Source organism: Acuticoccus yangtzensis (assembly GCF_001927245.1).
GTDB classification, from domain to species: domain Bacteria; phylum Pseudomonadota; class Alphaproteobacteria; order Rhizobiales; family Amorphaceae; genus Acuticoccus; species Acuticoccus yangtzensis.
The window spans coordinates 57,223-113,923 of record NZ_MJUX01000004.1 but is presented as its reverse complement, the minus strand read 5'-3'; the positions used below and the strand labels follow the sequence as shown (position 1 = coordinate 113,923).

The window sequence follows — 56,701 nt, the reverse complement described above, 5'->3', positions numbered from 1 at the left end:
GCTGTCCGGCGCGGCGGCGGACACCGCGCGGCCGCGGACCATGCGCCTGTCCGACGCCGATTGTCCGCTGCCGGTGGCCATCGGCGCGGCAGGAGGGCTGCACGGTGTGCCGCTGCGCCCGCTCCTCACCGCAGCGCTGCACGCCTTCGCCGCCAACCTTGTCTCCGCCGCAGTGCGCCTCGTCCCGCTCGGCCAGACGGACGGTCAGCGCATCACCGCCGCGCTGCTGCCCGTCGCCGCCGAGGTCGCCCGCCGGGCCGAGGCCGCCGCGTTGGCCGATATCCGCTCCACCGCCATCGGCCTCGACATCTGCGCCATGGCCCACGAAACGCAGCACGTGCGGCTGTTCCGCTCCTGACGGGGCGCCATAGTCGGCGCCATCCTGCGCCCGCCGGGGGCAGTTCGCGGCAGGCCCTTGCCCGCCCGCCGCGCCGGTGCCACAGCTTAAGCAGCGAATGGAAGGATGAACTATGTCGGCGACGGCGCACGGGCCTCTGCGGGTCGGAATCGGTGGGCCTGTCGGCTCCGGCAAGACGATGCTGATGGAACGCCTTTGCAAGGCGCTGCGCGACAAGATCGACATCGTCGCCATCACCAACGACATCTACACCAAGGAAGACGCGCTCATCCTCTCCCGTGCCGAGGCGCTGGACGAGGAGCGCATCATGGGCGTGGAGACCGGCGGTTGCCCGCACACCGCGATCCGTGAGGATGCGTCCATCAACCTCGCCGCCATCAAGGAGATGCGCCAGCGCTTCCCGAAGGTGGACCTGGTGCTGGTGGAGTCGGGCGGCGACAATCTCGCCGCCACCTTCTCGCCCGAGCTGGCCGACCTGACGATCTACGTGATCGACGTCGCCGGCGGCGAGAAGATCCCGCGCAAGGGCGGCCCCGGCATCACCCGCTCCGATCTCCTCATCATCAACAAGACCGACCTCGCCCCCTTCGTCGGCGCATCGCTTGACGTGATGCGGTCCGACACGCTGAAGGTGCGCGGCGACCGGCCCTTTCTGATGACCAACCTGCGCGGCGGCGACGGTGTCGACGACGTCATCGCCTTCCTCAAAACCAAAGGCGGGCTCGCCCTCTGATCGTCGCGGCCTCGCCTTTCAGCCTCGCGCGCACCGCCCACCGGCCTTCGCGCGCTTCGCTCAACACCTTCGCGCGCGTGCTCATCCGCCTTCGCGCGCCGCGTCAATGCCCGCACCGGGCCGTGCCGCTGGAAGGCGGCGCGGCCCGGCGGGTCTATTCCGCCGCCTCGAGGGTGACCGGCTCGGGGGCGCTGTGGACCGTCACACCCGGCACCTGGCCGGTCCAGCGGGCGACCTCCACGCAGGACAATTGGCCCGTGCAGCCCTGGCCGAGCTTCGACGTGCCGCGGTCCAACGTCACCGCGTTCGGGTTGCCGTGGACGCACACCCGAGCGCCGCCGATCTCCACCGGATCGTACCATGCCCCGGTCGACAGGTTCACGCAGCCTTCCAGCACGTCCGTCGTCAACGCCGCCGTGGCGAGGCACTGGCCGCGCGGGCTCGTCACCACCACCACGTCGCCCTCGCCGATGCCGCGCGCCGCAGCGTCGGCCGGGTTCAGCCGGGCGACCTCGCGCCCGTCCCGCTTGGCGGCGCGGGAGGTGGCGCCATAGTCGAGCTGGCTATGCAGGCGCGTCGCGGGCTGGTTGGCGATCAGCCATAGCGGCGCATCCGCCCGCGGCACCTCGGAGCGGTCCAGCCAAACCGGGTGGCCGGGGCAGTCGTCATATCCCATCGCGTCGATCGTGGCGGAAAAGATCTCGATCTTGCCGGACGGTGTGGCGAGAGGCGCGCCCTCCGGGTCCGCGCGGAAGCGGGCGAGGGCGGCCCCATCGTCCGGCATCAGCGGCAGCTCGAGCTCGCCCGCATCGCGCAGCTCGGCCAGCGTCGGCGCCGGGAGGCCCTTGGCCGTCAGCGCGGCGCGGGTCCTCTCGTAGAGGTGGGCGATCCATTCCTCGGCGTCGCGCCCCTCGGTGAAGGCCTCGCCGCGGCCCATGCGCTCGGCCAGGCCGGCGAAGATCGCGTAGTCGTCCCGCGCCTCGCCATGAGGTTCGGCAACCTTGCGCATCACGTGAAGGAGCCGGTCGGTGTTGCCTGCGCCGAGGTCCTCGCGCTCCAGCGTCATCGTCGCGGGAAGGACGATGTCGGCGTGGCGGGCGGCGGAGGTGAAGGCGTAGTCGTGCACCACGAAGGTGTCGAGCTTGCCGAGCGCCTTGGCCAGCCGGTCGAGGTCCTGGTGATGGTGGAACGGGTTGCCGCCCGCCCAGTACATCAGCTTGATGTCCGGATAGGTGAGGCGCTTGCCGTTATAGTCGTAGGCGGTGCCCGGCTTCTCAAGCATGTCCGTCACGCGGGCGACGGGGATGTAGGTGGACACCCCGTTCTCGCCCTGCGGCAGGGTCGGCAGCGGCACGGCGACGGGCGGGCGCCCGGTGTGGCCCATGGCGCCCAGCGAATAGTGGAAGCCGCCGCCGGGAAGGCCGATGTCGCCCAGCATCGCCGCCAGGGTGAGCCCTGCCCACAGCGGTTGCTCGCCGTGCTCGGACCGCTGCAGCGCGTGGGCGGTGGCGACCAGGGTGCGCGCCTTCGCGGCGGCGCGGGCGAGATCCGCGATGGTGGCGGCGGGGATCCCGGTGATCGGCGCGGCCCATTCGGGCGTCTTCGCAACGCCGTCCGCCTCGCCGGTCAGGTAGCGGGCGAAACGGTCGAAGCCGACGGTGTGGGTGGCGAGGAACCCGGTATCGGCGAGGCCCTCGGTGTAGAGGACGTGCATCATCGCCAGCATCAGCGCCGTGTCGGTGCCGGGCTGGATCGCCAGCCAATCCGCGCCCGCTTCCTCCGGCATGTCCGACTTCAGCGGCGCGATGTTGACGAACCGGGCACCGCGGGCGCGCGCCTTGGCCATCGACCCGCGCTCGACGTGCGCGCTGATGCCGCCCTGGGCGATGGTGGAATTCTTCAGCGCCATGCCGCCGAAGGCCAGCACCAGCTCGGTGTCGTTCGCCACCTGCTCCCAGGTGACGTTGTGGCGCGATACGTCGGTCAGCCGGCCGACGATGTGCGGGAAGATCGCGTAGGCCGCCGCCGACGAGTAGGTGCCGACCGAGCGCACATAGCCGCCGAGCGCTGTGTTGAGGAAGCGGTGCACCTGGCTCTGGGCGTGGTGGAACCGTCCGGCGCTCGACCAGCCGTAGGACCCGCCGAACACCGCCTCGGGGCCGAAATCGTCGCGCACGCGGGTCAGCTCGGCGGCGAGACGGTCCAGCACCTCGTCCCACGGCACGGCGACGAATTCATCCCGCCCGCGCGAGGTCGTGGGGCCGGGGCCGTCGGTCAGCCAGCCGCGCCTCACCATGGGGCGGGCGACACGGGCCGAATGGGCCAGCGTGTCGGTAAAGTTCTGCAGGATGGGCGAGGGGTCGGGGTCGGCCGCGTGCGGGGTGATCGCAAGGCGGCCCGCCTCGTCCGGCGTGGCGGAGAAGGCGCCCCAGTGGGAGCTGTGCGTGAAAGTCCGGGTCATGCCGCCACTCTAATACGCCGGGGCGCGACCGCCAGCGGTTTTCGTCCCAAACGCACGGCGATCGCGCTCGGGCACGGCCGGGTGCGAGGGGCCTCCCGTCAGCCGGTGCGGCGCGCCGCCGTCGCCGGGGCGAGGCGCTTTGCCGGGCGCTGCGGCGGCACCCGTCGCGCTCGCGGCTCGCGCACGGCGGCGACCGGTTCGATCTCGCCGAGCGTCGCGTCTTCAAAGGCAGCATCGGCGTATTCGATGCCAGTCTCGGCGAAGGCGGCCTCGGCCGGCGCGGTGTCACAGGGCGCCGGCGCCGTCCGCACGTCGCCCGCGGAACCGAGGCACGCGCGGATCGGCGCGAAGCTGCGCCGGTGATGCACGCACGGGCCGTGCAACGCCAGGGCGGCGCGATGCTCGGGCGTGCCGTAGCCCTTGTGACGCTCGAACCCGTAATGCGGAAAGGCACGGGCAAGCTGCGTCATCAGCCGGTCGCGCGTCACCTTGGCGACGATCGACGCGGCGGCGATCGCGGTCGACCGTCCGTCGCCGCCCACCAGCGCACGGCCCTTGACGCACAGCCCGTCCGGAACGTCCCGCCCGTCGATCAAGGCCACGCTGGGGCGCACCGGCAGCGTCGCCACCGCGCGGCGCATGCCCCACAGCGTCGCCGCACGGATGTTCATCTCGTCCACCCGCCGCGCCGCGACGACGACGGTGGACACCGCCGCCTCGGCGACGATGTGCTCGAACAGCTCGCACCGCACCTTGTGGGAGAGCACTTTGGAGTCCGCCAGACCCTCGATCCGCAAGGTCCGCGGGAGCACCACCGCGGCCACCACGACAGGACCCGCCCAGGGGCCGCGGCCCGCCTCGTCGACACCGCAAACGATTTGATCAAACTGCGATAGCGATCTCATTCGGGCCGGGGACAGCGCCATTTTTGCTCCGGGATGGCATCACAAGAACCAAGAGCTTGCCCCAAAGGCGAACGACAAGCCACAGACCAGCCTGTTGTGGCCTTGATAAGGGGCCACACCGGCGAGGAAGACGGATCAAAAGCTACAGGGCGAGCGGGGTCGTTCAAAGGTGGTCCCCGCCGGAAAAGCCCCGGCAAAGCGGCCGTTTTCCACCGTTTGATCGCGACACGTCCGGGGTTCTGTGCAAACCGCCCGAAAGGCTTTGCACATCCCCCTGCGGCAAGGTCCAATCCTTCGGCGGCAATTTGGTGGGGCCGATTCGGCATGAGGCCGAAGGTCGAGGAGGGTGTTATGCTGAAGACAAAGATGCAGCCCAATCCGCTGATTGCCGGCGCGCTGGGTGAGGCCGACGCGTGGGACGAGCCACGCTGGGCCGACCATGAGACCCATTCGTCGGACTATGAGCGGGCCGTCGCCTCGCTGCACGAGCCCGAGGTGGATCTGCCGGCGGAGCGCAACGGCCGCACGGTCCGCCCGTCGTTGGAGCAGTCCGCCGCTACCTACCGGGCCCGCCAGGGCGAGCGCCGCACGCACCCCGATACGGCGCCCGACAGCACCGGCCGGCACGGCTCCAACCACCGCAGCGCCGCCAACCCGAACGGGGCGAGCCACACCGCCGGCTCCAAGATGCAGCTCCCCAAAGGACACCGCAAGCCCTTCCCGGACCTGCAATCCGTGCCGGACACGCGCGCGTCCTACCCCTCCGGACGCGGCGGGCACGAGGCGGACCATCACTCACCGTCCCCCCATGCGGAGACAACATTGGCCGACTTCCGGACCCTTGCGCGCACCATCGAGCAGATGCGGGGCGGCCGCGGCGCCGCACCGGCACACGGCGCCCCTGCACACGGCGCCTCTGCACACGGCGCTTCGGGACACGGCGCTCTGGGACAAGGCGCGCCCGCCAGGACGGACGATCGCTCCCCGGTCACCGCGCCCGCACGCGCCACATGGCTGGACGATGTGCGCGCTCACACCCACCATGCCGGTACGATCGTCACGCCTCACACCGCATCGGCCCCTGTCGCATCCGCTCCGAACGGGATCCCGGCCCACCTCGCGCCGAGGGGCGGTGCGCCATCTCCCTCCCTGTCGCCGGTCGATACCGTCGCGGACGAAAGCCTCGCCCGTTCGCTCTCCAGCCTCGCCACCGAGGTCGCCTCGCTCGCCAACAAGGCCGACGTCGCGCGGCTGGAGCAGGCGTTGCTCGAAGTTGTGCGCCGCGTCAGCACCCTGGAAACCCGCTTCCACACCCCGCCCGCCGACGACGCCCCGCGCTACGGGATGATCGAGGAGGCTCTGGCCGCACCGCTTGCCCCTGTGCGCTCCGCAGGCGGGCAGCAGCCGCCGCGCGACGGGCGGCCGTCCCGCCCCCGGCGACCCGTGTCAGACCGCCGTCCGGTCGAGCCGCCGCGCCGCCTGACGGTGGAAATGATCGAAGCGCGCATCGCCGAACGCCGCGAGGCCGCCGAACGCGCCACCCGAGCGATGGCCGGAGCGGCGCGCTCCGCGGGAGCCGAGCCCGCCTACGCCGCGCCGCGCCAGATCTTCGGCGCCGCGCCCAACGGCTACACCGGCCAGACCGCCTACGTTCCCTCGCAGCGGACCTACCAATCGGCGCCGCCGGCCTATGCGGCGCAGACCGTGTATGCGCCGCAGCCCGTCCCCGCGAAGAACCCGTTGTCCGAACCGCGCCGGACGCTCGAAACCGTATCGGCCTACGAGCCGCGCGCCCGCTGCGGCCCGCGCCGCCTGTTCAGCTGAGGCGGCTCCGGCCGGTCGGCGCGCGCGGAGGAGGCGCCGCCGAGCCGGCTCAGGGAAAGGCACCCGCCTTGCCGAGCTGGCCCGGAACGGCATGGCCCACCTTGCCAGCCAGCCACGCATCGAGCCCGGCCACCTGGGCAAGGTCCACACCGCTCGCGATGCCCATCCCGTCCAGCATGTAGACGAGATCTTCGGTGGCGATGTTGCCCGTCGCGCGCGGGGCGAAGGGGCAGCCCCCCAGCCCGCCAGCGCTGGAATCGAACACCGAAACCCCCGCCTGCAACGCCGCGTAGACGTTGGCGAACCCGGTGTTGCGCGTGTTGTGGAAATGCGCCCGCCGGGGCAGCGCCGTCAATTCGCCGACACGGCCGAACAGGTCCGTCACCTGCGAGGGAACGCCGACGCCGATGGTGTCCGCGAGCCCGATCTCGTCCGGCTCGTGGTCGAGGATGCGCTTGACGATGTCCGTCACCGTCTCAGCGCTCACCCGCCCGTCGAACGGACAGCCGAACGCGGTCGCGACGCAGACCGACAGGAACCGCCCCGCCGACCGCGTCGCCGCGGCCACGCCCGCAAGGTCGGCCAGCACCGCATCGACCCCGCGCCCCTGGTTGCGCTGCGAGAAGGTCTCGCTGGCGACAGCAACGTAGGTGATCTCGTCACACCCCGCCGTGATCGCCCGCTCGGCCCCCTTCGGGTTCAGCGCCAGACCCGAGTAGGAGACGCCCGACCCCCGGTCGACGCGCGCCATCACCTCGTCGGCATCGGCCATCTGCGGTACGCGCTTCGGGTTCACGAAGCTCGTCGCCTCGATCCGCGTCAGCCCCGCCGCCGCCAGCGCGTCGATGAGCTCCACCTTGTCGTCGGCCGACACGTGCTGCTTCTCGTTCTGCAATCCGTCGCGCGGCGCCACCTCCACGATCGTGACGCGCCGCGGCATCGCCGTGCCGTTCACCGCCGCGCTCATGCGGCGACCTCCGTCACACGGCCGATCGCCCCGGCGTCGGCCAGTCGCTGCAGCGTCTCGGCGTCGAGGCCCAGCCGCCCGGCGAAGATCTCGCCGTTGCAATCGCCGAGTTCCGGCCCCGCCGTGCGCACCTTGCCCGGCGTTTCGGACAGGCGCGGGGCGACGTTCTGCATCTTCAGTTCCCCCAGCTTGGGGTGCATGATCGACACGATCGCATCGCGCGCCTTGAAGTGCGCGTCGGCCAGCATCTCCGGCGCGCGGTAGATGTCGCCGCGCGGCACGCCATGCTCGTCGAGCAGCGCGCCCAGCGCCTCGGCGTCATAGGTGGAGGTCCAATCGGCCACCAGCGCGTCCAGCTCCTCCTGGCGGTCGCCGCGGGCGACGTGGCCGGAGTAGCGTGGATCGGTGGCGAGCTCCGGCCGGCCCATCGCCGCGCACAGGCGCTTGAACACGCCGTCCTGGTTGGCTGCGATCAATGTCATCTTGCCGTCCTTGGTCGGGTAGACGTTGGACGGGGCGATCTTCGGCAGAATGGCACCGGTCCGCTCGCGGATATAGCCGAGCTGCTGGTACTCGGGGATCAGGCATTCCATCACCGCCAGCACCGCCTCGTAGATGGCGCTGTCCACGACCTGGCCACGCCCGGTCCTCTCGCGCACGTGCAGCGCCATCATCGCGCCGAGGCAGGCGAAGGTCGCCGCCAGCGTGTCGCCGATGGAGATGCCCATGCGCGACGGCGGCGTCGCCGGGTCGCCCACCACGTAGCGCATGCCGCCGAACGCCTCGCCGATGGAGCCGTACCCGGCCTTGCCCGAATTCGGCCCCGTCTGCCCGTAGCCCGACACGCGCACCATGATCAGGCGCGGATTGATCTTGGCGAGTTCCTCGTAGCCGAGGCCCCATTTCTCCATGGTACCGGGGCGGAAATTCTCGATCAGGATGTCGGTCGTCTCGACCAGCTTCTTGATGATGTCGCGGCCTTCGGGCTTCCTCGCGTCGATCTCCACCGACCGCTTGCCGCGCGCGACGACCGACCACCAGAGCGAGACGCCTTGCGGGCGCTCCTGGCCCCATTCGCGCATCGGATCGCCGACGCCGGGAGCCTCGATCTTCAGAACCTCGGCGCCGAAGTCGGCCAGGAGCTGGCCGCAGAAGGGGCCGGCCAGAAGCTGCCCCATCTCCAGAACGCGCAGGTCGCCCAGCGGCATGTTCAGTTCGCTCATCTCATCCTCCCCAGGTCCGGCGGCGCTTGGCGCCGTTCTCAGTGCTTGGACAGAAAGTCACACAGGACCTGCCCGAATTCGATCTTCTGTTCCTTGCCCGCGATGACGTGGGCGGCGTTCTTCATGTGGTAGCCGGTGGCGTTCGGGATCGCCTGTTCGATGGGAAGCGTCGTGCGCGGCCCCGTCACCTGGTCCATGTGGGCGTGCAGCACGAAGGTCGGCGCGGTGATCGACCCGGCCCGGTCCGTCATGTCGTGGGTCAGGCAGGCGTTGACGAAGCGCAGGTGCGTGTCGATCCGCCCGTTGATGTGGTGCCACACCCCGTCCGGCCCGGTCAGCCTGTCGATGTTCTTGGCGTAGTAGGCCGGCTCGAAGGACATCACCGTCACCAGCCGCTGGAAGGCGAGGAAGCCGAGGTCGCGGTGAACCTCGGTCATCACGTTGAGTTGGTCGGCGAGGAAGCGGTCCGCCTTCAGCCACGCGCCGGTGTTGACCAGCGAGCGGACCCGCTCCGGCCACGTCGCGGCGATCTCCTGGCCGATGCACGCGCCCATGCCGATCAGCCCCACCATGTGGAAGCGGTCGATGCCGAGATGGTCCATCAGCGCCACCGCGTCCTCGGCATAAAGGCGGGTGGAGGAGGGGACGCTATGGTCGTCCTCCGACTCGCCGATGCCGCGATAGTCGAGCAGGACGACCTTGTGGCGCTCCAGGAGGCCGATGGGCAGGTGCTTCTCCTCGCCGTGGCAGAAGGAGCCCCAGCCGCCCATCAGGATGAGCGGATCGCCCCCCCCATGAGTCTCGTAATACATTTTGTGGTTGTTGATGTCGGCGATCGGCATCGTCTGGGCGTTTCCCGTGTTGTCGTGGGACCGCGCTGGTCGGGCGCGGCCCTGTCGTTGAGGTGTCAGTCCTGGTCCGCCGGCGCGGGGGCGCGGGCGAGGTCCTGGTGGGCGCCGAGTTCGGGCAGGGCGAGGTTCGGGCGCGCGGGCTCGTCGGCGAACTTGGCAGCGTTGCCGATGTGGGTCTGGCCCGCCTCGTCGATCAGCACCATGCCGCGGTGCGCCGTCTGCGGCTCGGCCAGCGCCTCCAGGATGCCGTTGACCGGGGCGAAGCACACGTCCCGCCCCTTGAACCACTCCACCCATGCGGCGAGCGGCTTCTGGGCGAACGTGTCGCTGAGGAAGTCCATCAGCGGCTGCTGGTGGCGGCCGGGGCCGTCCTCGGTCAGCGCGATCAGGTCCGGCCGGCCGAGCGCGGTGAGGAGGTTGGTGATGAACTTCTCCTCCTGCCCGCCGAGCGCCAGATGCCGCCCGTCCGCCGTCTCGTAGATGCGGTAGAAGGCGGCCCCCCCGAGGCTTCGCTCCTCGAGGTTCACCGGCTCGCGCTTCAGCCCCAGCGCGGCGCCGAGCTGGTTCGGGTAGGCCGACAGCACCGCGTCGAACATCGCAAGGTCCACCCGGTCGCCGCGGCCCGTCGTCTCGCGCCGGTAGAGCGCCATGAGGACCGCCGAGAAAGCGTGAAGGCTCGCCAGCATGTCGGCCGCGGCGATGCCGGGGATCGCCGGCGCACCGTCCTGCCCCCGGTTGAGGGTGATCGCACCGGCCAGCGCCTCGACGGCGAGGTCGTGGGCCGGAACGTCGCGCATCGGTCCGTCCTGGCCGAAGGCGCTGATGGAGCAGTAGACGAGCCGCGGGTTCATCGCCCTCAGCCGCTCGGGCCCGAAGCCGAGCCGGTCCATCACGCCAGGACGGAAGCTCTCGACGAAGACGTCCGCGTCCGCCACCAGCGCGTCGAGCTTCGCCTTGTCGGCGGCGTCCTTCAGATTGAGGACGACCGACTTCTTGCCCCGGTTCATGGTGCGGAAGAAGATCGTCGTCCCGTTCTCGCGCGGGCCGATCTCGCGCGCCGGGTCGCCCCCCGGCGGCTCCACCTTGATGACGTCGGCGCCGTGGTCCGCCATCATCAGCGTCATGTAAGGGCCGGGCAGGAAGACCGAGAGGTCGACGACTTTGATGCCTTGAAGCTTCATCGGCCTACTCCGCCGCCGTCTTGATGGCGGCGGTGTCGACGCCCGCCGCCGACAGCACCGCCTCGGTGTCCGCCCCCAGCGCGTTGCCGGGGGTGGCGACGGCGCGCTTGCCGTCGATCTTCAGCGGGCTCGACAGCACCTTGAGGTCGGCCTTCTCGGGATGCGCCGCAGTCTGCGTCATCCCCACCGTGTCCAGCCACGGATTGGCGAAGGCGCGCGGCACGTCGTAGACCGGGGCGGCGGGGAGGATACCGGCGAGGCGGCTCATCCAGTCCTCGGTCGTGCGGGTCTGGAACACCTCGTCCAGAATGTCCGACAGCGCCGCGCGGTTGGTGCGGCGCGCGTCCATGGTGGCGAAGCGCGGGTCGGCGGCGAGGTCCGGCCGCTCCATCGCCGCGGTCAGGTTCAACCAGAACTTCTGCGTCATGCACATGAGGTAGAGCCAGCCGTCGGCGGTCGGCACGGTCTGCACCGGCACGTTGGACGGGTGCGAGCCGCGCGGCAGCCGCACCGGCGCCGTGCCCTCGTTCATGTACCATGTGGCGGGATAGGACATCTGGTGCAGCGCCACGTCGAACAGGCACGTGTCGACGTCGCAGCCCTTGCCGGTGCGCTTCGCCGCCAGGATCGACGAGACCAGGCCGAGCGCCCCGGTGATCCCGGTCATGAAGTCGATCATGGAGAGGCCGAGACGGGTGGGCGGCGCGTCCGGCTCGCCGGTCATCGCCATCAGCCCCGCCTCGGCCTGCATCAGATAGTCGTAGCCCGGCCACGCCTTGCGCGGATTGTCCCGCCCGTAGGCGGAGATGTGCAGGCAGACGATGTCCGGCTTGATCTTGGAGAGCGTCGCATAGTCGACGCCGAGCTTCTCCGGCTGGTCGCCGCGCATATTGTTGGCCACCGCGTCGGCGGTCTTCACCAGCTCCTCGAACGCCGCGCGGCCCTCGGGCGATTTCAGGTCCAGCGCAACGCTCTTCTTGCCGAGGTTGAAGGTTTGATAATACTGGCTGTCCCCGTCGCCCAGCATGTGCGGGCCGACGCCGCGGGAGGCGTCGCCCCCCGTCGCCCGGTTCTCGATCTTGATCACCTCGGCGCCGAGGTCGGCCAGCGCCATGGTGCCGTAGGGCCCGGCGCCGAAGGACTCCAGCGTCAGGACACGGATCCCCTCGAGCGGCCTCATTGCGCCGGGTTCCTCTTGGCCCACTGCTTGGCGATGATGATGCGCTGCATCTCGTTCGTCCCTTCGCCGATGCACATCAGCGGGGCGTCGCGGTAGAGCCGCTCGACGTCGTACTCCTTGGAATAGGAGTAGCCGCCGTGGACGCGCATCGCCTCCATCGCGTTCTCCACACCGGCTTCGGAGGCGAAATATTTCGCCATGCCGGCCTCCATGTCGCAGCGCTCGCCGCGGTCGTAGGTGGCGGCGGCGTCCAGCACGAGGAGTCGCGCGGCGCGGGCCCGGGTCGCCATCTCGCCGATCTTCAGCTGGATCGCCTGGTGCTGGATGATCTCCTTGCCGAAGGTCTTGCGCACCTGGGCATAATCGGACGCCCGTTGCAGTGCGCCCTCGGCGATGCCGGCGCCGCGCGCTGCGACGTTGATGCGGCCGAGCTCCAGCCCACCCGCCACCTGCAGGAAGCCCTTGCCCTCCTCGCCGCCGACGAGGTTGGCGGCCGGAACGCGGTAGTCCTCGAACACCAGTTCGGCCGAGTCGATGGAATTATAGCCCATCTTCTTCAGCTTCTTGCCGATGCGGAAGCCCTCGCCCTTGGGGGTGATGAAGAGGCTCATCCCCTTGTGGCGCGGCTCCGCGGCGGGATCCGTCTTCACCAGCAGCGCGAAGCACGAGCCCTCGATACCGTTGGTGATCCACGTCTTGGTGCCGTTGATGACGTAATCGTCGCCGTCACGCTTGGCGACGGTGCGGATCGCCTGCAGGTCGGTGCCACAGTCCGGCTCGGTGAGACCGAGGCCGCCGCGGATCTCGCCCGACGCGAACTTGGGCAGCCACTCGGCCTTCTGCGCCTCCGTGCCGAACCGCTGCACGGCGGCGGCCATCATCAGGTGCGAGTTGAAGATCCCGGTCGGCGCCATCCACGTCTGGCTGATGCGCATGACGATCTTGGCGTAGGTGGTCGCCGGCAGGCCGAGGCCGCCATAGTCGGCGGAGATGGTGGCGCCGAACAGCCCCAGCTCCTTCATCTGCTCGACGATCTCGTGCGGGTACTCGTCGCCATGGTCGAACTTCATGGCGACCGGCTTCAGCTCGCCTTCGGTCCACCGGTCGATGACGTCGAGCAGTTGCGCCTCGTCGTCCTCGGAGATGGTCGCGGCCACGGGTTTGGTCTGAATATTCATGGCTTCACCTCAATAATTCGCGGCGGCTTCGAAGTCGGCGCCGGCTTTGGGGACCAGCATCACGCGCTCGAACTCGCACACGGTGGTGCCGTCCTGGTTGGTGCCGATGGATTTGATGGTGACGATCCCGTCGCCGGGGCGGGACTTCGACTCGCGCTTGTCCAGCACCTCGGACGAGGCGTAGAGCGTGTCGCCCACGAACACCGGGGCGGGCATGCGGATCTCTTTCCAGCCGAGGTTGGCTTTCGCCTTCTGCGACACGTCGGTGACGCTCATGCCGACGATGACGGCCACGGTGAACGGGCTCGCCACGATGATCTTCCCGAACTCCGAATGCTTGGCGTACTCCTTGTCGAAGTGCATCGGGTGGGTGTTCATCGTCAGCAGCGTGAACCAGGTGTTGTCGCTCTCGGTGATCGTGCGGCCGGGCCGGTGCTCGTAGACGTCGCCGATGGCGAAATCGTCGAAATAGCGGCCGAAGGTCTCGCGATAACGCTGTGAGCCGATCTCTTTGACGGCGGCTTTCATGGGCGTTTCCTTTGCGTTTCTGGCGGGCGCGCGCTCATGTGTGGTCCGCGAGGGCCAGGATGCGCTCGTAGCGGCGCACGATGGGGCCTTCGACGAACTCGCCGTCGAGCTGTGCGACACCCTTGGTGCGGAAGGTTTCGATGACGGCGCGGGCCCGCTCCACCTCCGCCGCGCTGGGGCTGAAGGCGGCGTTGATCGGGTCCACCTGGGTGGGGTGGATGGCTGCCTTGCCGGTGAAGCCGAGGGTCGCCACCCGTGCGGCCTCAGTGGCCAGATGGTCGAGCTCCTTGATGCGCACGTGCGGCACGTCGATCAGCGGGCGCTGGGCACCGGCGGCGGCGAGCACCAGCGCCTGGCGGATCGCCAGCAGCGGCTCGAAATCCATCGTCGCGCCGATCTCGGCGGCGAAGTCGGCGCCGCCGAACATCAGCGCCGTGGTGCCCGGCGCGGCGGCGATCTCGTCGGCCGCGCGCAGGCCCCGCACGGTCTCGACCAGCGGCAGAACGCCCACGTCGCCGAGGGCGGCGGTGACGATCTCGATATCACGCGGCGTTTCGGTCTTGGGGAGAAGCACCGTCGCCGGGGCGCGTCCGGCGAGTGCGGCGAGGTCCTTCAGCCCCTCCAGCGTCGTAACGCCGTTGATGCGCACAGCCATGCGGCGCGCCGTCGCCGCGTCGAGCCCGGCCAGGTAGGACGAGACGGCCTCGCGCGCGGCCGCTTTCTGGTCCGGCAGCACGGCGTCTTCCAGGTCGATGCAGACGATGTCCGCCGCGGTGGCGAGCGCCTTGGCGAAACGGTCGGGCCGGGCGCCGGGCACGAACAGCAGGCTGCGGCAGGCGAAGGGGGGGCGTGTCACGGGTGCCATTTCCATCTTGGGGCCGGGTGCGAGGCCCGGTGCCGGGCCGAATAAGTGGGGCGAACGGCCGGGCCGTCCGGCGGGCCATCGGGATGAGGTCGCAACGGCCGGCAGCGTCGGGCGGTCAGGGCCGGCGGGCGGCGGTCACGGTGGCGCCAGCCCGGAGGCCGGCCGATCACGGGGGGCGGGAAGCCGAGGCGGGGAGGGCGCCGGAGGACCCGCCCCCCGCCGAGCGGGTGCCGCGCCACGGTGGGCGCGGCTTCGGCTCAGTCCTGATACTTCGCCAGGAAGTCCTGGAACGTCTTGTAGGCGTCCGGATGGGCGTCCACGAAGGAGGCCTGCGCCGCCTTCGCCTGCTCGTGGAACCTGGCGAGCACCGCCTCGTCCTCGACCACCATCAGCTCGCCGCCCTGGCTCACCATCAGGTCACGCTTCTCGTTGTCGCCCTCAATGCCGCGCTGCCACTGCGTCGCCAACAGCTCCGCCGTCGTGTCCTCGACGATGGTGCGCAGGTCGTCCGGCAGGCCCTTCAGCCACGCATCGTCCGCCACCACGGTGTAGGTGACGAGCGACAGGCCGGGGACCAAAGTCGCCTTCTGCGCGCCGGACACGCCGACCATCTCCCATCCGCCGTAAGAGGTGAAGATGCCGTCGATCGCGCCCTGCATCAGCCCGGCCGCCATCTCGGTCGCCGGCATGGTGACGGGGCTCGCGCCGTAATTCTTCATCAGGTCCTGCAGCACCTTGCCGCCGGTGACGCGGATCTTGGCGCCGTTCAGCGCCTCTTCACTCTCGACGAAGCTGTCGGGGAAGAGGAACACGAGGTCGCCCGCGCGCATCAGCCCCATGACCCTGAGGCCGCGTCCGGCCACCATCTCGGACAGCGTGTCCGAGAGTTCCTGCGCGGCGCCCTCTTTGGTCATCAGCGCGTCGGTGATGGCGAAGGGGAGGTTGACGACGCCGTAGTCCGGCGCGATCGCCTCGAGCTGCACGCTGACCGGCCAGACCATGTGCACGGTGCCGGTGCCGATGGAGGCGAGCGCCTCGCTGTCCTTGAAGAGCGAGCTGGAGTGGTAGACCTCCACGTTGATTCGCCCGCCCGACTTCTCTTCCAGCGTGGCGGCATATTCATCCATCAGCTTCGCGGCCCAATGGTTCGGCGCGATCTGGTTGGTCATCACCATTTCGACGTCGGCGGCGGCGGCGGGCTGGCTCGCCAGCGCCACGGACGACAGCAGCATGAGTGCGAGGCTGGAGCCTTTGAGCACGATGTTTCCTCCCGTTCTTATTTATACGGATAAGATCGACCCCCTCCGCCGGATTTGTCAATCTATTTGTCCGTATGAATTTTGGCTCTGTCTGGCGGGATCTCGGCTCCGCGCCTCGATGCGCGTTCTGGCACGCACGAAATCCGCGGTTGCCGGCGCTGATTTCGCCGCAAAACCGGGGCGATGAGAAAACAGATCCAATTCCTTAAACTGACGCCTTGTTGACGGCAGGCGTTTCGTCTGCAAATTTGTCCATACAAAATATCGCCGTATGCCGACGACCCGCGGCGCACCCTTGCAGGAGGGACTGAGAGGCCACTATGGATTGCTACGCCGCCGCGCCCGAGGGTTCCGTGAAGCCGCGCTACCAGGCCATCTTCGCCACACTGCGAGAAGAGATCGTCACCGGTCAGTGCCCGCTCGGCACCAACCTGCCGACCGAGCACGCCTTGTCCGAACGCTTCGCCGCCAGCCGCCACACCGTGCGCGAGGCGCTGCGCCAGCTCCAGAGCGAAGGCCTCATCGAGCGTCGCCAGGGGGCAGGCTCGCGCGTCATCGCCACACAATCCGCCCCGCGCTTCTCCAACACCATCGGCTCGCTCGGCGAATTGATGCAATACGCCTCCAGCACCTTCCTCGAAGTGCTGGCGACCGAGCGCATTCTCGTCGGCGCGCCGGAGGCCGCACGGCTCGGCTGCGAGCCGGACACCGTGTGGACCCGCGTGGCGCTCCTGCGGCGCGAAACGCGGGACACGCCGCCGGTCTGCTTCACCCACCTCTTCCTGCCCGCCCCGTTCGACGGGGTCGCCGACACGATCGGCGCCGTCCCGCGTGCCGTCTACCGCCTCATCGAGGACCGCTACGACGTTACGCTCCACCAGGTGCACCAGATCGTCGAGGCGACCCTTGCCGATCCGGACGTCGCCTCGCGCCTCGGCGTCGAACCGGGCTCACCCATCCTCACCGTCACCCGGCGCTACGAGGCGGAAGAGCACGGCCTGATGGAAGTCACCATCAACCACCACCCCGCCGCCACCTTCCGGCACGAGATGACCCTCACCAATGTCGGCGGGCGCGACGGCACCCGTCCGGCGGCGACCCCGTCCGATCCGGCCAAGGCGCCCAAGGCGCGGGCCTGACGCGGCGGCACAGGACAGCGCACGGGCGCCACGCGTGCCCGGCCCGCCGCGATCCGCCAAAGGCGCGGCCCTCCGCAAGGAGATCACCCACAACAGAGCCCCGGCAAAACGGGGCGAGGAAACGCCCATGGCGGCCGAACGGCCGCTGTCAGAAGGCAGACAATGAAAAACAACAATCTATTCGTCCGGGCCGGACGGCTCGGGGAGGGCGCCATTCTCTCCGTCGCGACGCTCTTCATGGCGGTCGCGATGGTGGTCATGGTCTACGAGGCGGTGGGACGCTACGTCTTCGCCGTCAGCCACTGGTGGGCCGAGGAACTCGTGCGCTTCTGCGTGGTGTGGAGCGTCCTGATCGCCATCGGCGTCGCCAACCGGCACGGCCACTTCATCCGCATGGACCTCGTCGTCAACCTGCTCGGCCCCACCGGGCGCAAGCTCTGCGGCTGGGTCGCGGTCATCACCGGCCTCGTCTTCTGCGCGGTGCTGTTCTACGCCTCCATCATCTCCGTGCAGCACCTCCACCGCATCGGCATGCGCACCGACTCCAACCTCGACCTGCCGCTGTGGGTCGTGCGCCTGTCGCTCCCCATCGGCGCCGCGCTCTACGGCCTTTATTACATCTGGGCCGCCGTCGAAGTCGCCCGCGGGCGCGATCCCTTCGCCGCCAGCGCCGAGGACGAGGCCGTCACCGCCGCCGAGGTGACGGCATGATCGTCGCCATCGCCATCGCCGCGCTCCTCGTCCTCCTGGCGCTCGGCGTCCACGTCTCCATCGCGCTGGGGGCCGTCGCGGTCGCCCTATCGCTGTTCTCCTTCAACATCCCGCCCGTGCTCCTCGCTCAGACCGCGTGGAGCTCCATCGACAGCTACGCCCTCGTCGCCATCCCGTTCTTCATCTTCGCCGGCAACGTCATGTCGCGCGGCAACATCGCGCTGCAGCTTCTGGAGCTGATCGGCACCGTCGTGCGCTGGTTCCGCGGCGGCGTGGCGCTCGCGCTCGCCACCGCCTCGGTGTTCTTCGCCGCGGTCAACGGGTCCAGCGTGGCCTGCGCCGTCGCCCTCGGCCCGGCGGCGGTGAAGCTGATGCCCAACGAGGGCTACGAGCCGCGCTTCGCCTCCGCCCTCGTCGCCGTCTGCGGCACCTTGGGGCTGATGATCCCGCCCTCGCTCACCTTCATCCTCATCGGCGCCACCACGGGCCTGCCGATCACCGACCTCTTCATCGCGGGCCTTCTTCCCGGCCTGATGGAAGCGGCGATGCTCGCCATCACCACGGTGTGGATCAGCCGGTCGCGCGGCTACGGCATCCTCGCCGAGAAGGCCGACTGGAAGGGCTTCGGCCAGCGCCTTCCGGGGGCCACCGGCGCGCTCCTGATGCCGATCCTCATCATCGGCTCCATCTATGCCGGCGCCTTCACGCCGACCGAGGTGTCAGCGCTCGCCGCAGGCTACGCCATCGTCCTCGTCCTCTTCGTCTACCGCACGACGACGCTCGGCACCGTGTGGGGCGTCGCCAAGGAATCGGTGATGCAGACGGTGATGATCTACGCCGTCATCATCGGGGCGGGGCTTCTGACGGCGCTGCTCACCCGGCTCGGCCTCGCCAACGAGCTGTCGGCGATGATCCGCCAGGCGAACGTGTCGCCGTGGATGTTCCTGCTCGCGGTCAACCTCATGCTGCTCGTCGTCGGCATGTTCCTCGACGGTGTGTCGATGATCGTGCTCCTGGCGCCGATCCTCTTCCCCGTCGCCAGCGCCGTGGGCGTCGACCTCATCCACTTCGCGGTGATCATGACCGCGCTGATCGAGATCGCGACGCTCACCCCGCCGATCGGCCTCAACCTCTTCGTGATGAGCCGCATCACCAAGCTGCCTGTGCAGGACGTGATTCGCGGGGTGCTGCCCTTCTACTTCACGCGCATCGTCGGGCTGATCATCATCAACCTCGTCCCCGCTCTGTCGCTCGTCCTGGTGCGATAGGCGGGGGAGGCGCCCCGGCTGCGGCCGGGGCGTCATTCCTCGGGGCCGGCCTCAACCCTTGCGGACGGGACCCTTATATTCGGTGCCGAAGAGCTTGTCCCACAGCGGCAGGACGGTGGCGAAGTTGGCGTTGTCGTCGCGGTAATGGTGCAGCATGTGGTGCCGCTTCCAGTAGCCGAGGACCGGCCCGTTCATCGGCAGGTGATGCACCGCGAAGTGGATGAGATCGTTGGCCACATAACACCCGGCGCTGCCCGCCAGGAAGGCGAACGACACGTCGTAGGAGACGGGCAGGAACAGCGCGATCACCGCCGACACCATCGTCACCACGAAGGCCGGCCGCTGCTGGTTCACCGCACCCTTGGGGTGGGCGGGGATCTTGTGATGGTCGAGGTGCATGCGGCTGAGGTCGAACGTCATCCGCCTGACCCACATGTCGTAGGGGCCGTTGTGGAAGTGGAAGCGGTGCAGCGCATATTCGAGGAACGAATAATAGAGCGCGCCGATGGCGAACCACATCAACGGCGTCGTCACCGACGTGGCGCTGATCGCCGCCAGCAGAACGAAGCTCGACAATGTGGGGGTCCACACCTTGATGATCTTGCGGATGAGCCGGTTCTCCAGCGCATCGCGCAGGGTCATCGTCCGCGGGCTTTCGGCGAGCGCCATACCATTCAACCTTACAGGACAGATCTGGTGAACGCGGAAGAGAATAAAGTCCGCCGCAGGAGCTGTCCACCTGAGCCGGCCGCATGGCGCATCATCGGTGCGGGTGTCCTCTCCGTCTGAAAGTCGAACACTTCCAGTCCGAGTGTCCCTTGCCAGACGCCACCGAGACGCCTAGCGGAGAGGCGACGTTTGATCCTCGCCGGCGGCGCCGGCCACCAACAACAGCGGAGAACGCTACGATGACCACGCGCACCCTCATCAAGGACCGCCTGCCGTCCCGGTACGTGACTGAGGGTCCGGCCCGTGCCCCGCACCGCTCCTACCTTTATGCGATGGGTCTCACCAAAGAGCAGATCCACCAGCCGCTCGTGGGCGTTGCGACCTGCTGGAACGAGGCCGCCCCCTGCAACATCTCGCTGATGCGCCAGGCGCAGGCGGTGAAGAAGGGCGTCGCCGCCGCCAACGGCACCCCGCGCGAGTTCTGCACCATCACCGTGACCGACGGCATCGCCATGGGTCACGAGGGCATGAAGTCCTCGCTGGCGTCGCGCGAGGTCATCGCCGATTCGGTCGAGCTGACCATGCGCGGCCACTGCTACGACGCGCTGGTCGGTATGGCCGGGTGCGACAAGTCGCTGCCGGGCATGATGATGTCCATGGTGCGCCTCAACGTTCCGTCCATCTTCATCTATGGCGGCTCCATCCTGCCGGGCTCCTTCCGCGGTCAGCCGGTCACCGTGCAGGATCTGTTCGAGGCGGTCGGCAAGCACTCCGTCGGCGCGATGAACGACGAGGACCTCGACGAGCTGGAGCAGGTGGCGTGCCCCTCGGCCGGCGCGTGCGGCGCCCAGTTCACCGCCAACACCATGGCGATGGCGTCCGAGGCGATGGGGCTGGCGCTGCCTTACTCCGCCGGTGCCCCCGCGCCTTATGAGATCCGCGACCGCTTCAACACCGCAGCCGGCGAGCAGGTGATGGAGCTGATCGCCAAGAACATCCGCCCGCGCGACATCGTCACCCGCAAGGCGCTGGAGAACGCGGCCGCCTGCGTCGCGGCCACCGGCGGCTCCACCAACGCCGCGCTGCACCTTCCCGCGATCGCCCACGAATGCGGCATCGAGTTCGACCTTCACGACGTCGCCGAGGTGTTCAAGCGCACCCCTTATATCGGCGACCTGAAGCCGGGCGGGCGCTACGTGGCGAAGGACCTGTTCGAGGCCGGCGGCATCCCGCTGGTGCTGAAGACGCTGCACGAACACGGTTTCGTCCACGGCGACTGCCTGACCGTGACCGGCCGCACCATGGCCGAGAACCTCGAAAAGGTGCGCTGGAACGACCAGCAGGACGTCATCCGCCCGGCCAACAAGCCGATGTCGCCGACCGGCGGCGTGGTGGGCCTGAAGGGCAACCTCGCCCCCGAAGGCGCGATCGTGAAGGTCGCCGGCATGCAGGCCGATCACCTCGTCTTCACCGGCCCCGCCCGTTGCTTCGACACCGAGGAGCAGTGCTTCGAGGCGGTCTCCAAGCGCACCTACAAGGAAGGCGAGGTGCTGGTGATCCGCTACGAGGGTCCGAAGGGCGGCCCCGGCATGCGTGAGATGCTGGCGACCACCGCCGCGCTCTACGGCCAGGGCATGGGCGACAAGGTGGCGCTGATCACCGACGGGCGCTTCTCCGGCGCCACGCGCGGCTTCTGCGTCGGCCATGTCGGTCCCGAGGCTGCGGTCGGCGGGCCGATCGGCCTCCTGAACGATGGCGACATGATCACCATCGACGCGATCAACGGCACCATCTCGGTCGACCTCAGCGACGAGGAGCTTGCCAAGCGCAAGGCCGCCTGGCAGCCGCGCGAGACGAACTTCAAGTCCGGCGCGATCTGGAAATATGCCCAGACCGTCGGCTCGGCCGAGAAGGGCGCCGTCACCCACCCCGGCGGCGCGGCCGAAGTCCGCGCCTACGCCGACGTCTGATCGCCCGGCGCTCCGGCACCGTCCGGCGGACGGTGCCGCTCGCCGCCGCATTCGGCCTCGGTGCAGCGGGCAACCCGCGCGCGGCGGGCAGTCCACCGCCCTCGGCTAGCGTGGTGGCACCGGCCGCACGGCGGTCAGGCTCTGCACCTGCGTGGCGGGGAGAGCAACCGCGGGCGGTCTTCGCGGGGGTTGGTTCCAGCCGCGCGTTTCGCGGCGCCGCAGGTGCCGGTAGCGGCGCATTGCCATGGCGGGCGGGTCCGGCGTGGCCGCGTCCTCTCGTCGCGGCCGCGCGCCGCACCTGGGCGCAGGGCTGGGCGATCAGCCGGCGCGCAATCTCTCGGCTCCGGGGCGGCGCCCATCGCTCTCTTGCGGCGGCGGCGCAGCGCTATAGGATCTTATGATCCGACAAAGGAGCCACCTATGCGACCGATCATTGTTGCCGCGGCGTTTGGACTTTTCTCTTTGCCGGCCGCCGCCCAATCCGCCGAGCCGGTCCCCGTCCCGGCCGACGTTTCGCCCGGTATCGTCACCCAGGACGCCGCGGTCGACGCCGCAGCACCGGGGTCGTCGACCGCAACGCCCACCCCGCGGGCCCGCATGTCGTCGGGCAAAGGCTCGGGGTGCAGCTACTCCACCGCATCCCCGGTCTCCTGACCGCGGCGGGTCCGTCGACCCGCGCACCCACGCATAAGGACACAGTGTGCCGAAGGCTCTGATTTTCGACGTATTCGGCACGCTGGTCGACTGGCGCGGCTCCATCGCCCGCGGCCTGACGCCCTGGATCGACGGCGAGGCCGAGCGCCTCGCCTTCGCCGACGCCTGGCGCGCCCGCTACCAACCCGCCATGGAGGCCGTGCGCAGCGGCGCGCGTCCTTTCGTCCCGCTGGACACGCTCCACCGGGAGAACCTCGACGGCGTGATCGAAGACCGCGCCGCGCCGATCCCCGAGGCCGACCGCGACCAGGTCAACCTGCTGTGGCACACGCTGGACGGTTGGGCGGACACCGCGCCCGGCCTCGCGCGGCTCGGCGCCGACTTCATCCTTGCGCCGCACTCCAACGGCAACATCCGCCTGATGCTGGACATGGCCCGTCACAACGGCTGGCGCTGGGACGCGATCCTGGGCGCGGAAACCACCGGCCATTACAAGCCGCAGCCGGAAAGCTACCTCGGCGCCGCCCGGCTCCTGATGCTGCCGCCGGGCGAGGTGATGATGGTGGCCGCCCACAACGGCGACCTGGCCGCCGCCAAGGCGTGCGGCCTTTCCACCGCCTTCATTCCGCGCCCGACCGAGCACGGTCCGGGCCAGACCATCGACCTTACCCCCGAGGGCGATTGGGACGTGGTGGCCGCCGACCTCGGCGACCTCGCCGCGAAGCTCAGCGCATGACCGGCCCGGTCGAGGCTGCGGCGGGAGAGGCGGCGGCTGGTGATGCGGTGGCGGGAGAGGCGATGGGCAAGGCCAAACCGGCCATCACCATCACCTATTGCACACAGTGCAACTGGCTCCTGCGCTCGGCGTGGATGGGGCAGGAGCTCCTTTCCACCTTCGGCACGGACCTCGCGTCCGTCACCCTGGTGCCCGGCACCGGAGGCGTCTTCGAGATCACGCTGGACGGCAGCGTGATCTGGGAGCGCAAGCGCGACGGCGGCTTCCCCGACGTGAAGGCGCTGAAGAGCCGGGTGCGTGACGCGGCCTTCGCCGAGCGCGACCTCGGCCACATCGACCGCTGACACCGCGCCCGCGGCTCAGCTTTCGAGGACGACGTCGAACCCGCCGAAGATCATCCGCTTGCCGTCGAACGGCATCGGGTTGGTGTCCGGCGCCATGCGCGGGTCCTGCATCACGCCCTGGTGGCCCTTGTCGCGCGTTTCCTTGTCGGGCCAGACGATCCACGAGAAGATCACCGTCTCGTCGTCGGCCTTCTTCACGGCCATGGGGAAGGAGGTCGTGACGCCGTCCGGAACGTCGTCGCCCCAGCACTCGATCACATGCAGCGCGCCGTGGTCCTTGAAGCAGGCGGCGGCCGCCCGCGCATGGGTGAGAAAGGCGTCCTTGTTCGCGGTCGGCACCGCGGCGACGCATCCGTCGATATAGGTCATGGACGGGTCCTCAGGCTGTCACGGGTGCAGGTTCGGCCGCGGGCGCGTAGGAGTGCATCGCCGCGGGGTCCATCCACGCCACTTCCCAGATGTGCCCGTCCGGGTCCTCGAACGAGCGGCCATACATGAAACCGTGCTCCTGGACGGGGCCGGGGTCGGCGACGCCGCCCGCAGCGACCGCGCTCGCCACTGCCGCATCCACCGCCGCGCGGCTTGCGCACGACAGGCACAGCAGCGTCTGCGCCGTGTCCCGGCCTGCGATGGCGCGCGTCGTGAATTCGGAAAATTTCTTGTGGGTCAGCAGCATCACGTGGATGGCGTCGCTGAAGCTGACACCGCTCGCGGTCGCGCCATCGGTAAACTGGTTCCGCGTGGCGCCGACGGCTTCGTAGAACGCGACGGACCGCTCGAGGTCCGTCACGGGCAGGTTGACGAAAATCATGGGGGTCGTGGTCGTTGTTGTCATGGTCCCACCTCCCGCTGGGTTTGGAGACGATCACACGATGAGTTATCTTTCGCAACCATGAAGTCAGAAAAAGTAACCTACGATGCGGAAGCGATCGGCTGGAGCTATGGCGATGCCTGCGGCGCCGCCCATGCGCTCGACCTCGTGGGGGAGCGCTGGGCGCTGCTCGTGATGCGTGAACTGATGTTCGGGCCGAAACGTTTCAGCGATCTGCGGACGAACCTTCCCGGCCTCAGCGCCAACGTGTTGACCCAGCGGCTGACCAAGCTGGAGAAGCTCGGCATCGTCGAGCGGGTGACCTTGCCGCCGCCGGCGGGCCGGGCCTACCGGCTCACCGCATGGGGGCTCGAGGCGCGGCCCATCTTCATGGTGTTGGGGCGCTGGGCCGCACGCTCGCCGCTGCACGACAAGACGCTGCCTCTCAGTGCGGCGTCGATCATGCTGTCGTTCGAGACGATGCTGGTGCCGGAACGTGCGGCGTGGCTCGACCTTTCGATCGGCATCACCGTGGGGGCCGAGGATTTCCGCCTCAGGGTGGCGGACCGGGCGCTCACCATCGTGCGCGGTGGCGAGGGTCCCGTGGCGGCGACGCTCTCGGTCGGCGCGGCGCCGGTGCTGGCGGGCTGGGTCTATGGCGGGGTGCCGCTCGAGGGATTGGAGGCGGACGGGGCGGCGCAGGTCAGCGGCGATCGTGGCGCCCTCGCCACGTTCCGCGGCCTCTTCGCGCTTCCTCCTTTATTGGGGCTGGAGAGTTGAGCCGATGGGGGTTGCGAGACGCGCGAATCGTGACAACATCGGGTCGTGTTCAACACAGCGAAAGGAGGTGATCCAATGTCGAGTGGGATTCTGAAGCGGGCGGCGACGCTTGGGTCGAATCGGGAGACGACGGAGCAGCCTTCTTCGTCTCGGTGATTCGGTCGGGCTTAGCCGGGCGTATCGCCCGCTGAAGCTCACGGGGGGTCGCTTCGGCGGCCCCTTTTTCCATTACGGGACCGCTTCGGCGGACCCTTTTTCCATTGCGGGACCGCTTCGGCGGTCCCGTTTTTCAAGTGCGGCCCGGTTTCATGTGCAGCCCTGTTTCATCGACGGGCCGTGCTCCCGCGCCTCGTTCGGCGTGATGCCTCAAACGTCCAGCGTCAACACCACCGGCACGTGGTCGGACGGTTTGGCCCACCCGCGCACATGCTTCTCCACCACCACGCCGGACAGCCGGTCGGCCGCGACGGGGGACAGCATCACGTGGTCGATGCGGATGCCGTTGTTCTTCTGCCAAGCGCCGGCCTGATAGTCCCAGAAGGTGTAGATCCCGTCGCTGCGGTCCACCGCGCGCTGGGCGTCCGCATAGCCGAGGTTCACCAGCGCGCGGTGGCGGGCGCGGCTCTCCGGCTGGAACAGCGCGTCCTCGGTCCAGCGGTCCGGATGGCGCGCGTCGGCGGGGAGGGGGATCACGTTGTAGTCGCCCGCCAGGACGATCGGCTCGTCGGTGGCGAGCAGCGCTTCGGCGCGGGTCAGCATCCGGTCCATCCAGCCGAGCTTGTAGCCGAACTTGCCGGACGGCTCGGGGCTGCGCTCCACCGGGTTGCCGTTCGGCAGATAAAGGCTCACCACCCGGACCGCGCCGGTGTCGGTGGAGATCGTCGCCTCGATCCAGCGGGCGTGCTCGTCCGCCTCGTCGCCCGGCAGACGCACCGCGACGTCCTCCAGCGGGCGCTTGGAAAGCAGCGCCACGCCGTTGAAGCCCTTCTGGCCGTGTGTCGCGACGTTGTAGCCGAGCCGCTCCACCGCCTCGGCGGGGAAGGTCTCGTCCTGGCTCTTGATCTCCTGCAGGCAGACGACGTCGGGCGCCGATTCCTCCAGCCAGCGTGTGAGCACGTCGATGCGTGCCTTCACGCCGTTGATGTTCCAGGTCGCGACGGTGAGCATGGAGGGCCTTAGAAGAGCGAGAAGGAGGTTCCGCAGCCGCAGGACGCCTGGGCGTTGGGGTTCTTGATCTGGAAGGACTGGCCCATCAGATCGTCGATGAAGTCGAGCTCGGCGCCGGCCAGGAAGGGCAGGGATACCGGGTCCACCACCACCGTCGCGGCGTCGCCCTCGATGATGAGATCCTCCGACTCCGGCCCCTCGACCAGGTCGTAGCGATACTGAAAGCCCGAGCAGCCGCCCCCTTCGACGGAGACGCGCAGGGCATTGGCGGGCTCGCCCGCCAGGATTTTCGCCACCCGCGTCAAGGCGCGCGGGGTGACGGAAAAGGAAGCGTCGGTCATTGCGCATCCTCCAATGCGTGTGAGGGCTGAACATAGTGCGTTGCGACGCCGAGCGAAACGGGCAGCGCGCGACGGTCCAGATAAAATGTGGCACAGCACATAAACCGCGGGCGGCGCAACCCTGTGCGCGGGCAGCATCGCGGGCCGTCCTGTGTTAAGCCGCCGGATAGTCGATTCGTGGCAAGGTTGCGCCGCGATTCGGTGCCAATCCTCAGGAGGTCCCATGCAGAACGTGCGACCGTCGCCGCGCCTGCTGGCGCCTTATGCCACCCATCCGGGCGCCAGCCGCGGGCGGCGCATCGCCGAGCCGTCGTCCGCCACCCGGACCGCGTTTCAGCGCGACCGGGACAGGATCGTCCATTCCTCCGCCTTCCGCCGGCTGACGCACAAGACGCAGGTCTTCATCTCCACCGACGGGGACCATTTCCGCACCCGGCTGACCCATTCGCTGGAGGTGGCGCAGATCGCGTCGTCGATCGCCCGTGTGCTGTCTCTGGACGAGGATCTGACCGAGGCGCTGGCCCTCAGCCACGACTTCGGCCACACCCCCTTCGGCCACGAGGGCGAGGACGTTCTGCACCGCCTGATGGTGGACCATGGCGGGTTCGACCACAACGTCCAAGCCTACCGCATCGTCACCCGGCTGGAGCGGCGCTACGCCCATTATGACGGGCTGAACCTCACCTTCGAGACGCTGGAAGGCCTCATCAAGCACAACGGGCCGCCGGCGCCGGGGGACCAGATCTTCCTGACCGATCCGCCGCCGGACGATCTCGATCTCACCCGCCAGGCGGGGCTGGAGGCGCAGACCGCCGCGATCTCCGACGACATCGCCTACAACGCCCACGACATCGATGACGGGTTGCGCTCCGGCCTCCTCGGCTTCGACGTGCTGCGCGAGGTGCCGCTGATCGACGCCATTCTGTCCGAGGTGGACGCCGAGGCCCCCGGCATCGAGCCGCTGCGCCGAACCCACGAGCTGGTGCGCCGTCTTCTGACGCGGATGATCGAGGACGTGATCGGCGAGACGGTGCGGCGCATCGCCCGCGCCGGGATCGCGAGCGCGGCGGACGTCTCCGCCCAGCCGGGGCCTCTCGTCGCCTTTTCGCAGGACATGGCGGCGTCGGAGAAAGCCTTGAAGCGCATCCTGTTCGCCAACCTCTACCGGCATCCGGGTGTGCTGGAGGTGCGCGAGAAGGCGGCGCGCGTGGTGGAGGAGCTCTTCACCGTCTACGCCAACGACCCGTCCTTGCTGCCCGAATCCTGGCGCCATGCGCAGGACGGCGAGGCCCGGCGGCTGCGGCGCACCTGCGATTATATCGCCGGCATGACGGACCGTTTCGCGCTGGTCGAGCACCGCCGCCTCGTCGGCGCAACGCCCGACCTTTCCACGCCGAGGGTGTGACAAGCTGCAATCGAGCTTCGGCCGATAAACCTCCGGACGGGTGCGTGCCACACTCGCGCACAGCACAGCCACCCGCGCACAGACGGAGGGAAAACCGATGTTTCGAGCTTTGTTCAGAGCGCTGGCCGCCGAGAAGGCGGAGAAGACCCCGCGCCGCGGCGGCCTCAACGATCTCGTGGGGCTGGAGATGGACAGCGAGGAGATCCCGCTGGCCGCCATTCACGCCCAATTCGACGAGATGGGCCAGCACCGCAAGGTCGACAATTCGCAGACCCGCGCCATGGTGAAGGTCACCCGCACCAGCCATAGCTGAACCGGCTGGCGACCGGGGCGGGCGGCGGGCGGCGGCTTTTGCGTCCGCGGGCCGACATTCCGTGTCGAGAGGGCAGGGCGCACTCGCAACGCAGGACCGAACGCGTTAAGAGGCGCCGCAAAGCAACTCACGTCGGACTGTCATGCATCTCCTGGAAGAGCTCAAAGCGCGCGTCATCGCCATCGTCGAGGCGGAAGGGCTGCGAGATGGGCTCGAACGAATCGCCATCGAGACGCCGCGCGACCCCGCGCACGGCGACCTGTCCACCAACGCGGCCATGGTGCTGGCGAAGGCGGCCAAGCGCAATCCGCGCCAGCTCGGTGAACTGATCGCCGAGAAGCTGAAGGCCGACCCGCTGGTGGCCGAAACCTCGGTGGCGGGGCCGGGCTTCGTCAACCTGCGCGTCTCCGACCAGGCCGCCGCCGCGGTGATCCATTCCGCGCTCGACGGGCCGCGTTTCACCGCGCTCGCCGCGACACCCGCGCCGCAGCGGGTCAACGTGGAATATGTCTCGGCGAACCCGACCGGGCCGCTGCACGTCGGCCATGCGCGCGGCGCCGTCGTGGGCGATGCGCTGGCCGCCATCCTGGCCCTGCGCGGCCATGAGGTGACGCGCGAATATTACATCAACGACGCGGGCGCCCAGGTCGACGTCCTCGCCCGCTCCGCCTACCTGCGCTACCGCGAGGCGCTGGGCGAGACGGTGGAGATCCCGGCCGGCCTCTATCCGGGCGACTATCTCGTCCCGGTGGGCGAGGCGCTGGCCGCCGCCCACGGCACCGCGCTGATGGACAAGGACGAGGCCGAATGGCTGCCGATCGTGCGCGACGCGGCGATCGCGGCGATGATGGACGCCGTGCGCGGCGACCTCGACGTTCTCAACATCAAGCACGACGTCTTCTTCTCCGAGCGCAGCCTGCAGACGCCTGACGACATCGTCGCCGCGACGGTGGGGCGGCTGGAGCGTGACGGGCTGATCTACGAGGGCGTTCTGCCGCGTCCCAAGGGCGCCGCCGAGGACTGGGAGGACCGCGAGCAGACGCTGTTCCGCTCCACCCGCTACGGCGACGACGTGGACCGCGCGCTGAAGAAGTCGGACGGCTCCTACACCTATTTTGCGTCCGACATCGCCTATCACGCCAACAAGATCGACCGCGGGTTCGATCGTCTCGTCGACGTTCTGGGCGCCGACCATGGCGGCTATGTGCGGCGCATGACGGCGGCCGTCGCCGCGCTCAGCCACGAGAAGGTGACGCTCGACTGCCTGCTGTGCCAGCTCGTCAAACTCTACCGGGGCGGCGAGCCGGTGAAGATGTCGAAGCGGTCCGGTGATTTCGTGACGTTGCGCGACGTTGTCGAGGAAGTTGGGACGGATGCGGTGCGGTTCATGATGTTATACCGCAAATCCGATGCGCCGCTCGATTTTGATTTTGTCAAAGTCACCGAACAGAGCCGGGATAATCCTGTCTTCTACGTTCAATATGCCCATGCCCGGTGTGCGTCGGCGAAGCGTCAAGCCCGTGAGGCGTTTGACGAATCGGTCGATCAGGACCTCGCGTCCGTCGACGTTTCAGGCTTGAACGATTCGGGTGAGCGTGCGATTGCGATACTATTGGCGCAATGGCCGCAGCTATTGGCGACCGCGGCGGACGCTGCGGAGCCGCATCGCGTGGCCTTTTACCTCAACGACCTCGCGTCGGCCTTGCATGCACAGTGGAACAGGGGCAAGGATAGTCCGACGCTACGGTTCGTTAATACGGAGTCGAGAGACTTGACGAGGGCACGGCTCGCCCTTGTTGAAGCGGTGCGCTCTGTCATTGTCGAGGGCCTGTCCGCACTTGGTGTGAGCGCGCCGGACGAAATGCGGTAACCACTGGGCCGAAGCGGGATGTTCTGCTGGCGCAGGTGGTGATGATGAGTTGAGTGGCGGCGAGCAATGAACGGTCCGACGCGAACTTCGGCCTTCGATCGACCCGGTTCCGTCGGAGCCGGACGCCACAAGTCCGCGGACATTTACGACGAGCTGGACCAGTTCGTCGACGCCGAGCCCCCCGTCTGGGGCCCGGCTCATCAGGCGCCCGTGTCCGCCCGCTCCGCCGGATCGCCCGCCGAACAGGGCGATGGCGACAGCGATCCCGCGGCGGACCCTTATTCCGATCGTGACCCCTCTTTAGAGCGCGACCCCTACGCCGAACGCGACCCCGCGACCGGCCAGCGCCGGGACGACCGCCGCTTCGACCAGGCCCCCGCCGGTGCACGGGACGGTGCGTCTTTCGGCTTCGCTCGCCCCGCGGCCCGCGGCAGGGACGACGAGGCGGGCAACGGCCGGCATGACGATCCCTACGCCCGGCCGCAGAGCGATCCCGAACCCGGCTTCAGCCGCGAGGGGGGAGACCGCCGCGCCCGCTTCAGCCAACGCCTGAACGAAGAGCTGGAGCGCCCGCGGCCGCGCCAAGAGCGTTCCGATCCGACCCTCGCCGGAACCGACGAACAGCGCCAAGCGCGTTCACCCGAGCCGCGTTCGCCCGAGGCGCGTTCACCCGAGCAGCGCCCGTCCGACGAGCTGCGCGCCCGCGAGGCCGCACGCATCCGCCGCGAGCTGGACGCAGGCTCCGCCCTGGACGCCCCCGGCGCGGTCCCGCCGCGCGGCCTCATGCGCTCGCCCGCAGGCGCTGCCCAACCCGGTACGCCCGTTCGAGCCGCCTCCGCATCCCACAATGCGGCGGCCCCTCACGCGGCCGGCCAGACCACGCCCGTCCAGAATGCGCTGGGCGAGGGCGCGTCGGCGCAGGACCCGCGCGACTGGCGCCGCAGCCGCAATGGGGCCGAGGCGAGCGCCCCGCCGCCCGCCGCCGAGCCGGACGAGCCGCCCGCGGACGCGCTCGATTGGGAGCTCGGTCACGCCATCAGCGAGATCATCAACGGCCGCGCCTACGGCAATCAGGCCACCCAACCGTCGACCGCACGTCTGGCCGCCGAGGCCGCGTCCGAGGCCGTCTCGCGCAGCCTCGCGTTGCCGGGTGACGAAGGCGGCCCCGCCATCGCCTCGCCCGTCCCCGACGCGCCGCCGCACCGGCCCTCCATACTCGACCGCCCCGAACCGCCCATCGACGCCGAGGATTTCCACGTGTTCGACGACGAGGACGAGGCCGTGCCTTCACCGACGATCGCGGGCTCCGAGCCCGACGCCTCGGACGCGGTCGACGCACCGGCGCCCGCAGCCGGGCTGCCGCGCAGCCGCGCCACGCCCGTCGCCGCCGACATTCCGCTTGCCGCCGCCCGCGCCGCGACCCAGCGCGACGGCGGCAGCTATCGCGAAACCGCGCCCGTGCCCCCGGCGGCGCGCGGCCCCGTGAACCCGAAGATCGACCTCTCCGCGAAGCGCACCAAGCCGATCCCGTCCTTCCGGTTCGACCGGCGGGAGGACGAGGCCGACCCGTTCCCCGCCGCGCCGCCGGACCTCGACGATCCGCTCGCCCCCGTCTTCCTGACCGACGCGCGCGGCGCCCTCAAAGACCAGCGGTCCAACGCCTATACCCAGTACGGCGAGGAAGACGCCTTCGAGGAATTCGGCGGCGAGGCCCTCGAGTTCGAGGACGCCGACGACCGCTTCGACGACGACCTGCCGCCGTCCCTCGCGCGGGCGTCCCAGCGCGTGCGCGGCCATCGCCGCGGCGGCGCCAAGCGGGGCATCGCGGTCGCCGTGGGCAGCCTCGCGGCGGTGATCGTCGCGGGGATCGGCGGCTTCAGCCTCATCGGCGGCGACAGTGCGCCGAGCGGAGAGCCGCCCGTCATCGTCGCCGACGCGCGCGACGTGAAGACCCGCCCCGCCGAGGAAGAGTCCACCGCCCGTCCCGACATCTCCGAGCGCATCGCCCTCGGCGACGAGGACCGCCTCGTGGTGCCCGACCCGGTGCGCATCGGCCCGCAGGAGGCCCCCCCGTCCCCGGTTCCGGAGACCGAGACGCGCTCCGTCCGCACCGTCACCGTGTTGCCCGACGGGTCGATCCTGCGCCCGGGCGAGGGGGGCGGCCGCACGCGATCGACCTCCACCGGCGGACAGGACGGCACCCTTCCTCAAGGCGAGGCACAAGGCGCGGCATCAGGCTCGGCGCGCTCCGCCCGGTCCGACCCCAGCTTCGACGTCGCCGCCAACACCGCCGTGCGCACCATCGAATCGGACGCGCGCGACGAGACGCTCGACGGCCCCGGCACGAACAGCTTCGGTTCCTCCTCACCCGGCCTCGCGGCTGACGACGCAGCGGACTTCCCCACCGCGGACGAGGAAGGCGACGCCTTCGCCCCCGCCGGCGACGGGACGGACGTCGACGGGTTCGACACCGGATCTCAGGGCGCCGATGCCGCCGGTGCCGCCGCCAACGTGCCGACCCCGCGGCCGGCCCCCGCCCGCCCGGCGCCCGGCCGCACGGTGCAGACCGCCCGCGCGACACCCGCGGCGACCAGCCCCGTCCAAACGCAGGCCCAGCCGGCGGCTGCGTCCTTCCCGTGGGCGGTGCAGCTCGCCTCGCGGCGCGAACGGGCGTCCGCGGAAGCCTCCTTCCGCACCCTGCAGCAGCGCTTCCCCTCCATCCTCGGCTCCGCCACGCCGATGATCGCCGCCGCCAACGTGGGCGACCAAGGCGTGTTCTACCGCGTCCGCGTCGGCACGAACTCCTTCGGCGAGGCCAACTCGCTGTGCGAAAGGCTGAAGAATGCCGGGGCCGACTGCTTCGTGGGACGCAACTGATCCGATGACGGCCCCCCTGATCGTCGGCCTGTCCGGCACCGCCCTCACCGCGGACGAGGCCGCCTTCCTCGCCGCAACCCGCCCGCTCGGCCTGATCCTCTTCAAGCGCAACATCGGCACCGCGGACGAGATCACCCGCCTCGTCGCCGCCGCGCAGGAGGCGTCCGGCGCGCGCCTCGTCCTCATCGACCAGGAAGGCGGACGCGTTCAGCGCATCGGTCCGCCTCTCGCCCCGCGCTATCCGCCGGCTGCGGCCATCGGCGCGCTTCATGCCGCCGACCCTGCGCAGGCCGCCCGTGCCGCCTGGCTCGCCGGCCACCTCATCGCCGCCGACCTCGCCCCCTTCGGCATCAACACGCCGTGCCTGCCCGTGGCGGACGTTCCCGTGCCCGGCGCCCACGACGTCATCGGCGACCGCGCTTATGGTGAGACGCCGGACATCGTCGCCGCCCTCGCCGGCGCCGCCGCGGACGGCGTCATGGCCGCCGGGGCGCTGCCGGTCGTCAAACACATCCCCGGCCACGGACGGGCGTGGGTGGACAGCCACGTCTCACTCCCCGTGGTGGAGGCGGACCGCGCGGCACTGGAACGGGACTTCGCCCCCTTCCGCGCCCTCGCCGCGACCCCGCTCGGCATGACCGCCCACGTGGTCTACACCGCCATCGACCCCGCCCGCCCGGCGACCCTCTCGCCCGCCGCCATCGACCTCATCCGCACCGACATCGGCTTCGAAGGCCTCTTGATGGGCGACGACCTCTCCATGGGCGCGATCTCCGGCGACATCGGCGCCAACGCCGCCGCCTCGCTCGCCGCCGGGTGCGACTGCGTGCTCCACTGCAACGGCGACCTTGGCGAGATGGATGCGATCGCCTCCGCGATCGGCCCGATGACGGACGCCGCCGCCCGGCGCCTCGCCGCTGCCCACGCCCGCCTCGGCCCCGCGCCGGCCGACGTCACCGCACTGCGGGACGAGTTCGCGGACCTCGTGGGAGCGGCGGTGTGAGCGGCGATCCCTTCGAGGATCCGGCCCCGCTCCACCAGAAGCCGGTTCAACTCGACCTCTTCCACGTCGACCTCGACGGCTACGAAGGGCCGCTCGACATGCTGCTGGACCTTGCCCGGCGCAATCAGATCGACCTGACGCGCATCGCCATCCTGCCGCTGGCCGAGCAATATCTCGCCTTCATCCAGCGCGCCAAGGACATGCGGATCGAGCTCGCCGCCGACTATCTCGTCATGGCGGCGTGGCTCACCTATCTCAAAAGCCGCCTCATCGCGCCGGACCCGGACGACGACGAGGCGGACGGGGAGGAGCTCGCCGAAGACCTCGCTTTGCGCCTGCGCCGCCTGGAGGCGATGCGCGAGGCGGCCGACGCGCTCTTCGCCCGCCCGCGCCTCGGCCGCGACATCTTCGCGCGCGGCATGCCGGAAGCCACCGTCGTCACCACCGAACGTGTCTTCAAAGGCTCGCTCTACGACCTCCTCTCCGCCTACGGTGCGGTGCGGCAGGACGAGATCGTGCGCACCATGACGATGGAGAAGCGCCCCGTCTTCTCGCTGGTCGACGCGCGCCGCATCATGGAGCGCATGGTGGGGCACAACGCCGAATGGCTGCCGCTGACCGCCCTCGTCGCGGCGATGCCGGGGCATGAGAGCCGCCGCGCCCTCATCGCCTCCACCTTCGGGGCGGCGCTGGAGATGGCGCGCGAAGGGCGCATCTCGGTGCGTCAGACGAAACCCTTTGCGCCGCTTTATGTGAGGGGGAACCCCGATGGCTGAGCCGGTCCACCTCTTCGCCGGGTCGGGCGATGCGGCCACCTTGCGCGCGCTGGAGGCGATCCTCTTCGCCGCCTCCGCGCCCGTGTCCGAGGCGGCGCTGCTCGAGCGTCTGCCGACCGTTGCGGACATGCGCGTGCCGCTGCGCCAGCTTCAGACCATCTACGCCAACCGCGGCGTCAACCTCGTCGAGGTGGCGGACGGCTGGGCCTTCCGCACCGCGCCGGACCTTGCCCACCTGCTCTCGGCCGAGCGCACGGCCGAGCGCCGCCTGTCACGCGCGGCGATGGAGACGCTCGCCATCATCGCCTACCACCAGCCGGTGACGCGGGCCGAGATCGAGGAGGTGCGCGGCGTCGCCGTCGCCAAGGGCACGCTCGACATCCTCTTGGAATCGGGGTGGGTGAAGATGCGCGGGCGCCGCCGTGTTCCCGGCCGCCCGGTCACCTTCGGCACCACGCCGGGCTTTCTGGAGTCCTTCTCGCTCGCCGCCATCGGCGATCTGCCGGGGCTCGACGATCTCGCCGGGGCCGGGCTCCTGGAAGGAACGCCGCCCGCCGGCTTCACCGTGCCGTCGCCACGCGACGACGCCCGGCTTGACGCCGACGAGGATCCGCTCGACGAGGACGATCTCGGCATGTCGACCGAGGACGCGCTGGGGAGCTTGCAGGACGACAGCCCGCAGACCCTGCGCGCGGATGAGGCGTCGCAGGATGAGGCGAAGCGTGACCACGAGGCTTGAAGGACCGTCTGCGGCACAGCAGCGCGCACCGCGCGGCGCGGCGAAGCAGACCGACGGGAACCGGGCCGACAGCGCCGGTGTCGAGGGTCCGGCCCCGCTCGACCTCTCAGGCATCACCTTTCGCATCGGCGGCCGCACCATCCTGGACGACGTGTCGCTTCAGGTGCGCCCGCGCGAGATCCTGTGCCTGCTCGGCCAGTCGGGCTGCGGCAAGACCACGCTGCTGCGCGTTGCCGCGGGGATCGAGCGGCAGGAGGCCGGGCGCGTCGTCGTCGGCGGCCGCGTGGTGGCGGGTGAGGGCACCTATCTGCCGCCCGAGGCGCGCCGCATCGGCTTCGTCTTTCAGGACCTCGCCCTCTTCCCGCATATGCGCATTGCCGAGAACGTCGCCTATGGCCTGTCAGGCGTCGGCCGCGGCGAGGGGCTGAAGCGCGCCGCCGCCGCCCTGCACCAGGTGGGGCTGGAGGGCTACGACCGGGCCTATCCGCACCAGTTGTCCGGCGGCCAGCAGCAGCGTGTGGCGCTCGCCCGCGCGCTCCTTCCCGCCCCCCGCGTCGTCCTGTTCGACGAGCCGTTCTCCGGCCTCGACCGCTCCTTGCGCGACACCGTGCGCGAGGACGTGCTGACCGTCCTGCGTCAGCGCGACGCGACGGCGGTGATCGTCACCCACGACCCCGAAGAGGCGCTGGCGATGGCCGATCGCATCGCCCTCATGCGCGCCGGACGCATCGTCCAGACCGCCACGCCGGAGGAGATCTGGCGCCGCCCTGTAGACCTTGCGGCGGCGCGCGTCTTCTCCACCGTTAACGCCTTTCACGGGCGGGTCCGCGGCGGCATGGTGGAGACCCGTCTCGGCCCGGTTCCGGCGGGCGCGCGGGGCGACGGCGCAAAGGTCACCGTCGCCTTCCGTCCCGAGGCGCTGCGTCTGGTACCGGAGGCGACGCCCGGCGCGGTGGAATTGACGGTGGAGCGGCGGCGCTTCTGCGGCACCCATGCCGAGCTTTTCGCCCGCATCGGCGAAACGCGACTTACCTTGCGGGCCGACGCCATGTCCGCGCCCTCCGGCGGTCCGGTGTGGATGACACCCGATGTCGCCCAGGCCATTGTCCTGGACGGTGAACAATGAATGGTGGCAACCATCTCGGCGCCGCGCTATAGGTGCAGTTCGGCGAGGTCGCCGGTGCGCGGATCGCCTGTTCCGTTCGGAAAAGGCGTCAGGGTGGGGCGGTGTCCTGCCACGCTGCGTCCCGGACCGGCAAGCCCCATATCTGGTCGACGGTCCGTCCGACCGCGAAGCGCGGCGCGGCGAACACAAGGGAAGTGAGCCATGGGTATCAGTGTTTGGCAGGTTCTCATCATCGGTGTGGTGCTCGTGCTCCTGTTCGGGCGCGGCAAGATCTCCGAGCTGATGGGCGATGTCGCCAAAGGCATCAAGAGCTTCAAGAAGGGGATGGCCGAGGACGACGACGATCCCCGCACCATCGATCACAGCCCGTCTCAGACGGTGTCGAAAGAGCAAGAGCGTCACAACGCCTAAGCATCGGCCTGTCCCGTGTTTGATGTATCCTGGACCGAAATTCTCGTTGTCGCCGTGATCGCGATCATCGTGGTGGGTCCGAAGGAGCTGCCGGGCATGTTGCGCGCCTTCGGCAAGACCTTCGGCCAGGTCCGCCGCACGGCGCGCGAATTCCAGTCGACGTTCAACGACGCGCTGCGCGAGGCCGAGCGGCAGGCCAACCTCGACGATGTGCGCAAGGACATCGACAGCGTGCGGGGGATGGACCCCACCAAAGCGCTGCGCAAAGGCCTCGACGACACCAAGAAGTCGCTCTCCGGCAAGATCGACCCCGGCTCGCCGAGCGCGAACACGGCCGCCAAACCGGCCGTCGCGCCCGCCAAGGCGGCCGAGGCGGCGGCCGAGAAAGCGCTCGACCCTGCCGAGACGCCCGCCGCAGCGGCGGAGGGCGCGCCGTCCGGCGTCGTACCGCTGAAGAACGCCGACACAGCCCCACACAGCGCGGCCGACACCCCGGCCGGCGCCAATGAGGCCCCGCGCGCCGTCGCAGGGGGAGACCGTTGACCCACGATGATATCGAGGCGTCCAAAGCGCCTCTGATCGAACACCTGATCGAGCTGCGCTCGCGGCTCATCAAGTCCATCATTGCGATCGCCATTGCCTTCGTCGTCTGCTTCTACTTCGCCAACGACATCTTCAACATCCTCGTCTGGCCGTTCGAGCGGGCGGCCGGGGCCGAGCGGCCCATCCGGCTGATCTACACGGCGCCGCAGGAATATTTCTTCACCCAGCTCCAATTGGCGCTGTTCGGGGCGCTCTTCCTCGCCTTCCCGGTCGTCGCCTCGCAGATCTACATGTTCGTGGCGCCGGGCCTCTACCACAACGAGCGCGGTGCCTTCCGCCCCTTCCTCATCGCCACGCCGCTCCTCTTCGCGGCCGGCGCGGCGCTGGTCTATTTCGTCATCATGCCGCTGGCGATGGGCTTCTTCCTGTCGATGGAGCAGCCCGGCCACGGGACCGGCACCGCGTCGATCGAGATGCTGCCGCAGACCTCGCGCTATCTCGGCCTCATCATGCTGCTGATCTTCGCGTTCGGCATCGTGTTCCAGACGCCGGTGATCCTCACGCTGCTGGGCCGGGCAGGGCTCGTCAGCGCGGCGGACCTGCGCAAGAAGCGCAAATACGCCATCGTGGTGGTGTTCATCCTCGCCGCGGTGCTGACGCCGCCGGACCCGATCAGCCAGATCGGCCTCGCGGTTCCGGGCCTGCTCCTCTACGAGATCTCGATCCTGTGCGTGCGCCGCATCGAAGTCCGGCGCGAACGCGAAGCGGCCGAAGCCGAGAAAGCCACCTGACGCCACCGGTGGGGCCTTAAGTCGCGGCTGCGGCGGTCAGTTTCGCCGCGGCCGCGCTTCGGACCCGCGCACGGCAAATCCGCGCCGCGGGGCAGGGTGGCGGCGGCATCGAGCATCATCCGCCGCCCGCGCCGCCGCCGGTCGTCCGCTCACAGCGCCTGCGCCGCCTTCAGCACCGCCTCCGCGTGGCCCGGCACCTTCACCTTGCGCCACACCTTGGCGACCGTGCCGTCCTTGTCGATCAGGAAGGTCGAGCGGTCCACGCCCATATATTTCCGGCCATACATCGACTTCTCGACCCACACGCCATAGGCCTCGCACGCGGTCTTCTCCGTGTCGGCCGCGAGCGGGAAGCCGAGCTCGAACTTGGCCTTGAACTTGTCGTGGCTGGCGACCGGGTCCGGTGAGATGCCGATCAGCGCGACGCCTGCGGCATCGAACTCACCGGACAACTCGTTAAACGCGATCGCTTCCTTGGTGCATCCCGATGTATTGTCCTTGGGATAGAAGTAGACGACCACGGGGCGGCCACGATAGGCGCTCAGTGTGATTTCGGTTCCGTTGTCGCCGGGGAGAGTGAAGTCGGGCGCGCTCGCGCCTTCGTCGATGGTGGTCATGGGCATCGGTGGTTGGGCATCCGTTCGCGGCGTCCATTCGCCTGGGGTTCAGTTTCCGTCATAGTGTTCCAGTCGAGTAAAGGTAGATGCGGCTGCCCGACATGCCCGATCAACCACAGGCGATCCTTCCGCCCGGCGGCCTCGGTGCTGAAGGGCGTCGCCGCACGTCTCCCGCCCGCCTCGCCGCCGTCGCCGCGCTGGTCGTCCTCGTCGCCGCCGTCGTGCGGCTCAGCGTCGCCCCTCTCGGCCTGCCGCTGACCGGCATCGTCGAGCGGGCCGCCGCCGCGCGGGGCGTCGATCTCACACTGGAGCGCATCGCACTGCGGCTCGGTGCGGGGCGGCTGTTCGTCACGCTGGAGGGCGTCGGCGTCAGCACCGCGAAGGCGGCCGCCACGGTGAAACGCATCACCCTCACCCAAAGCCTTTCAGGCCGCGCGGTGACGATGAAGGGCGCCGACCTGAAGGTCGACCCGTCCGGCGAGGGCGGACACGTGAAGGTGCCGGAGCCGGGCGCGGCCGTCGCGCTGTTGGGCGACGTGCTGCACGGCCTCAAATCCGCGCTGTCGGGGGCGGGGTTGGAGCGCGTCGACCTCACCGACGGGCGCATCGATCTCGTCGTGCCGGGCCGGCCGATCAACGAAGCGCGCGTGTTTCAGGACGTCGAAGCGCATGTGGAGGCGGCCGACGCGCTTGGCGTGCGGGTGGCCGGCATCGGCGCCGGGGGCCCGTTCAGCCTGCGGCTCGACTATCGCGACACCGCCACCGGGCGCGACCTCGACATCGCCGTCGACGGGCTGGTGCCGCGCGACCTCGCCCCGGTGAAGCCGGTGCAGGACGGTTTCGTCCTCGCCCTCAACCTGTCCGCAGCATTGCCCGCCGAGGGGCCGGCCGAGGCGCGCGCCACCATCGGCATCTCCGGCGGGACCGTCGTCATGGGCGACGATCCGCCGCGCGAGTTCGGCGGCGGGCGCATCGACCTCGCCCTGACGCCGGACGGGCACAGCATCACCGTGCTGCCCTCGCGCTTCTCGGCGGGGCTCTCCACCGTCACCATCGCGGGGGACGTGACCGCCGGTGCGGGGCCGGACGACCCGTGGACCTTCGACCTTTCGACCCCATACACGCAGCTTCATTCGGCTGACATCGACAAGTCCCCCGTCGAGCTGTCGTCGGCCCAGATGCACGGCGAGATCGACTTCGCGCGCGGGATGATCCGCGTCGATCAGTTCGCCGGGCAGGCCGAAAGGGGCCGGGCCGACGCCGTCTTCACGCTCGACATTCACGACGGCGGGCCGTGGCTCTCGCTGGCGGCGCACATCGGCCCGACCTCCGTCGACACGCTGCTGGGCGCCTGGCCGGTGGTGGCCGCCTACAAGCCGCGCAAGGCGATCGCCGAGGTCGTGAAGGGCGGCACAGTCCGCCGCGGGGACGTGACGCTCGCCTTCACCCCGCTGGAGATGGACCCGGACCCGACCACCCACTCGGACATGCCGGGGACGATCGGCATCGACCTCGAATTCGTCGACGTGACGTTCACCGCGCCGGGCATTCCGATCGCCATCACCCGCGGCCACGGTGCGCTGAGGATGCAGGACCGCATCCTCTCCGTGCGGCTCGACGGCGGTGTGGTCGACATGGGCGCGGCGGGTCTCCTCCGGGTCAGCGAGGGCGCTTTCACCATTCCGGACGTGTCCGGCCAGCCGGCGGAGGCCAGCATCACCGCCACGGTTCAGGGACCGCTTTCGGCCATCGTCGCCATCGCCACTCTGATGGACCTGCCCCAGCTCAAGGCGACGCCGCTGGAGCCGGACCAGGTGGCGGGCACCTTCGAGGCGAAGATCGCCATGCGCACGCCGCTCGCGCCCGGCACGACCATGGAAGAGCGGCAATGGTCGATCGACGCGCAACTGAAAGGCGCCGGAACCTCGATTCCCGTCAGCGGGCAGACCTTCAGCGATGCGGACGTGGAGGTTCTGCTCAACTCCCGCCGCCTCGCCGCGCGCGGCAAGGCCACCGTCGACGGCATCCGCATCGACGTGAACTATTCGGAGATGTTCCTCGGCGGCAAATCCGGCGCCGCCCGTTTCGTTCTGACCGACCGCGACCGGCGCGAGCGCGGCTTCGACACAGGGACAGCGCTCACCGGACCCGTGGTCGTCACCGTCGAGGCCGATCCGGACGACGTGCGCACCTTCGCCGTCGATCTCTCCCAGGCCGCGATCGACCTGCCCGGCCTCGCCAAGGCCAAAGGCGTGGCGATGAAGGCGACGGGGCAGTTCTCCGGTGCGGGGGCCAACCTCTCCGTGGACGGCCTGAGGGTGGACGGTGGCGGCATATCGGCCACCGGCAACCTCGCCTTGGAGGGTGGCGCGCTGGCGCGGGCCAACCTGCACGACGTCGCCCTCAGCCGCGGCGACAGTGCGCGGGTGGACGTCACACGCCAGGGGGTCGGCTACCAGGTGGACGTCGAGGCGACGACATTCGATTTGCGCAAGCTGATCACGTCGATGATGCGCGGCCCGGCGAAGCCCGGCGACAAGGCGGGCGAGAAGAAGGCGGGGCCGCCGGTGGCCGCCCGCGCCGTCGCCGAGCGCCTGCGCCTGTCGGACGAAACCTACGCCACGGACGTGTCGCTGGAGGCGCGCCATTCCGGCCGCGCCCTGTCGCGCCTCTCCGTATCGGGCCGGCTCGACGGGGTGAACGCCGGCTCCTTCGCCGCCCGTCTGGCGCCGCAGGAGAGCGGCGGGCGCACCCTCCACGTGGACGTCACCGAGCTCGGCCGGGTGCTCGCCGCGTTCGACGTCTACAAGCGCATGCGCGGCGGGCGCACGCGCATCACCGCCCAGATCGCGCCGGACGGGGCGATGGACGGGCGCATGATCGTCGAGGACTTCGCGCTCACCGACGAGACCACCCTCGAGGCGATCATCGAGCGCACGCGCAGCAACCCGCGCGACAGGGCGGGGCCGCGCCTCGCCCGGCAGATCCAGACCGGCACCGGGCTGACATTCGACACGCTGGTGGTGGACTTCGACAAGCGCGGCGACCGGATCCGCATCCGCGAGGCGGTGCTGCGCGGCCAGGTGATCGGCGGCACGGCGGACGGGGTGATCGACCTCGCCGACAAGACGATGACGCTGAACGGGACCTTCATCCCGGCCTACGGCGTCAACAACATGTTCGGGCGGGTGCCGGTGCTGGGGCAGATCCTGGGCGGGGGCGACGACGGCGGGCTGATCGGGGTGACCTTCCGCCTGTCCGGCCCTCTCGCCTCGCCGCAGTTCGCGATGAACCCGCTATCGGCGGTCGCACCCGGCATCTTCCGCAAGATCTTCGAGTATCGCTGAGCCCGGCGCGTCCGGGCTCGGCTGGCGTCGTCGGGCCGCGCCCGGCTCAGGCCGGGCGGATGAGGGCGTGCTTCTTCTTGCCGAGCGACAGCTTGATCACGCCGTCGGCGAGGTCGCCGGTGCCCAGAACGCGCTTGTCGTCGCTCAGCTTCTCGTCGTTCACGCGGGCGCCGCCGCCCTGGATCGCCCGGCGCGCCTCCGAGTTGGACGCCGCGAGCCCCGCCCGCACGAACGCGCCCAATACGCCAACGCCCTCGGCAAGTTCACCCGCCGGAACGTCGATCGTCGGCAGCCCCTCGGCGATCCCGCCGGCCTCGAAGGTGGTGGCGGCGGTCTCGGCGGCGGCCTCCGCGGCGGCGCGACCGTGCAGCATCGCCGTCGCCTCGTTGGCCAGCGTCTTCTTCGCCTCGTTGATCTCCGAGCCCTCGAGCGCGGCGAGGCGCGCCACCTCGTCGAGCGGCAGCGTGGTGAAGAGCTTGAGGAACTTCTCCACGTCCGCGTCGCCGGTGTTGCGCCAGAACTGCCAATAATCGTAGGCGCTCAGCATCTCGGGGTTGAGCCAGATCGCGCCGGCGGCGGTCTTGCCCATCTTCGACCCGTCCGCCTTGGTGATCAGCGGCGTGGTCAGCCCGTAGAGCTCGGCGCCGGAGATGCGGCGGCCGAGGTCGATGCCGGAGACGATGTTGCCCCATTGGTCCGAACCGCCCATCTGCAGCACGCAGCCGTAGCGTTTGTTCAGCTCGGTGAAGTCGTAGGCCTGGAGGACCATGTAGTTGAATTCAAGGAACGACAGCGGCTGCTCGCGGTCGAGGCGCAGGCGGACCGAATCCATCGTCAGCATGCGGTTGACCGAGAAGTGGCGGCCGACGTCGCGCAGGAAGGGCACGTAGCCGAGGCCGTCCAGCCAGTCGGCATTGTCGGCGACGATGGCATCGCCGGAGAAGTCGACGAAGTTCTCGAAGACCTTGAAAATGCCGGCCTTGTTGGTCTCGATCGTCTCCGCCGTCATCAAGGTGCGCGAGGAGTCGCGGCCGGACGGGTCGCCGATCTTCGACGTGCCGCCGCCCATCAAGACGATCGGCCGGTTGCCCGTCTTCTGCATCCAATGCAGCATCATGATCTGCACCAGGCTGCCGACGTGGAGCGAGGGCGCGGTGAGGTCGAATCCGATATAGCCGGTGACCATCCCGTCGTTGAGGGACTTGTCGAGCCCGTCCTCGTCGGTGATCTGGTGGATGAAGCCGCGTTCGCGGAGCGTGTGGATGAAGTCGGAGCGTGCCATGGGCGATCCCGTTACACCGAAAATCACGGATGGCAAGGCGCTTCGTGCATTGGCCGAGCAGCGCCCTCTGAAGGTGCTCGGCGTGATGAGCGGAACCTCCATGGACGGGGTGGACGTGAAGCGCGTGACGACGGACGGGGAGGCTATCGCGGTCCCCGGCGGAGCCGCGGCGGGCATCATCGCCGATGCCGACCGGGCGGTGATTCGCGCCGCCGAGGCGGACGGGCGGGCCGCCGCGACCGGCGCCACCCGCACCGCCGCCTTGCGCGCCGCCGAGAGTGTGGTGGACCGCCTGCACGGCGACGCCATCGCCGCCTGGTTCGCGGCGCATGGTGAGGCACCGGACGGGGACGGACCGAACGGCGAGGGCGGGTCGGTCGACCTCATCGGCTGGCACGGCCAGACCATCGCCCACGCGCCGGACCGGGGCATGACGATGCAGCTCGGCGACCCGCAGGCGCTGGCCGACAGGTTCGGCGTGCCCGTGGTGTCCGACTTCCGCAGCGCCGACGTTGCGGCGGGCGGGGAGGGCGCGCCCTTGGTGCCGGTCTATCACCGCGCGCTCGCCCGCCAGCACGGCCTTGCCGAGCCTTTGGTGATGCTCAACCTCGGCGGTGTGGCGAATATCACCTATATCGACGGTGACACCCTGATCGCCTGCGACACCGGCCCGGCGAACGCGCTGATCGACGATGCGATGGCCGAGGTGGGCGAGAGGTTCGATGCCGGCGGCGCCATGGCGGCGCAAGGCCGGGTGGACGCTGCGGCTCTGGCGGCCCTGATGGACCATCCTTTCTTCCGCCGCCCGCCGCCCAAATCGCTGGACCGCAACGCCTTCTCCGCCGCCCCCGTCGCCGGCCTCGGCACCGCCGACAAGGTGGCGACGTTGACCCGCTTCACGGTGGAAACGGTGGCGGTCGCCATCGAGGCGTTGCCGAAGCGGCCGGTGCAGGTGTTGGTCCTCGGCGGCGGGGCGTTCAACACCACACTGGTGGCGTGGCTGGAGGAGCGGCTTGGCCTGCCCCTGACGCCTGACCCGCGGTTCGCGGCGGCCGACATTGAGGCGGAGGCGTTCGCCTACATGGCGGTGCGCACGGTGCGGGGCCTGGCGATCTCCTTCCCCGGCACCACGCGGGCGCCGGAGCCGATGACGGGCGGGCGGATCACCTTTCCCTCCGCCCGCTGAGGTGCAGCTCGGCCGATCCCCGGTCCGCGGCCGGTCTTTAGTCTTCCGAGGGGGCCGGAAGCTCCGGCGCCGGTGCGGCGGGGGCGGGCAGCGCCTCCGCGGGCGTCGAATAGGCCCCGCGGCCGAGGCGCATGTCGAGATAGTCGGCGCACTGGCCCACCAGCTCGTCCACCTGGCCCTCGAAGAAGTGGTTCGCGCCGGGGATGATCGAGTGGGTGATCTTGATCCCCTTCTGCAGCTTCAGCTTGTCCACCAGCGTCTGCGTGTCTTTCGGGATCGCCACACGGTCGCGATCACCGTGGATGATGAGGCCGGAGGACGGGCAGGGCGCAAGGAACGAGAAGTCGTGCAGGTTGGCCGGCGGGGCGATGGACATGAAGCCCTCCACCTCCGGCCGGCGCATCAGAAGCTGCATGCCGATCCACGCGCCGAAGGAGAATCCGGCGATCCAGCAGCCCTGCGCCTCCGGGTGGACGGCCTGCAGCCAGTCGAGCGCGGAGGCCGCGTCCGCCAGTTCGCCGGCGCCGTGGTCGAATTCACCCTGGGAGCGGCCGACCCCGCGGAAGTTGAAGCGCAAAACGGTGAAATTGCGCTCCTTGAACATGTAGAACAGGTTATAGATGATTTGGTTGTTCATCGTCCCGCCGAAGTGCGGGTGCGGATGAAGCACGATCGCGAGCGGAGCCCTGCGGTTTGACGACGCCTGCAGACGACCTTCGAGGCGGCCTGCGGGTCCTGTAAAGATGACTTCAGGCATCACGGTCCCGATTTTGGAGTGAGGCGGGGTTATCTATCAACCGGCCTTCGTGAATCAAGCAAATAGGACAATCGGGACGTGAGTGACCGTCTCTATTTGGATTGGAATGCCAGCGCGCCCGCGACCGAGGCGGCGCGCGATGCGGCGGTTCGTGCGCTTCTGGCGGGCGGCAACGCCTCCTCGGTGCATGCGGAGGGGCGGGCGTGCCGCGGCCTCGTCGAGACCACGCGGCGGGCGCTAGGTGCGCGATTCGGCCTCACCCACGAGGCGGTGACCTTCACCTCCGGCGGCACCGAGGCCAACGCGATGGCGCTCCGGCCCGGTGTCGCGCGCGAGGGGGCGGCCCCTGCCGAGCGGCTGATCACCCAAGCGACCGAGCACCCGGCCGTGCTCTCCGGCGGCGGGTTCGCGCCAGGCGACGTCACCGTTCTGCCGGTGGACGCCGCGGGGCGGCTCGATGCGGCGGACCTCGCGGCGGCACTGGCGGCGGACCCGCGTCCGGCCCTCGTCTCGCTGATGGCCGCCAACAACGAGACCGGCGTCGTCACCGATCCGGCGCTGTTCGACCTGGCGCGGGCGGCGGGCGCGGTGACGCACACCGACGCGGTGCAGGGCTTCGGCCGTGTGCCCGATGCGGCGCTCTGCGCCGATCTCGTCACGCTGTCCGGTCACAAGATCGGCGCGCCGCAGGGGGTTGGGGCGCTGGTGAAGCGGCCCGGCATCACCGTTCCGCCCCTCATCCGCGGCGGCGGTCAGGAGCGCGGCGCCCGCGGCGGGACCGAGAACGTTCCGGCCATCGCGGGGTTCGGCGCGGCGCTGGCGGGACCGGCGGCCGACCCTGACGCATGGCAGGAAACACGGCGCGCGCGTGACACTTTCGAGGCGTCCCTTCTCGCAATGTTCCCGCGCGCCACTATATTCGGCCGAGAGGCGCCGCGTCTGCCGAACACCAGTTTGTTCGCACTGGGGGCGTCGGCGGAATTGGCGTTGATCGGGCTCGACCTTGCGGGTGTCGCGGTGTCGTCCGGGTCGGCGTGTTCATCGGGGAAGGTGTCCGTCAGCCATGTGTTGATTGCCATGGGCGTTTCGCCGGACGTGGCGCGCTGTGCCATTCGCGTCAGCTGCGGCCCTGTGGATGCAGGCGCCGCGCTGGAGCGTTTTTTGGTGGCATTGCAGCGGGTCATTGTGCCAATGACAACCTGACCTAAATCATTAGAAGATGTCCAACCTTCGGGCTTTGAACCCGAGTGGAGGGAGCCGATGCCAGCAGTCCAGGAGACGATCGATCGCGTCGCAGCGATCGACGTTGATAAGTACAAGTACGGTTTTGTTACCGATATCGAGTCCGAGAAGGCCCCGAAAGGGCTGTCGGAAGAGGTGATCGCGTTCATCTCGGCCAAGAAAGACGAGCCGAAATGGATGCTTGATTGGCGCCTCGACGCCTATCGCCGGTGGCAGACCATGGACGAGCCGACATGGGCCGCCGTCCACTACCCGAAGATCGACTTCAACGACCTCTACTACTACGCCGCGCCCAAGATGAAGGACGCGCCGAAGTCGCTCGACGAGGTCGACCCCGAACTCCTGCGCACCTACGAGAAGCTGGGTATCCCGCTGAAAGAGCAGGAAATCCTGGCGGGTGTGCGCAAACAGGGCGAACCGTCCGACCTCGACGATGCGGAGGCGAACCCCTACGGCGGCAACGTCGCCGTGGACGCGGTGTTCGATTCGGTCTCCGTCGTGACGACGTTCAAGAAGGAGCTCGCCAAGGCGGGCGTGATCTTCTGCTCGATCTCCGAAGCGATCCGTGAGCATCCGGACCTGATCCAGAAGTATCTCGGCACCGTCGTGCCGCAGAGCGACAACTTCTACGCCACGCTGAACTCCGCGGTCTTCACGGACGGCTCGTTCGTCTACGTGCCGCCGGGCGTGCGCTGCCCGATGGAGCTGTCGACCTACTTCCGCATCAACGAGATGAACACGGGGCAGTTCGAGCGCACGCTGATCATCGCGGACAAGGGGTCCTACGTCTCCTACCTCGAAGGCTGCACCGCGCCGCAGCGCGACGAGAACCAGCTCCACGCCGCCGTGGTCGAGCTCATCGCGCTGGACGATGCCGAGATCAAATATTCCACCGTCCAGAACTGGTATCCGGGCGATTCGGAAGGCAAGGGCGGCATCTACAACTTCGTCACCAAGCGTGGCGATTGCCGCGGTGCCCGCTCCAAGATCTCGTGGACGCAGGTGGAGACCGGCTCGGCGATCACCTGGAAATACCCGTCCTGCATCCTGCGCGGCGACGATTCCAGGGGCGAGTTCTACTCCATCGCCATCTCGAACGGCTACCAGCAGATCGATTCTGGCACCAAGATGATCCACCTCGGCAAGAACACGTCGAGCCGCATCATCTCCAAGGGCATCGCCGCCGGCAAATCGATGAACGCCTATCGCGGTCTCGTCCAGGCCCACCGCAAGGCGACCGGGGCACGCAACTTCACCCAGTGCGATTCGCTCCTCATCGGCGACCAGTGCGCCGCCGTCACGATCCCTTACGTGGAATCGAAAAACGGCAAGGCACAGTTCGAGCACGAGGCGACCACCTCGAAGATCTCCGACGACCAGCTCTTCTATTGCCGCGCCCGCGGGATCGGCGAGGAAGAGGCCGTGGCCCTCATCGTCAACGGCTTCGTGCGCGACGTCATCCAGCAGCTCCCCATGGAGTTCGCGGTGGAAGCGCAGAAACTGATCGGCGTCAGCCTGGAAGGCTCGGTGGGCTAACATGGCCCCCTTCAGCGGGCGCGAGAGCGACACGGCCCGCCTCCGCGAGGAGGTGGACCGGCTGGAACTCGAGGTCCGCCGTCTCACGCTCCTCAGAGAGCGCCGCCGCCTGGAGCGGTACGAGACGCGCACCTCGTCGACGGACAGAATTTTGAGTGGCGTGGCGTTCGCGGCTGTCGTGATCCTGCTCGCCATCATCGCCAATTGAAGAAAGACGAACATGCTCGCAATTGAAAACCTTCACGCCAAGGTGGACGATGAGGAAGGCCGCGAGATCCTGAAGGGCCTCGACCTCGAGATCTGGCCGGGCGAGGTCCACGCCATCATGGGCCCGAACGGCGCCGGCAAGTCCACCCTCGGCCACATCATCGCCGGCAAGGACGGTTACGAAGTCACCGACGGCTCCGTGAAATTCATGGACGAGGACCTCCTGGAGATGGAACCGGAGGAGCGCGCCGCGGCGGGCATCTTCCTCGCCTTCCAGTACCCGGTGGAAGTCCCCGGCGTCGCGACGATGACGTTCCTGAAGACCGCCATGAACGCCCAGCGCGAAGCGCGCGGCGAAAAGGCGCTGTCGACCCCGGAATTCATGAAGGCCGTCAAAGGCGCCGCCGACAAGCTCGGCATCAAGCAGGACATGCTGCGCCGGCCGATCAATGTCGGCTTCTCCGGCGGTGAGAAGAAGCGCAACGAAATCATGCAGATGGCCCTCCTGGAGCCGAAGCTCTGCGTGCTCGACGAGACCGATTCCGGCCTCGACATCGACGCGCTGCGCATCGTCTCCGAAGGCGTCAACGCCCTGCGCGGGGCCGACCGCTCCTTCCTCGTCATCACCCACTATCAGCGCCTGCTCGACTACATCACCCCCGACCACGTCCACGTGCTGGCCGGCGGCAAGATCGTGCGTTCGGGCGGCCCGGAACTCGCCAAGGAGCTGGAAGCGTCCGGCTATGCCGAGTTCATGGAACCCGCGTGAGGGACGCCATGAAGCTGACCCCCACTGACGCCGAGACGGCACTCGCCGCGCTCTACGACGCCAAGAAGGCCGACTTCGCCGGTGCGCCGCTCGCCGCCGCCCGCGAAGACGCCTTCACGCGCTTCGCCGAGGCCGGCCTGCCGCACCGCCGCATCGAGGCATACAAGTACACCGACCTGCGCGCCCGGCTGACCGACCTGCCGCCCGCCGCCGCCGAGGCGGGCGAGGAGAACGTCGCCGGCATCCTCGCCGGCTACCCGCCCCTCGTGGAGGGTGCGGCGCGCATCGTCATCGCCAACGGGCGCTACGTCCCCGGCCTCTCCGCCGCGCCCGCCAACGTCACGGTGACGTCGATCCTCGACCCCGCCGCGGACCTCTCCGCCGTCGGCATCCTCGTCGCCGGGAACGACGACCCGTTGACGCTCGCCAATCTCGGCCTCTTCGAGGGCGGCGTCGTCATCACCGTCGCCGGTGAGGCTGGCGCGCCGATCGAGATCGTCCACGTCGCCACCGCCGACGCGCTGGTGATGGGCCGCGTCGCCATGTCCGTCTCGGCGGACGGCCGCGCCTCGGTCATCGAGCGCACCCTGGGCAGCGCCGCCGTGGTGGAGAACGGCCTCACCGAGCTGACCCTGAAGGAAGGCGCGCACGTCGACTGGATCCGTCTCGTCGACGGCAAGTCCGACAAGGCGGTCGAACTCAACTCCTTCCACACCGAAGTGCCGGAAAGCGCGGTCCTCAACCATTTGACGCTGACCACCGGCCTCGGCCTCGCCCGCAGCCAGATCTTCGGCCACGTGGTCGGTCACGATGCGGAGGCCAACTTCCGCGCCGCCACCGTTGCCGTGGGCAAGCGCCACGCCGACAACACGCTGGTGATCCGCCACGACGCGGTCGGCTCGCGCTCCACCGAGATCTTCAAGTCCGCGATCGGCGAGGGCGGCACCGCCATCATCCAGGGCCGCATCTTCGTCGAGAAGGACGCGCAGAAGACCGACTCCAAGATGATGTCGAACGCGCTCTTCCTCGACGATACCGGCGAGGTGGTGAACAAGCCCGAGCTCGAGATCTTCGCCGACGACGTGATCTGCGGTCACGGCGCCACCTCCGGCGACATCGACGAGGACCCGGTCTTCTACCTGCGCGCCCGCGGCATTCCCGAGGCCACCGCGCGCCGGCTCCTCACCGAGGCTTTCATCATCGAGGCGCTCGACCTCGTCGCCGACGAGGCGCTAAACGACGCGCTGGCGGAGCGCATCCGCACCGCGCTGGCGGCGGTCGTCGCATGAGCGGCGCGGCTGCCCCGGCTCCCGGACACGACGCCCCGGCACGGGCACCGGGCCTCGACATCGACAAGGTGCGCGCGGATTTCCCGATCCTGTCGCAGGAGATCCACGGCAAGCCGCTCGTCTACCTGGACAGCGCCGCCTCGGCCCAGAAGCCGCAGGCCGTGCTGGACCGCATCATGCAGGCCTACGCCGTGGACTTCGCCAACGTCCACCGCGGCCTGCACACGCTGGCCAACCGCTCCACCGAGGCCTACGAGGGCGCGCGCGAAATCGTGCGCCGCTTCATCAACGCCCCGTCCACGGAGGAGGTGATCTTCACCCGCTCCTCCACCGAGGCGCTGAACCTCGTCGCCCAGTCCTTCGGCCGCACCACCATCGGCGAGGGTGACGAGATCGTCATCACCGTGATGGAGCACCACTCCAACGTCGTCCCCTGGCACTTCCTGCGCGAACGCCAGGGCGCGGTCATCAAGTGGGTCGGCCTCTGCGACGACGGCTCGCTCGACATGGACGCCTTCGCGGCGGCCCTGACCGAGCGCACCAAAATGGTCGCCGTGGTCCACATGTCCAACGTTCTGGGCACGGTGAACCCGGTCGCCGAGATCTGCCGCATGGCGCGCGAGCGGGGCATTCCCACCCTCGTCGACGGGTCGCAGAGTACCGTTCACGGCCCGGTCGACGTCCAGGCCATCGGCTGCGACTTCTTCGCCTTCACCGGCCACAAGCTCTACGGTCCCACCGGCATCGGCGTGCTCTACGGCCGCAAGGCGCTCCTGGAATCGATGCCGCCCTTCCTCGGCGGCGGCGAGATGATCGAGAGCGTCACCCGCGACACGGTCACCTATGCCGGCCTGCCGAACAAGTTCGAGGCGGGCACCCCGCCGATCGTCCAGGCGATCGGCCTCGGCGCGGCGATCGAGTATGTCGAAAGCCTCGGCTGGGACGCGATCACCGCGCACGAGAAGGGCCTCACCACCTACGCGTTCGAGCGGCTGCGCGGCATCAATGCGCTGACCCTCTACGGCGAGGCGGCGGGGAAGGGCGGTGTCTTCGCCTTCAACCTCGAGGGCGCGCACCCGCACGACGTTTCGATGATCCTCGACCGCGAAGGTGTTGCCGTGCGTGCGGGGCAGCATTGCACCGAACCGCTGATGGATGCGCTGGGTGTCAACGCCACATGCCGTGCATCCTTCGGCGTCTATACCACCCGCGCCGACATTGATCGTCTTGCCGAGGCCATCGAGAAGGCCCATAGATTCTTCGCCTAAGGAGGTGCCGATGGACAGCACCAAAGCCGGACTTGCCGATACTGCAGCTTCGCCTGCCGAAGACGATGCGCGCCGGCCGATGTCCGAAGCGCGCCTCGCCCGCGATGCCGAGGCCGTCGGCGGCGGCTTGCCCGAGACCGAGGTGATGGAGCCCGGAACCTCCTCGATCCCCGAGGCGGAGCTGGACCGCATCACCCAGGACATCATCGCCGCCCTGAAGACGGTCTATGATCCCGAGATCCCGGTCGACATCTACGAGCTCGGCCTCATCTACCGCGTCGACATCGAGGACGACCGCGCCATCCGCGTCGACATGACGCTGACGGCCCCCGGCTGCCCCGTCGCGGGGGAGATGCCGGGCTGGGTCGAGAACGCGGTCGGCACGGTCGAGGGTGTCGGCCAGGTCAGCGTCAACATGGTGTTCGACCCGCCGTGGGACCCGTCGCGCATGTCGGACGAGGCCCGCGTCGCGCTGGACATGTTCTGAGCCGTCCCCGCCCGGCACCACGCGGGGCGGGATGGCGAAACCAGCCCGGCGTGCTTATATTTCACCCAGACGACCAGTCAGGTTGAGGAGTTCTTCATGGCGCGCGCTGCGATCATGACATTGTCCGACACCGCCGCCGACCGCGTGCGTGATCTCATCACGAACGCCGATCCGCCCATCGCGGGCCTGCGCGTCGGCATCAAGAAGGGCGGTTGCGCGGGCATGGAATATACCATGGACGCCGTGTCCGAGCCGGACCCGAAAGACGAGGTCATCGAGGCCGAGGGCGCCCGCGTCTTCGTCGACAAGACCGCCGTCCTGTTCCTGCTCGGCTGCCGCATGGACTATGAAGTCACCAAATTCCGCTCCGGCTTCACCTTCCAGAATCCGAACCAGGTTTCGGCCTGCGGCTGCGGCGAATCGGTGGAACTGAAAGAGGCGGTGGCCGGCTGACCGGCCCCGCCTCCACGGACGTCGAAGCCGGCCCCCACGGGCCGGCTTTTTTGTTGCGCCTGTTAGCGCCTGCTCGGACCGGGCGCAGGCCTCAATAGGCCTGCTTGGAGCGGAAGCGCGCCTCGGGCGACACCTCGCTCAGCACCTTCGATTCGCTCGCCTGCTCGGCCAGCGACACGCAGTGCTCGGCGATGCACACCGCGCTGGTCGGATCGTCGTCCCGGTGCAGCGCCGCGACACCCGCCGCCAGCAGCAGCGGCGTCTCCGGCTGCTCCGCCGACTGCTGAACCACCGTCGACTTCACCGCCTCGGCGATGCGCGTCGTCTGGTGCAGCGCGCGGTCGCGGAACACCACCGCGATGGCGTAGGGCGCCACCTGATAGACCGAGCCGAGACCGCCCAGCGCCTCGATCAGCGCCTGCTGCGTGCGGCGCAGCGCGGTCAGGCTCTCGCTTGCGTGGGGCGAGCCCTTGGGCAGACGCAGCGAAATGACGCAGATGGTGTGCGGCGCCTTCTTTGCGGGCGCGCTCATCCAGATGCGGCGGACGTCGCGCAGCAGCAGCGGCCGCTCGGAGCGGAAGGGCGCCGGTCCGCGGTCCGGCTCTTCGTCACCGCCGGACCGGCCGTTGCCGCCGGTGCCGCCGATGCGGGCCTGCGGGCGCTCGGGCCCCCGGCGCTCGTCCTGAGCCGTCCCGTCGCCGCCGAACGTGCCGGACCAGGCTCCGACCGCGGGAAGCGCCGGGAACAACCCGGCCTGGCCCATGTCCGGTCCCGCGACGATTAGCTCGCGCGAGACAAAGGCCGGCGTGTGGAACGGGACCGGCTGCGAGCCGACCGTACCGCGCGCCATCACCTCGCCCGTTGCTTCGCCCGTTCGCTCTGGCGCCGGGGTGAGCGAACGGACCGTCGGCTCGACGCGCACTTGAAGGGCGGGGAGGGTGACGGTCTCAGCGCATGCCGGGGCGGCCTCGGTCTCGTCCTCGTCCTCCTCGACCATGACGCCGGAGCCGTCCGCGAGCACCAGCTCCCGGCGGCGCACCGGCGCGGCGGCGCTTGCGTCGCGCCCCGAAGGCCCATCGTCTGCGCTGCCTTGTAGCGCCAAGGCTGAAGCCGTCGAGGCGGCGGGCGCCAAGGTCGCGGGCGCGGGCGCTGCCCTATGGGGCGCCGGTGCTGCGGTCGCCTTGCGCACGGCCGCGCCGCGCGGGCGGGCGAAACTCGCGGAGATCGCGTCGAGCTCGTCATCCCCCGCATCCGCCGCCGGCCGGACCGGGTCCGCTTTCGCGGCGGCAAGCTGCGCCGCTTCGTCTGCCGGCGCCTCGGCCGGGTCCTGCCCGGCCACCCGCGTATCCGGCGCATCCGCCGGGCGAACCGCGGCCTCGGCGGAAATTGCGTCAGGCGCGCCCTGGTCGGACAGCGCGTCCGGATCGGCGAGTGCGGCCTCATCGCCGTCCTCGGCCTTATCGTCGTCCGGCAGATCATCCCCGGTCATCGCGGCCGTGTTGAGGATGACCCGGCTGGGCACATCGTCGGGTTGGTCCGCGGGGGCTGCGTCGGTCGGGTCCGCCGACGCGCCGGCCGCAGCGGCCAGGAAAGGGGCGGGCGCGGCGTGCGCCTTCTGCGCCGCTTGGGACTGGGCCGCCGCATCGTCCTCGCCTGCCGCACACCCATCGCTGGACGGACCGGCGGCGCTCACGTCATTGGGGTCCGCATCGCCGCGCGGCGTGAGGTCGTCGGCCGAGGCGGGCGCATCGGCGGGGCGGGCGGGGGCGGCCGTCTGCCGCAACTCCTCGGTCGGCGCCTCGTCCGCGGCCTCGGTCTCCAGCGTGATCAACTCGTCCGCCAGAGCGCGGGCGAGGTCGGCCTCGTAAGTGTTATGCTGCAGGGCCCTGCTGAACGGGTCAGCGGCACGATAGGCCTCGCTGTTCCTGTAGGAATGCACCACGGATCTGCCTCATGCTTAATGGGACCGTCTTGGTGTGCGGCCATCGTCAGCATTGAGGAAAATGGTTAACGAGACCCTAATATCCACAGGGTCGCCGTTAAGTCTTCCGAAAGGTCTCACTAAAAACCCCAGGGTTTGCCTGGGGTTTTTTCGTCATCGGCGAAGCGTGGAAACGGGCGGCGGGCAACTGTTCGTTAATCTGCCGAATCGTCCGCCGCCGGCAGGGGACCTTTGCGCGGCGACATCGGCCGCAGCAGGAAGGCGGGCACATAGGGCGTGTCCTTGAACGGAACGCGGCTCTCTTCCGGGTCGCGTCCTTCGCCGCGACGGCCGCGGCGGCCGCCTCGGTCGCCCCGATCCCGTTCACCCTGGTCGCGACCACCGCGATCGCGCTGGTAACGCGGGCTCTCCGTGCGTGCGGGCTCCGGCGCGGCGCCGTTGTTCGCGCGAGGCTCGTCCGCCTCCACGGCGGCTGCGGGCGCCACCGCAGGTGCTGCGGCCACCTCGGCCGGCGGCGCGGACGGTGCGCCCCTGCCGCGGCCCCGGCCGGACCGACCTCTCTCGCCGCCCCGTTCGGAGCCCCTGTCGGATCCGCGGTCGCCGCCCCGCTCGCCGGAGGCGCCACGGTTCTGCGCGCCGCGGTCGCCGGACGCGGGCGCGTCGTCGTCGGCCCATTCCATCGACCGCTTCAGCATCGACTCGATCGCCGCGACGAGCTTCTTGTCCTCGGGCGTCGCGATCGTGAAGGCGGCGCCGGAGCGGCCCGCGCGGCCTGTGCGCCCGATCCGGTGGACATAGTCCTCGGCATTATGGGGCACATCGTAGTTGAAGACGTGGCTCACCTTCGGAATGTCCAGCCCGCGCGCGGCGACGTCCGACGCCACCAGCAGCGTGATCTTGTCGTTCTTGAAGGCGTCCAGCGTCATCATGCGGGTGCGCTGGTCCATGTCGCCATGCAGCGCGCCCACGGAGAAGCCGTGCCTCTCCAGCGAGCGGAACAGGGTGCCGATGTCACGCTTGCGGTTGCAGAAGATGATGCCGTTGGCGAGTTCCTTCTCGCCCCGGATCAGCCGGCGCAGCGTGTCCCTCTTCTCCTTCGGCGTGCTGCCCGAGCGCACGAAGCGTTGCGTCACCGTCTCCGCCGTCGACGAGGGAGGGGAGACTTCGACGCGCACCGGATCGGTCAGGAAGCGGTCGACGAGGCTGGCGATCTCCTTCGGCATGGTGGCCGAGAAGAACAGCGACTGGCGCTTGGCCGGCAGGATCTTGCAGACGCGCTCGATGTCCGGGATGAAGCCCATGTCGAGCATGCGGTCCGCTTCGTCGACGACGAAGATCTCGACCGCCTGGAGCAGCAGCTTGCCGCGCTCCAGATGGTCCAGCAGACGGCCGGGGGTGGCGATCACCACGTCGGCGCCACGGTCGATCTTGCGGTTCTGCTCTTCGAAGGACACGCCGCCGATGAGGAGGGCGACCGTCAGCTTGTGGTTCGCCCCGTACTTGACGAAGCTTTCCTCCACCTGCGCGGCGAGTTCGCGCGTCGGCTCGAGGATCAGCGTGCGGGGCATGCGGGCGCGGGCGCGGCCCTTCTCCAGGAGCGAGAGCATCGGCAGCACGAAGGACGCCGTCTTGCCGGTCCCCGTCTGCGCCAGGCCCAGAACGTCCTTCTTCTGCAGGGCGAGCGGGATCGCCGCCGCCTGGATGGGCGTCGGTTTGGTGTACCCGGCGGCCTCGACGGCGGAAACCACCTTCGGGCTTAGTCCGAGTTCATTGAACATCGGGTCAGAAATGGCTCAATTGTCTCTTGGTTGAGGTCGTCATGCTCGCGCTAAACAGGCATGCCGCACAATGTCAATCGGTCGAAGCCGTGCATCCGGTTCGTATACGTTATAGTGGGCATGTCAACATCCTGAAGCGACAGCATCGACAAGATGAGGGTGGATGGCTGAAATGCGCCCAGCGAATCATGCAGGCAAGGACACGATGAACTTCGAAGAGCGGGAACTCTACCGGACCGGCCGATCCACAAATTTCGGACACGCGGCCGTTGCGACGTCGGAGCCGCTCGCGGTTCAGGCCGGTATCAACGTGCTGCGCAAAGGCGGCAACGCTGTCGACGCGGCGATCGCCACCGCGGCCGTCCTCACCGTCACTGAGCCGGTGTCCAACGGCCTCGGCTCGGACGCCTTCGCCCTCATCTGGGACGGTGACACCCTGCACGGCCTCAACGCCTCCGGCCGTGCCCCCGCCGGGTGGACGCCCGAGCGCTACGGCGATGCGACGGCGATCCCCATCAACGGCTGGGACGCGGCCACCGTCCCCGGCGCCGTCTCCGCATGGAAGGCGCTGTCGGACAAGTTCG

General features: G+C 69.4%; 54 protein-coding genes (2 of these 54 running past the window's edge). 33 read left to right on the top strand and 21 right to left on the bottom strand.

All coding sequences use genetic code 11. The features are described from left to right. Together BIX52_RS11935 and ureG are read left to right on the top strand one after the other, a co-directional pair. Positions 1-358, top strand: the 3' portion of a protein-coding gene (locus tag BIX52_RS11935; RefSeq protein ID WP_075221318.1) for an urease accessory protein UreF. Its footprint begins 791 nt before the window's first position; only the last 358 of its 1,149 coding nucleotides appear in the window; its start codon lies off the left edge, out of view; the stop codon is at positions 356-358. Between the two features lie 112 nt (positions 359-470). Beyond that, positions 471-1,091, top strand: a complete 621-nt coding sequence (gene ureG, locus BIX52_RS11930) for an urease accessory protein UreG (protein WP_075221317.1) — start codon at positions 471-473, stop codon at positions 1,089-1,091. A 154-nt stretch (positions 1,092-1,245) separates the two neighbouring features. On the opposite strand, the gene BIX52_RS11925 is transcribed toward ureG, so the two are convergent. Both BIX52_RS11925 and BIX52_RS11920 read right to left on the bottom strand, forming a co-directional pair. Next, positions 1,246-3,552 (bottom strand): molybdopterin-dependent oxidoreductase, encoded by a 2,307-nt coding sequence (locus tag BIX52_RS11925; protein ID WP_075221316.1) that lies wholly within the window; start codon positions 3,550-3,552, stop codon positions 1,246-1,248. Between the two features lie 98 nt (positions 3,553-3,650). Continuing rightward, positions 3,651-4,457, bottom strand: coding sequence for a ribonuclease HII (locus BIX52_RS11920; protein ID WP_075221315.1), 807 nt, complete (start codon positions 4,455-4,457; stop codon positions 3,651-3,653). Positions 4,458-4,808: 351 nt separating this feature from the next. Between BIX52_RS11920 and BIX52_RS11915 the strand changes: the two genes are divergently transcribed. Next, positions 4,809-6,281: a hypothetical protein gene (locus tag BIX52_RS11915; protein ID WP_075221314.1), complete on the top strand. Its 1,473-nt coding sequence runs from the start codon at positions 4,809-4,811 to the stop codon at positions 6,279-6,281. Positions 6,282-6,330: 49 nt separating this feature from the next. Here the strand turns inward: BIX52_RS11915 and BIX52_RS11910 are convergent, their stop codons facing one another. The 9 genes from BIX52_RS11910 to dctP all read right to left on the bottom strand — a co-directional run bounded on the left by BIX52_RS11910 (position 6,331) and on the right by dctP (position 15,513). Beyond that, the gene (locus BIX52_RS11910) at positions 6,331-7,248 is read right to left on the bottom strand and encodes a hydroxymethylglutaryl-CoA lyase (RefSeq protein ID WP_075221313.1); all 918 of its coding nucleotides are present in this window, start codon (positions 7,246-7,248) and stop codon (positions 6,331-6,333) included. Next, positions 7,245-8,471 (bottom strand): CaiB/BaiF CoA transferase family protein, encoded by a 1,227-nt coding sequence (locus tag BIX52_RS11905; protein ID WP_075221312.1) that lies wholly within the window; start codon positions 8,469-8,471, stop codon positions 7,245-7,247. The genes BIX52_RS11910 and BIX52_RS11905 overlap by 4 nt, the downstream gene beginning before the upstream one ends. Before the next feature lie 38 nt (positions 8,472-8,509). Further along, positions 8,510-9,313 (bottom strand): alpha/beta fold hydrolase, encoded by an 804-nt coding sequence (locus BIX52_RS11900; RefSeq protein ID WP_075221311.1) that lies wholly within the window; start codon positions 9,311-9,313, stop codon positions 8,510-8,512. 65 nt (positions 9,314-9,378) lie between these two features. Further along, positions 9,379-10,503: a CaiB/BaiF CoA transferase family protein gene (locus BIX52_RS11895; protein WP_075221310.1), complete on the bottom strand. Its 1,125-nt coding sequence runs from the start codon at positions 10,501-10,503 to the stop codon at positions 9,379-9,381. Positions 10,504-10,507: 4 nt separating this feature from the next. Further along, positions 10,508-11,683, bottom strand: a complete 1,176-nt coding sequence (locus tag BIX52_RS11890; protein ID WP_075221309.1) for a CaiB/BaiF CoA transferase family protein — start codon at positions 11,681-11,683, stop codon at positions 10,508-10,510. Beyond that, positions 11,680-12,861 (bottom strand): acyl-CoA dehydrogenase family protein, encoded by a 1,182-nt coding sequence (locus BIX52_RS11885; RefSeq protein ID WP_075221308.1) that lies wholly within the window; start codon positions 12,859-12,861, stop codon positions 11,680-11,682. The genes BIX52_RS11890 and BIX52_RS11885 overlap by 4 nt, the downstream gene beginning before the upstream one ends. A 9-nt stretch (positions 12,862-12,870) precedes the next feature. Further along, positions 12,871-13,389 carry a MaoC family dehydratase gene (locus BIX52_RS11880; RefSeq protein WP_075221307.1) on the bottom strand — a complete coding sequence of 173 codons (519 nt, stop codon included), beginning with the start codon at positions 13,387-13,389 and terminating at the stop codon, positions 12,871-12,873. A gap of 34 nt (positions 13,390-13,423) precedes the next feature. Next, positions 13,424-14,245: an HpcH/HpaI aldolase/citrate lyase family protein gene (locus BIX52_RS11875; protein WP_205647809.1), complete on the bottom strand. Its 822-nt coding sequence runs from the start codon at positions 14,243-14,245 to the stop codon at positions 13,424-13,426. 266 nt (positions 14,246-14,511) lie between these two features. Continuing rightward, positions 14,512-15,513: a TRAP transporter substrate-binding protein DctP gene (dctP, locus tag BIX52_RS11870; RefSeq protein ID WP_205647808.1), complete on the bottom strand. Its 1,002-nt coding sequence runs from the start codon at positions 15,511-15,513 to the stop codon at positions 14,512-14,514. Positions 15,514-15,833: 320 nt separating this feature from the next. Between dctP and BIX52_RS11865 the strand changes: the two genes are divergently transcribed. The 3 genes from BIX52_RS11865 to BIX52_RS11855 all read left to right on the top strand — a co-directional run bounded on the left by BIX52_RS11865 (position 15,834) and on the right by BIX52_RS11855 (position 18,631). Beyond that, on the top strand, positions 15,834-16,652 hold the full coding sequence (locus tag BIX52_RS11865; RefSeq protein ID WP_075221305.1) for a GntR family transcriptional regulator: 819 nt from the start codon (positions 15,834-15,836) through the stop codon (positions 16,650-16,652). A gap of 162 nt (positions 16,653-16,814) precedes the next feature. Then, complete coding sequence (locus tag BIX52_RS11860; protein WP_075221304.1) at positions 16,815-17,363, top strand: TRAP transporter small permease; 549 nt, start codon at positions 16,815-16,817, stop codon at positions 17,361-17,363. Further along, the gene (locus BIX52_RS11855) at positions 17,360-18,631 is read left to right on the top strand and encodes a TRAP transporter large permease (RefSeq protein WP_075221303.1); all 1,272 of its coding nucleotides are present in this window, start codon (positions 17,360-17,362) and stop codon (positions 18,629-18,631) included. The genes BIX52_RS11860 and BIX52_RS11855 overlap by 4 nt, the downstream gene beginning before the upstream one ends. A gap of 51 nt (positions 18,632-18,682) precedes the next feature. Here the strand turns inward: BIX52_RS11855 and BIX52_RS11850 are convergent, their stop codons facing one another. Then, positions 18,683-19,300: a sterol desaturase family protein gene (locus tag BIX52_RS11850; RefSeq protein ID WP_075221302.1), complete on the bottom strand. Its 618-nt coding sequence runs from the start codon at positions 19,298-19,300 to the stop codon at positions 18,683-18,685. A 239-nt stretch (positions 19,301-19,539) separates the two neighbouring features. On the opposite strand from BIX52_RS11850, the gene ilvD reads away from it, so the two are divergent. The 4 genes from ilvD to BIX52_RS11830 all read left to right on the top strand — a co-directional run bounded on the left by ilvD (position 19,540) and on the right by BIX52_RS11830 (position 23,004). Next, complete coding sequence (ilvD, locus tag BIX52_RS11845) at positions 19,540-21,270, top strand: dihydroxy-acid dehydratase (protein ID WP_075221301.1); 1,731 nt, start codon at positions 19,540-19,542, stop codon at positions 21,268-21,270. Between the two features lie 420 nt (positions 21,271-21,690). Beyond that, positions 21,691-21,924, top strand: coding sequence for a hypothetical protein (locus tag BIX52_RS11840; protein ID WP_075221300.1), 234 nt, complete (start codon positions 21,691-21,693; stop codon positions 21,922-21,924). A gap of 46 nt (positions 21,925-21,970) precedes the next feature. Continuing rightward, positions 21,971-22,660, top strand: coding sequence for a haloacid dehalogenase type II (locus BIX52_RS11835; protein ID WP_075221299.1), 690 nt, complete (start codon positions 21,971-21,973; stop codon positions 22,658-22,660). Between the two features lie 62 nt (positions 22,661-22,722). Beyond that, positions 22,723-23,004, top strand: a complete 282-nt coding sequence (locus tag BIX52_RS11830; protein WP_075221560.1) for an Rdx family protein — start codon at positions 22,723-22,725, stop codon at positions 23,002-23,004. Positions 23,005-23,019: 15 nt separating this feature from the next. Here the strand turns inward: BIX52_RS11830 and BIX52_RS11825 are convergent, their stop codons facing one another. After that, positions 23,020-23,373: a DUF1428 domain-containing protein gene (locus tag BIX52_RS11825; RefSeq protein ID WP_075221298.1), complete on the bottom strand. Its 354-nt coding sequence runs from the start codon at positions 23,371-23,373 to the stop codon at positions 23,020-23,022. Positions 23,374-23,383: 10 nt separating this feature from the next. Beyond that, complete coding sequence (locus BIX52_RS11820) at positions 23,384-23,839, bottom strand: VOC family protein (RefSeq protein ID WP_171973589.1); 456 nt, start codon at positions 23,837-23,839, stop codon at positions 23,384-23,386. 57 nt (positions 23,840-23,896) lie between these two features. On the opposite strand from BIX52_RS11820, the gene BIX52_RS11815 reads away from it, so the two are divergent. Beyond that, the gene (locus tag BIX52_RS11815; RefSeq protein ID WP_075221296.1) at positions 23,897-24,595 is read left to right on the top strand and encodes a winged helix-turn-helix transcriptional regulator; all 699 of its coding nucleotides are present in this window, start codon (positions 23,897-23,899) and stop codon (positions 24,593-24,595) included. Positions 24,596-24,961: 366 nt separating this feature from the next. On the opposite strand, the gene xth is transcribed toward BIX52_RS11815, so the two are convergent. Next, positions 24,962-25,762, bottom strand: coding sequence for an exodeoxyribonuclease III (gene xth / locus BIX52_RS11810; RefSeq protein ID WP_075221295.1), 801 nt, complete (start codon positions 25,760-25,762; stop codon positions 24,962-24,964). A gap of 8 nt (positions 25,763-25,770) precedes the next feature. Further along, positions 25,771-26,103 (bottom strand): HesB/IscA family protein, encoded by a 333-nt coding sequence (locus BIX52_RS11805; RefSeq protein WP_075221294.1) that lies wholly within the window; start codon positions 26,101-26,103, stop codon positions 25,771-25,773. A gap of 223 nt (positions 26,104-26,326) precedes the next feature. Between BIX52_RS11805 and BIX52_RS11800 the strand changes: the two genes are divergently transcribed. The 11 genes from BIX52_RS11800 (at position 26,327) to tatC (ending at position 37,957) form a co-directional block, all read left to right on the top strand. Further along, positions 26,327-27,508 (top strand): deoxyguanosinetriphosphate triphosphohydrolase, encoded by a 1,182-nt coding sequence (locus tag BIX52_RS11800; RefSeq protein ID WP_075221293.1) that lies wholly within the window; start codon positions 26,327-26,329, stop codon positions 27,506-27,508. 97 nt (positions 27,509-27,605) lie between these two features. Continuing rightward, positions 27,606-27,821 (top strand): hypothetical protein, encoded by a 216-nt coding sequence (locus BIX52_RS11795; RefSeq protein WP_139312759.1) that lies wholly within the window; start codon positions 27,606-27,608, stop codon positions 27,819-27,821. 142 nt (positions 27,822-27,963) lie between these two features. After that, positions 27,964-29,691: an arginine--tRNA ligase gene (gene argS / locus BIX52_RS11790; protein ID WP_075221291.1), complete on the top strand. Its 1,728-nt coding sequence runs from the start codon at positions 27,964-27,966 to the stop codon at positions 29,689-29,691. A 66-nt stretch (positions 29,692-29,757) separates the two neighbouring features. Next, positions 29,758-32,568, top strand: coding sequence for an SPOR domain-containing protein (locus tag BIX52_RS11785; protein WP_075221290.1), 2,811 nt, complete (start codon positions 29,758-29,760; stop codon positions 32,566-32,568). Between the two features lie 4 nt (positions 32,569-32,572). Then, positions 32,573-33,571, top strand: coding sequence for a beta-N-acetylhexosaminidase (nagZ, locus tag BIX52_RS11780; RefSeq protein ID WP_075221289.1), 999 nt, complete (start codon positions 32,573-32,575; stop codon positions 33,569-33,571). Further along, the gene (locus BIX52_RS11775) at positions 33,568-34,347 is read left to right on the top strand and encodes a segregation and condensation protein A (protein ID WP_075221288.1); all 780 of its coding nucleotides are present in this window, start codon (positions 33,568-33,570) and stop codon (positions 34,345-34,347) included. The genes nagZ and BIX52_RS11775 overlap by 4 nt, the downstream gene beginning before the upstream one ends. Next, positions 34,340-35,086, top strand: coding sequence for an SMC-Scp complex subunit ScpB (scpB, locus tag BIX52_RS11770; protein ID WP_075221287.1), 747 nt, complete (start codon positions 34,340-34,342; stop codon positions 35,084-35,086). Before BIX52_RS11775 ends, scpB begins: the two co-directional genes overlap by 8 nt. Beyond that, positions 35,070-36,212: an ABC transporter ATP-binding protein gene (locus BIX52_RS11765; RefSeq protein ID WP_075221286.1), complete on the top strand. Its 1,143-nt coding sequence runs from the start codon at positions 35,070-35,072 to the stop codon at positions 36,210-36,212. The genes scpB and BIX52_RS11765 overlap by 17 nt, the downstream gene beginning before the upstream one ends. A gap of 201 nt (positions 36,213-36,413) precedes the next feature. Next, complete coding sequence (locus BIX52_RS11760) at positions 36,414-36,623, top strand: twin-arginine translocase TatA/TatE family subunit (protein WP_075221285.1); 210 nt, start codon at positions 36,414-36,416, stop codon at positions 36,621-36,623. Between the two features lie 15 nt (positions 36,624-36,638). Beyond that, positions 36,639-37,166 (top strand): Sec-independent protein translocase protein TatB, encoded by a 528-nt coding sequence (gene tatB, locus BIX52_RS11755; protein ID WP_075221284.1) that lies wholly within the window; start codon positions 36,639-36,641, stop codon positions 37,164-37,166. Then, positions 37,163-37,957 (top strand): twin-arginine translocase subunit TatC, encoded by a 795-nt coding sequence (gene tatC, locus BIX52_RS11750; RefSeq protein WP_075221283.1) that lies wholly within the window; start codon positions 37,163-37,165, stop codon positions 37,955-37,957. The genes tatB and tatC overlap by 4 nt, the downstream gene beginning before the upstream one ends. A gap of 149 nt (positions 37,958-38,106) precedes the next feature. Here tatC and bcp read toward each other — a convergent pair whose 3' ends face one another. Then, positions 38,107-38,574, bottom strand: a complete 468-nt coding sequence (gene bcp / locus BIX52_RS11745) for a thioredoxin-dependent thiol peroxidase (protein WP_425426677.1) — start codon at positions 38,572-38,574, stop codon at positions 38,107-38,109. A 101-nt stretch (positions 38,575-38,675) separates the two neighbouring features. Between bcp and BIX52_RS11740 the strand changes: the two genes are divergently transcribed. Further along, positions 38,676-41,921 (top strand): AsmA-like C-terminal domain-containing protein, encoded by a 3,246-nt coding sequence (locus BIX52_RS11740; protein ID WP_139312758.1) that lies wholly within the window; start codon positions 38,676-38,678, stop codon positions 41,919-41,921. Positions 41,922-41,967: 46 nt separating this feature from the next. Here the strand turns inward: BIX52_RS11740 and tyrS are convergent, their stop codons facing one another. Continuing rightward, positions 41,968-43,203, bottom strand: coding sequence for a tyrosine--tRNA ligase (gene tyrS / locus BIX52_RS11735; protein WP_075221280.1), 1,236 nt, complete (start codon positions 43,201-43,203; stop codon positions 41,968-41,970). Here tyrS and BIX52_RS11730 point away from each other — a divergent pair. Further along, positions 43,202-44,389, top strand: a complete 1,188-nt coding sequence (locus BIX52_RS11730; protein ID WP_083660244.1) for an anhydro-N-acetylmuramic acid kinase — start codon at positions 43,202-43,204, stop codon at positions 44,387-44,389. The two genes, tyrS and BIX52_RS11730, sit on opposite strands and share 2 nt — an antisense overlap. Before the next feature lie 37 nt (positions 44,390-44,426). Here BIX52_RS11730 and BIX52_RS11725 read toward each other — a convergent pair whose 3' ends face one another. Further along, the gene (locus BIX52_RS11725) at positions 44,427-45,146 is read right to left on the bottom strand and encodes an alpha/beta hydrolase (protein ID WP_075221279.1); all 720 of its coding nucleotides are present in this window, start codon (positions 45,144-45,146) and stop codon (positions 44,427-44,429) included. 78 nt (positions 45,147-45,224) lie between these two features. Between BIX52_RS11725 and BIX52_RS11720 the strand changes: the two genes are divergently transcribed. The 8 genes from BIX52_RS11720 (at position 45,225) to sufA (ending at position 52,397) form a co-directional block, all read left to right on the top strand. Continuing rightward, complete coding sequence (locus BIX52_RS11720) at positions 45,225-46,349, top strand: cysteine desulfurase family protein (RefSeq protein ID WP_075221278.1); 1,125 nt, start codon at positions 45,225-45,227, stop codon at positions 46,347-46,349. A gap of 57 nt (positions 46,350-46,406) precedes the next feature. Beyond that, the gene (gene sufB / locus BIX52_RS11715; protein ID WP_075221277.1) at positions 46,407-47,924 is read left to right on the top strand and encodes a Fe-S cluster assembly protein SufB; all 1,518 of its coding nucleotides are present in this window, start codon (positions 46,407-46,409) and stop codon (positions 47,922-47,924) included. 1 nt (position 47,925) lies between these two features. Continuing rightward, positions 47,926-48,132: a hypothetical protein gene (locus BIX52_RS11710; RefSeq protein ID WP_075221276.1), complete on the top strand. Its 207-nt coding sequence runs from the start codon at positions 47,926-47,928 to the stop codon at positions 48,130-48,132. Between the two features lie 12 nt (positions 48,133-48,144). Beyond that, positions 48,145-48,900, top strand: a complete 756-nt coding sequence (gene sufC, locus BIX52_RS11705; RefSeq protein ID WP_075221275.1) for a Fe-S cluster assembly ATPase SufC — start codon at positions 48,145-48,147, stop codon at positions 48,898-48,900. Continuing rightward, entirely contained in the window at positions 48,897-50,189 is a 1,293-nt protein-coding gene (locus BIX52_RS11700; protein WP_139312757.1) for a SufB/SufD family protein, read from the top strand. The genes sufC and BIX52_RS11700 overlap by 4 nt, the downstream gene beginning before the upstream one ends. Continuing rightward, entirely contained in the window at positions 50,186-51,457 is a 1,272-nt protein-coding gene (locus BIX52_RS11695; protein WP_075221273.1) for a cysteine desulfurase, read from the top strand. The genes BIX52_RS11700 and BIX52_RS11695 overlap by 4 nt, the downstream gene beginning before the upstream one ends. Positions 51,458-51,602: 145 nt before the next feature. Beyond that, positions 51,603-51,944 (top strand): SUF system Fe-S cluster assembly protein, encoded by a 342-nt coding sequence (locus BIX52_RS11690; RefSeq protein WP_108676568.1) that lies wholly within the window; start codon positions 51,603-51,605, stop codon positions 51,942-51,944. A gap of 96 nt (positions 51,945-52,040) precedes the next feature. Beyond that, positions 52,041-52,397, top strand: coding sequence for a Fe-S cluster assembly scaffold SufA (sufA, locus tag BIX52_RS11685; protein ID WP_075221272.1), 357 nt, complete (start codon positions 52,041-52,043; stop codon positions 52,395-52,397). A 91-nt stretch (positions 52,398-52,488) separates the two neighbouring features. Here sufA and BIX52_RS11680 read toward each other — a convergent pair whose 3' ends face one another. Beyond that, positions 52,489-54,339 carry a hypothetical protein gene (locus BIX52_RS11680; protein WP_075221271.1) on the bottom strand — a complete coding sequence of 617 codons (1,851 nt, stop codon included), beginning with the start codon at positions 54,337-54,339 and terminating at the stop codon, positions 52,489-52,491. A gap of 194 nt (positions 54,340-54,533) precedes the next feature. Next, positions 54,534-56,117: a DEAD/DEAH box helicase gene (locus tag BIX52_RS11675; protein ID WP_075221270.1), complete on the bottom strand. Its 1,584-nt coding sequence runs from the start codon at positions 56,115-56,117 to the stop codon at positions 54,534-54,536. 172 nt (positions 56,118-56,289) lie between these two features. Here BIX52_RS11675 and BIX52_RS11670 point away from each other — a divergent pair, with 172 nt between their 5' ends. Next, positions 56,290-56,701: the start of a gamma-glutamyltransferase family protein gene (locus BIX52_RS11670; RefSeq protein ID WP_075221557.1), read on the top strand. Its footprint extends 1,208 nt past the window's final position; only the first 412 of its 1,620 coding nucleotides appear in the window; its start codon is at positions 56,290-56,292; its stop codon lies off the right edge, out of view.

Coding starts and splice junctions, on each gene's coding strand:
- BIX52_RS11925 (WP_075221316.1), bottom strand. CDS start 3,552: ATGACCCGGACTTTCACGCACAGCTCCCACTGGGGCGCCTTCTCCGCC.
- BIX52_RS11825 (WP_075221298.1), bottom strand. CDS start 23,373: ATGACCTATATCGACGGATGCGTCGCCGCGGTGCCGACCGCGAACAAG.
- BIX52_RS11885 (WP_075221308.1), bottom strand. CDS start 12,861: ATGAATATTCAGACCAAACCCGTGGCCGCGACCATCTCCGAGGACGAC.
- BIX52_RS11910 (WP_075221313.1), bottom strand. CDS start 7,248: ATGAGCGCGGCGGTGAACGGCACGGCGATGCCGCGGCGCGTCACGATC.
- sufA (WP_075221272.1), top strand. CDS start 52,041: ATGGCGCGCGCTGCGATCATGACATTGTCCGACACCGCCGCCGACCGC.
- nagZ (WP_075221289.1), top strand. CDS start 32,573: ATGACGGCCCCCCTGATCGTCGGCCTGTCCGGCACCGCCCTCACCGCG.
- BIX52_RS11890 (WP_075221309.1), bottom strand. CDS start 11,683: ATGAGGCCGCTCGAGGGGATCCGTGTCCTGACGCTGGAGTCCTTCGGC.
- BIX52_RS11820 (WP_171973589.1), bottom strand. CDS start 23,839: ATGACAACAACGACCACGACCCCCATGATTTTCGTCAACCTGCCCGTG.
- BIX52_RS11895 (WP_075221310.1), bottom strand. CDS start 10,503: ATGAAGCTTCAAGGCATCAAAGTCGTCGACCTCTCGGTCTTCCTGCCC.
- BIX52_RS11830 (WP_075221560.1), top strand. CDS start 22,723: ATGGGCAAGGCCAAACCGGCCATCACCATCACCTATTGCACACAGTGC.
- BIX52_RS11905 (WP_075221312.1), bottom strand. CDS start 8,471: ATGAGCGAACTGAACATGCCGCTGGGCGACCTGCGCGTTCTGGAGATG.
- ilvD (WP_075221301.1), top strand. CDS start 19,540: ATGACCACGCGCACCCTCATCAAGGACCGCCTGCCGTCCCGGTACGTG.
- BIX52_RS11880 (WP_075221307.1), bottom strand. CDS start 13,389: ATGAAAGCCGCCGTCAAAGAGATCGGCTCACAGCGTTATCGCGAGACC.
- BIX52_RS11850 (WP_075221302.1), bottom strand. CDS start 19,300: ATGGCGCTCGCCGAAAGCCCGCGGACGATGACCCTGCGCGATGCGCTG.
- BIX52_RS11710 (WP_075221276.1), top strand. CDS start 47,926: ATGGCCCCCTTCAGCGGGCGCGAGAGCGACACGGCCCGCCTCCGCGAG.
- xth (WP_075221295.1), bottom strand. CDS start 25,762: ATGCTCACCGTCGCGACCTGGAACATCAACGGCGTGAAGGCACGCATC.
- BIX52_RS11920 (WP_075221315.1), bottom strand. CDS start 4,457: ATGAGATCGCTATCGCAGTTTGATCAAATCGTTTGCGGTGTCGACGAG.
- BIX52_RS11725 (WP_075221279.1), bottom strand. CDS start 45,146: ATGCCTGAAGTCATCTTTACAGGACCCGCAGGCCGCCTCGAAGGTCGT.
- argS (WP_075221291.1), top strand. CDS start 27,964: ATGCATCTCCTGGAAGAGCTCAAAGCGCGCGTCATCGCCATCGTCGAG.
- BIX52_RS11695 (WP_075221273.1), top strand. CDS start 50,186: ATGAGCGGCGCGGCTGCCCCGGCTCCCGGACACGACGCCCCGGCACGG.
- BIX52_RS11730 (WP_083660244.1), top strand. CDS start 43,202: ATGGGCGATCCCGTTACACCGAAAATCACGGATGGCAAGGCGCTTCGT.
- BIX52_RS11740 (WP_139312758.1), top strand. CDS start 38,676: ATGCCCGATCAACCACAGGCGATCCTTCCGCCCGGCGGCCTCGGTGCT.
- BIX52_RS11915 (WP_075221314.1), top strand. CDS start 4,809: ATGCTGAAGACAAAGATGCAGCCCAATCCGCTGATTGCCGGCGCGCTG.
- BIX52_RS11760 (WP_075221285.1), top strand. CDS start 36,414: ATGGGTATCAGTGTTTGGCAGGTTCTCATCATCGGTGTGGTGCTCGTG.
- BIX52_RS11860 (WP_075221304.1), top strand. CDS start 16,815: ATGAAAAACAACAATCTATTCGTCCGGGCCGGACGGCTCGGGGAGGGC.
- bcp (WP_425426677.1), bottom strand. CDS start 38,574: ATGACCACCATCGACGAAGGCGCGAGCGCGCCCGACTTCACTCTCCCC.
- BIX52_RS11865 (WP_075221305.1), top strand. CDS start 15,834: ATGGATTGCTACGCCGCCGCGCCCGAGGGTTCCGTGAAGCCGCGCTAC.
- BIX52_RS11815 (WP_075221296.1), top strand. CDS start 23,897: ATGAAGTCAGAAAAAGTAACCTACGATGCGGAAGCGATCGGCTGGAGC.
- BIX52_RS11795 (WP_139312759.1), top strand. CDS start 27,606: ATGTTTCGAGCTTTGTTCAGAGCGCTGGCCGCCGAGAAGGCGGAGAAG.
- BIX52_RS11675 (WP_075221270.1), bottom strand. CDS start 56,117: ATGTTCAATGAACTCGGACTAAGCCCGAAGGTGGTTTCCGCCGTCGAG.
- ureG (WP_075221317.1), top strand. CDS start 471: ATGTCGGCGACGGCGCACGGGCCTCTGCGGGTCGGAATCGGTGGGCCT.
- BIX52_RS11855 (WP_075221303.1), top strand. CDS start 17,360: ATGATCGTCGCCATCGCCATCGCCGCGCTCCTCGTCCTCCTGGCGCTC.
- BIX52_RS11805 (WP_075221294.1), bottom strand. CDS start 26,103: ATGACCGACGCTTCCTTTTCCGTCACCCCGCGCGCCTTGACGCGGGTG.
- tyrS (WP_075221280.1), bottom strand. CDS start 43,203: ATGGCACGCTCCGACTTCATCCACACGCTCCGCGAACGCGGCTTCATC.
- BIX52_RS11800 (WP_075221293.1), top strand. CDS start 26,327: ATGCAGAACGTGCGACCGTCGCCGCGCCTGCTGGCGCCTTATGCCACC.
- BIX52_RS11840 (WP_075221300.1), top strand. CDS start 21,691: ATGCGACCGATCATTGTTGCCGCGGCGTTTGGACTTTTCTCTTTGCCG.
- BIX52_RS11785 (WP_075221290.1), top strand. CDS start 29,758: ATGAACGGTCCGACGCGAACTTCGGCCTTCGATCGACCCGGTTCCGTC.
- sufC (WP_075221275.1), top strand. CDS start 48,145: ATGCTCGCAATTGAAAACCTTCACGCCAAGGTGGACGATGAGGAAGGC.
- BIX52_RS11900 (WP_075221311.1), bottom strand. CDS start 9,313: ATGCCGATCGCCGACATCAACAACCACAAAATGTATTACGAGACTCAT.
- scpB (WP_075221287.1), top strand. CDS start 34,340: ATGGCTGAGCCGGTCCACCTCTTCGCCGGGTCGGGCGATGCGGCCACC.
- sufB (WP_075221277.1), top strand. CDS start 46,407: ATGCCAGCAGTCCAGGAGACGATCGATCGCGTCGCAGCGATCGACGTT.
- BIX52_RS11690 (WP_108676568.1), top strand. CDS start 51,603: ATGGAGCCCGGAACCTCCTCGATCCCCGAGGCGGAGCTGGACCGCATC.